A 56117-nucleotide genomic window follows, 5' to 3' on the forward strand; every position below is an offset into this window, starting at 1 on the left:
CAGGGCTTGAACTTGCGCTGATGTATCGAGGTTGCTGCCGCGCCGGCCGAACAAACCACCCAGGCCCGTACTCAAGCCAAATCCCGAGGGCTCTGCAAAGGTTACCGTTGGCACCATCGTGTAATCGGCCGCCAGCATTTTGCGATTCGCCGCACCGGCTTGTCCGGTGAGCCCTGCCTCTTTGAGCTGCCGCTCCAGGTCGATCTGGTTGTATGCGCGCCCGCGCTCGACCACGATGAAGCAGTTGGACTGCTGCACCAGCATTTGCACGATGGGCACATACGGATCATCCGCCGCTTCAGCAAAACCGACGGTGCCCAAGGGTTCCGTACAACGCTCGAGTTGCTCGGTTGCCGCAACCGCCTGTTGGCCGCTCGCCGCGCCTTTGGCGATCGGGTCATCTCCGCCCAGGATGGGCGCAGTGGAACAGCCTGTCAGAATAGCCGCGCAGGCAAGGTACAGCGAAGCCCCTTTCCGCATCGTTGCGCCCCCTTAAAACTGATACACGACCCAAGGCGACATCGCGCCACCCTGTTGCACCATGAAGCGGAATTTCTCCCCGGGACTGACCGGGATGAAGGTTTTGCTCTTGGTCACGGTAATGACTGCCCCCGTGTTGGCCGGCGGCTTACAGTAGAACCTGTCGATGTAGGTGGTCGGCCCCCAGCCGCTCGCGATCTGCTTCTGATAGTAGGAAGTCAGCATCACGTTGTTGGACGTGCACTGGATTTGCCCTGTGATGGTCGGGGTGCCGGGAACTGGGCCGCTGTGGGTGATAGAGACGATGGTCGGCACCGCCTGTGCTTGCGCTGCAGCAGCACAGAGCAATGTCCCGATGATCATAGGCGGAGCTCGGTGTTTGAATTGGACTCGATTCATGACGCGATCTCCTCTCTTTCTTGGTCAACCCGCCAAAAGCGGGATTCTTGATTTGTTAAACTTTCCGTGCAGCCCATTTGAACCGCACGGAATCCTGATCTACGGTTATGCGAGCACGGATCCTCGGTGAAAGATGGCCGAATTAATCTTTTGGAAACTCGCAGCGCCAGCACACCTTAGGAGATGGGTCGAGGTCAACTATCTTCTGACCAGGCGGGCATCGGTAATTGGCAGGGGGCTTGCCGACGTAGCACTGGCCGACCGGGTCCCAAGAATTACCCGGGTTCCCGCCTATGTTGATATGGCCTACCCCTGTTGGGGGTTTTATTGCCGATTCGCCCGCGTTAGCGTTACTGCCCATAGTCGGGGTCACCTTTTTGTCCTCGATCGGCGGCGCAACAGGCGGTGAACTCTTGGTTTTGATCGTCAGCCGGTCTGTCGGCCTGCCTGGCACAGCGCCGGTCGTTTCGTCTTCGGTTTCTCCTTTGAGTGTCGGCTTGACCGGCACAGTGTGGGTCGGCGTAGATGTCGGTTGGCCGCCGCCGGCGTTCTCGGCCGCATGAACGGCACCCGCCAACAGCGCAACAGTGATGGCGCTGGCGATGAGTTTAGGCTGCATTTTCATGATGATCTCCTTTTCGGTTGGGTTTGAATCGAATCGGCAGCCGGCGTCGCCGGACTCCCGATACTGAGTCGGAGGTTTGCCGCGAATTCTTCAATCGTGTGGCACCGGTTTTGGTGTCCGCGGCAAAGTGCCGCAGGGTGGGCATTCGCCCGGTGCTTGATGGGCGTCCCGAGCATGTGCGGAGGTGGGTTTGGCGATCACCATGCCGCGCCGGATGTCCTTTTTCTCGATGCCGCGCGCCCCGGCGTCGGGTGCGATGGCGCCGGTGGCGTCGCCCGTTCCCGCTCCGCCGGGTGCGGTCCGCGCCGCGTCGGCCTTGGTCAGCTTGGCACCACTGGCGATGGCGGCGTCGCGTTCAGCAGCGTGCGCGGCGGACAGGGTCACGCCGAGGATGAGGGTTGCGGTCAGAAGACGGAAGACAGTCATGTTGGGGCTCCTCAGGTTGATGGGGTACCTCTGAGTCGGCAGTTCCGACACTTTTCTTCAATGGTGCTCTCACTAGGGCGACCAACGCAGCAGCCCGCAGCCTGTGGCGTCGTCACGCCCAGCGGGCGGCTGGTCCTGAGCCGTCGCGCACAAGGCAGCAGCATCGGCGGGCTGGCCGCGTGCGAGCCGCTGTGCGATCCAAGCTGCGGCGAACGGCGCGGCATATGAAGTGCCGGTGAAATACCGGCCACCACCGACAGGGAGCCACAGATCCACGCCAGGCGCAGCGACGAGGATGGCCTGGCCGCGACTCCCCTGCGGCCAGGGTTGGGCAGCGGCATCGACGGCGGCCACGGCAACGACGCCAGGGTGCGCTGCCGGCAGGGGCACGGTGCCATTGGGTCCGCCATTGCCTGCAGCAGCGACGAAAGCCCGCACCTTCGGCAGCACGCGGTCGAGCACGCGGGTGAGGACAGGATTGGGGGGTGTGCCGAGACTTGTGAGGATGACTTCGGCGCGGCGCTTGACCAGCCCATCGAGCGCGCGGGCCAATGTCACCAAGTCGCTGCGTTCATGGCCATTCTGGTGTGGCGAAAGAATGGCCGCCCACACCAACTCGGCACCCCGCGCCAGACCGGGGAAGCCCGTCTCGGGCCGGCAAGCCAGTTCACAGGCGATGGCGCTGGCGTGCGGACTTTGACCGGTGTCCGTAAAGCGCTGCAGATCGAACGACGCCGCGTCCAAGGGGGCGTTGGCGTCGGGTGCGCCATCGATGACACCGATGCGCACGGGTTGAGGCAAGCGCTGCACGGCCGTTGCGCGAACCAGTTCGTGCGCGTACTGCCGGCCTGCCGCGCCCGGGCTGGCTGCTGTGTGCTCGGTCTGGAGCGTATCGACGTAGCTGTTGCGTGCGAAGGAAATTTGGGGAAAAGACTGGCGGGCCTGTGCCAGGAGCTTGTCTGCATCCTCTTCGTCCACCGCAAACAGGACGAGCCGCAACCCGAGCGAGGACAGCGGATGGTCTGCCAAGACCCGAGCTTGCATGGCCCGCGCAACTTCTTCCGGCGCGAGCGCGACTTCGTCTTCAGCCCAAACGGCGACGACTTGGCCCGCGACGACGTTCGAGACCGTGTCGGACGTAGCACGCCCGAGCAACGCGGCGACGCCGCTGACGAGACTTCTCAGGTCGACTTGGATGCCAATGCCGACACCCGCTGAACCACCGCGCGAGGGCTGGCCTTTCGGCGGCTCGACCTGCCCGATCGCGGTTCCGCAAAGACTCGCCCCCAACAGGAGCGCGGTGACGACCCGTTTCATCGCGAGACACTTTCGACAATCGGCAGGGCGCGCAAAACCTTTTCTGCTTCGTCGGCGCTGGATGCGGGCACAGCGATGGTCCAGACGCCCAGACGCCCTGGGCCCGCGATGATCTCGGCGTCGATGGGCGACAGCGCCGCCCGCACCTGCGCGAGGGTGGCCTGATCGGAGAACACCACTTGGAGCCGCACGCGTGCGGCGGCCTTGGCGGTGCTTTCTTCGGCGCCCAAAGGCACTACGGCCGTATCGGCACGCCAGGGCTCGGGAGCGACGACGGTCATGAGGATCGCGGCCGTTGCAGCACCCATGCCATAGGCCATCAGCGCCCACCACCATGGCCTTCGCCCTTGGGAGCGGCGGTTTTGGGCACGATCCCATTCGCGCTCCGCGTCGATCCGGGCGGCCACGCGTTGCCAGTTACGCTCGTGATCGAACGGGGGTGCCGCGACTTCGAGCTGCTGCCGAATGCGATCGAGCCACTGGATTTCTCCGGGACTGGCGCTGGGCCGCTCACCCGTGGGTTGAGAGGGAGTGTTCGTCATAACACTGAGTCGGCTTTTGGGCTGGCTTTCTTCAATCCGAGGGCTTCGGTCAGGCACAGCTTCAGCTTGCGCTTGGCGTGATGAATTCGTGTGGCGACGGTGTTGTCCGGCACCCCTTGGAGCTGGGCGATTTGCTGCAAAGACAGACCTTCGAGCAGGAACAGGTGCAAACTCTCCCGCTGGGGGACGGGCAAAGCCTGCATGCACCGATCGACCATTTCCCAAGTCTGGTGCTCGGCCAACCATTCAAATGGCGTGGGGCCGGGATCGACCAGGGTATCGGTGAGCGCGTCTTCGATGGCCTCCTCCGCGCGTGCACCTCGGGCACGCAGGAGGTCCAGGGCCTTGTGGCGGACGATGCCCAAAATCCAGGTTCGCACGCTGGAGCGGTTGGCGAACTTCGAGGCCGATCGCCAAACCTCGTAAAACGCCTCGGCCACGGCATCGTCGGCGTCCGCCGGGTTTCCAAGCAGGCGCAGTGCAAACGTATATGCCGCACGGGCATGTCGCTCATGCAGGCTTCGCAAAGCGTGGCTATCGCCCTTGGCGCAGGCCGCAACGATGGCGTGGTCGTCCATGGGATGGCGCAGGGTTTCGATGACTGCTCCAGAGTCTAGGCGGACATGCGCTCGTGGTGCAAGAGGAACAAGGGCTTTGCTGGGAGGCGGCCGCGTCAAGATCGTGGCGCAGCAGTCCAGCAAGGCCCGGGTGACGCGGGGCAAGTCGCGCTGGCAGTCATGACTTGAAAGGCCTTTTACAATCCCCCAGCGTTGCAGAGAACGCTTGGCTGCCACAGCCCAGCACCAAACCGCCCCCGACACGAAAGCAGTGCATGGAGCAGGGTGCCATCGTCGAAACCGACGACAAGTACATGGCCGAAGCGCTCGCGCTGGCACGGCAGGCGGCCGGGGCGGGCGAGGTGCCGGTGGGCGCCGTCGTGGTCTGCGACGGGCGCATCGTCGGGCGCGGTCACAACCGCTCGATCACCGCCCATGACCCGACGGCGCATGCCGAGGTCGTCGCACTGCGCGAGGCGGCGCAGACACTGGGCAACTATCGACTGGAGGGTTGCACCCTATACGTGACGGTGGAGCCGTGCGCGATGTGCGCGCAGGCAGCGCTGCACGCGCGCTTGGCGCGCGTGGTGTATGGGGCGCCCGAGCCCCGCATGGGCGCGGCGGGGTCGGTGGTCGATCTGTTTGCGCAGCCCGCGCTCAACGCGCATACGGCAGTGCTCGCCGGCGTGCGGGCAGATGAAGCGGCGTCGTTGATGCGCGAGTTTTTCGTCCGGCGCCGCGCCGAGCAGCGCGCGCAAGCGCAGCCGCTGCGCGACGATGCGCTGCGCGCGCCAGCGCAGGCGTTCGAGGCCATCTGGGCGCAAGCCGCCCGTTGGGGGATTTCCCCGCAGCATTCGCATGCGCGGCAAGACTTGCCTGAGCTGGAGGGCCTGCGCCTGCATTGGCTGGATGTGGGGCCCGCAGAAGCGACGCCGCCCTGGGTCTGTCTGCACGGCCCACGCGGCTGGTGGCCGCAGTGGCTGCCCTGGGTGACGGCGCGGTTGCAGGCGGGCGAGCGCGTGTTGATGCCAGATCTGATCGGCTTTGGTCAGAGCGACAAACCCAAAAAAGCATCGTGGCACTCGCCCGAGCGTCATGCCGAGATTCTGCGGGCCTGGTTGGACGCGCTGGATGTGTCTGACTGTCGGCTGGCGTGGGCGCCTGGGGCGCAATGGCTGCTGCCTGCCTTGTACGCCGTGCTGGGGGCGCGGATCCGGGCCACGCTGTCAGCGGCAGACGCGGACTTGTTGCCCGAGCAGCCCGAGTGGGTCGATGCGCCATTTCCAGACCCGGGGCACCGCGCAGGACAGCGGGCCTGGGCCGCAGCGGCCCGATAATGGTGCCCATGCCACGTGTGTACCTCTACTCTCCCAGCGGGGCAGTGCAGGATTGCGCTGCGTTCCGGCGCGCCGTGCGCCGCTTGCAGGCCGCCGGCTACGAGGTCGAGATCGACCCAGACGCCCTGTCGCGCCATCAGCGCTTTGCGGGGGACGACGCGACCCGCTTGGCGGCGATCGAGCGCGCGGCGGCCAGCGGGGCCGATGTGGCGTTGACCACCCGTGGCGGGTACGGCTTGACGCGGCTACTCACGCGCTTGTCCTACGACGCGATCGACAGCGCCGCCCAACGCGGGATGGCCTGGGTAGGGCTGAGCGACTTCACGGCGTTTCATCTGGCGGTACTGGCCCAGCGTGGTACGGTCACTTGGGCAGGCCCCGCGCTGATGGAGGACTGGACAGACGAGCCGCTCGATGAGATCACCACTGCCTGCTTCGACGATTTGGTGCAGGGTGTGGGGGAGGGCAGCGGCTGGCGGCTGCCCTCGGGCGACGTGCGCGCGCATCCTGCGCTGGCCGACGGTTGGCGGGTAGAAAACGCCACCCTTTGGGGCGGCAACCTGTCGATACTGACGGGGCTGGTCGGCACGCCTTACCTGCCCGAGGTGGAGGGCGGGCTGCTGTTTCTGGAAGACGTGGGCGAGCACCCTTACCGGGTCGAGCGGATGTTGACGCAGTTGCTGCTGGCTGGCGTGTTGCCGCGCCAGCGCGCCATCTTGCTGGGGGCGTTCAACCGCTATACCCTCACGCCGCACGACCGCGGCTTTCGCCTCGAGAGCGTGGTCGCGTGGTTGCGTACACAGTTACCGGGCGTGCCGGTGCTCACCGGGTTGCCGTTCGGGCATGTGCCTACCAAGGTCGTGCTGCCGGTGGGACGGCGCGTCGATCTCCTCGTGGAGGGCCGCGACGCGCTGCTGTTTTGGGGCTGATTCAGACGGGACTGGCTCACGCAGTGGCGGGCTGCTCGCTCTCCGCCACGCGGCGCGCGATGTGCGCCAGCGCCTCCTCCACTTGATCGACCAGGATCAGGCACAGATCGCCAGGCTGCAGGCGGGCCAGCGCGATGTCGATGGCAGCGAACTCACCCCGTACCGCGGTTTGCCACCGGGTCTTGGTGGCATTGCGCAGGCCTTGCTCGAGCAGCGCGATCACCTCGCCATCGGCGCGGCCGCGCTGGCAGGCGTCCTCGAACAGCACGACCTCGTCGAAAACCTCGCCGATCAGCCTCGCTTGCGCCACGATGTCCTGGTCGCGCCGGTCACCCGCCGCACTGATGACGACCACCCGCTTGCCCGCCGGCAGCCGCTGCGCCGCCTGACACAACGCCGCGATCGCATCGGGGTTGTGCCCGTAGTCGGCGATGACCGTGGCCCCGCGGTAGGCGAAGCGGTTGAACCGCCCGGGCACCGTGGCCGCATCGGACGTGAAGCTCTCCAGCCCTCGCACGATGGCATCCCACGGCACGCCCACGGCCCAGGCCGCGGCGATCGCAGCCATGGTGTTGTCGACCTGGAAGGCCAGCGCCCCCCCCTCGGTCAGCGGGATTTGCGCCAGCGGGATGCGCACTTGCCATTGGCCCTCGGCAGCGACGATGTTGTCACCGTCGACGAACACGACACGCCGCCCCAGGGCCCGATGCGTCGCAATGACTGGATGGTGCGCCGATGGGCCAAAGTAGGTCACCTGCCCGGGACAGAAATCGGCCATGGCGACACAGTGGGGATCCGCCGCGTTGAGCACGGCCGTGCCATGATCGGCCACGTTCTGCACGATGACGCGCTTGAGAACCGAGAGGTCTTCGACGGTGGTGATGTAGTGGAGACCGAGGTGGTCGCCCGTGCCGATGTTGGTGACGATGGCGACCTGACAACGATCGAACGCCAGTCCCTCACGCAAAATGCCGCCACGCGCGGTCTCCAATACGGCCGCGTCCACGTCCGGATGGGCCAGCACGCGGCGGGCGCTCTTGGGGCCGCTGCAATCGCCGCTGTCGATTTGTCGGCCGTTGACATAGACGCCGTTGGTGTCGGTAAAGCCCACGCGCCAACCGCGCTGGCGCAGCAGGTGCGCCGTCAGGCGCACCGTGGTGGTTTTGCCGTTGGTACCCGTGACGGCGATGACGGGGATGCGCCCGTCCTCACCCGGCGTAAACATGTGGTCGATGATGGCCTGCCCGACGTTGCGCCCCTTGCCATAAGAGGGGCTCAAGTGCATGCGCAGACCCGGGGCGGCGTTGACCTCGACGATCCCCCCGCTTTGCGCTTCCAGCGGCTCGACCACGCTTTGGCACACCACGTCCACCCCGCACACGTCCAACCCGACGGTCACCGCCGCGGCCACGGCGCGCTGGGCCACCAGCGGATCGACCTCGTCCGTTACATCAGTCGCCGTCCCTCCGGTGGAGAGGTTGGCGTTGTTACGCAGCACGACGCGCATGCCGCGGGGTGGGACGTCGTCGGGCGTCAAGCCCTGCTGTGCCAGCCGTTCCAACGCAATGTCGTCGAGCCGGATGCGCGTCAGCGGTGTGGCGTGGCCGTCGCCGCGCCGGGGATCGGCGTTGACGGCGTCCACCAGTTGGCGTACGGTATGCACGCCATCGCCCACCACCAACGGGGGATCGCGCCGCGCCGCGGCCACCAGTTTGCGCCCGACGACCAGCAGCCGAAAGTCGATGCCGGGCAGATAGCGCTCGACCATGACCTCGCTGCCGTAGCGGCTGGCGACTTCGTACGCGGCCATCACCTGTTCGCGTGTGCGGATGTTGACGGTGACACCCTTGCCTTGATTACCATCGCGCGGCTTGACGACGACGGCACCGCCCAGCTCTTGCGCGGCGCGCCAGGCATCCTCGGCGTCGCGCACGGGGCGCCCGAGCGGCACCGGCACGCCCGCTGCGTGCAGCAATTGCTTGGTCAGCTCTTTATCTTGGGCGATCGATTCGGCGATGGCGCTGGTGGTGTCGCACTCGGCCGCTTGGATGCGCCGCTGTTTGCTGCCCCAGCCAAACTGCACCAAACTGCCGCTGGTTAGGCGCCGGTACGGAATGCCACGGGCGACCGCGGCCTCGACGATCGCGCCGGTCGAGGGCCCCAGGCGCAAATCCTCGTCCAGTTCCTTGAGCTCAGCAATGGTGCTGGCGACATCGAAGGGTTGATCGTCACCGGCGGCTTGCAGCAACGCCAGCGCCCGATCGAAAGCGAGCCGCCCCACGTCTTCGACGCTGTACTCGACCACGACCTGATAGGCGCCGGGGTCGGCTGCGGCGACCGTGCGGCTGAAGCTGACAGGGCAACCCGCATGGGTTTGCAGGGCCAGGACAGTGATTTCCAGCGCATGCGCCATCGACAGCACGCCCTCAGCCGTTGGCTCGGGCAGCATGCCCAGTTCGGGAAACCGCTGCCGCAGTCGCTCCTCGAAACCCGGCATGCGCCGCAAGTCCACCTCGTCGGGGGTGCATTGCACGGTGGCTTCGATGGCCGTGTAGCGGCTCCAGAGGTTGGGGCCCCGCAGGGCCCGCAAACGGGTGACGTTCATGGTGGCGATGCAGCGTTGGTTAGATATCCGTCAGCAGCGTGCGGAGGGTGGTGGTGGCGGTTTCCATACCTGCGCGAATCAAGCCCGGTGACAGGCCCAGCGCAACCCCCGCGCCGATGGCCGCCAGCAACGTGGGCAGCTCGATGTGCTGCAACAGGGCCACGATGCCCGGGTGATCGAGGTCGAGCGTGCCGGTGGCGCCGCTGGCCTGTATCAACACCACCTGGCGTCCGTCGACGGTGACGAAGCGCCGGCCATCGGCGACATGGGCTTCGCGCCGGGCATGGCGCGGATCGGTGCTGTACAGCAGTACGTCGCCATCGCACAGCTCGGCCAAACCCGCACTGACCTCGCAGTCGGCATTGAGCACGGCGCAGCCCTGCGGCAGCACCACGTCGACCTGCGTGCGCAACACCTTGCGCAGGTGCTCGCGTGTGGTGATGTAGTGGTCTTCCAGTCCCACGGGATCGGGTACATCGGTGACGATGCCGACCTGGCAGCGGTCATAGGGCAAGCCCTCGTCCAGCATGGTGCGTGGCGAGCTCTCGATGACGGCCGCATCGACGCTGCGATTCATCAAGATGCGCTGGCCCGCCTCCCAGTCCGACGGCGGGCTGGCGTCGATGGGCTGCATCTGTAAGTAGAGCCGTCCGCCGCATGAAACGCCCACCGTGTGGTCTGACAGCTGCAACAACAGCCCCACCAGCAACGCCAGTGGCGCGGTCTCGCGCGTCCCCGTAATGCCCACCACCGGAATGCGGCCGTTGTCTCGTCCGGGAAACAAATGCGCGACGATGGCCTCGCCCACGGGACGAGGCTGCCCGCGTGCAGGCTTGAGGTGTGGCAGCAGGCCAGGGCCAGCATTGACCTCGACGATGGCGCCACCCTGCGCGGCCAGGGGCTGGCCGATGTCCTCCACCACCAGGTCGATGCCGGCGATATCCAGCCCCACGATGCGCGCCGCCAGCGCGGCCAGCTCGGCCACGTCTGGGTGGACTTGGTCGGTCACGTCATCGGTGAGCAACCCCGTGCGTTGCACCAGCACCTCACGCCCTGCCTCGGGCACGCTGTCGGGCGTCAAGCCTTGGCGACGCAGCTCCAGCATCACGTCGCGGTTCTCCGGCAGGCGGATGGTGTCGAGCGGAAACTCTTCTTCCTCACCACGGCGCGGGTCGCTGTTGATGTCGCGCTCGATGAGCTCGCGCACGGTATGCACCCCGTCGCCGATGATCACCGCGCGCTCACCGCGAGAAGCCGCCACAACCCGGCTGCCGATGACCAACACGCGGTGCTCGTGGCCTCGGATGAAGCGCTCGACCATCACCTCGGAGCCTTCGCGTTGCGCCAGCGTGTAGGCCGCCTCGATCTCCTCGCGCGTGCGCACGTCCAGCGACACCCCTCGCGCATGGTTGGCGTCGACCGGTTTCACGACCACGGGCAGGCCAATCTCCAGCGCGGCTTCCCACGCGTCCTCGGCGCAGGTGACGACGCGGCCCTCCGGGACCGGAACGCCGCACTCGGCCAACAGCCGCTTGGTGAGGTCCTTGTCGCGCGAGATCGTCTCGGCGATGGCGCTCGTGCGATCGGTCTCCGCGGTCCAAATACGGCGTTGGTTGACGCCGTAACCCAGTTGCACCAGGTTGCCCTCGGTCAGACGGATATGGGGGATGCGGCGCGCCGTCGCGGCATCGACGATGGCGGCCGTGCTGGGGCCCAGCGCATGGCGGTCGATCAGCGCCTTGAGGCCTTTGACGGCGGCGGGCACATCGAACGGGCGGTCCTCGATCGCCGCCATGAGCAGATCACGCGCATCCAACAGCGCTTGGCGCGCGACGTGCTCCTCGCGGGCGCGGATGACCAGCTTGTATACACCCCGCTCGTCGGTCGAGCGAGTTTGACCAAAACTGGTGGACATACCCGCCAGGTTGAGCAGCTCGATGGCGACGTGCTCCATGATGTGCCCGGGCCAGGTCCCCTCGCGTAGCCGCTGCAAAAAACCGCCGCGCTCGCCCACGCCGCAGTGGTGTTCCACCAGTCCCGGCAGCCAATCGGTCAGTCGTTCATACAGGCCGGGAATGGTGTTGGAGGGGTGGTCTTCGAGTTCGCCGATGTCGATCAGGGCCTCGATCGCTGGACGGTAGGTCCAGAGGTTGGGGCCGCGCAAGTAGTGCATGCGGCGGATCTGGATGGTCGAGTGCGGCATGGGATGCGAAGAGCGTGGAGATGACAGCCGTAGAATGCGCGATTTTCGAACGGGATGCTTGGATGACGCAACGTGGTATTGTGAACCGAGCCATCCCCCAGCTTCGAAACGAAATTGCAACATGTCGTATCCGAGTCCACCTGTGCCCGGGTTGTCAGGGCTGCCTGCCGTCTGGCGCGAAGCCGTGAGGGCCACCGCGGGTAGGGGCGAGGACCATACCGTCTGGTTGTTGACCGACCTTGATGAGCAGCTGCGTTTTCGTGAAGGGCTGCTGTGGATTGCAGGGCGTCAATTGTGCTGGGTGGCAACGCCACAGGCAGCGGTTCAAAGCTGGTCGATAGAGCCCGGTCTGTCCCTGTGGAGCCACGACCACAACGGCGTGGCCACGCTGGAGCTGATGCGTGAGGGGAGGGCGGGCGATGAGCCGCAGCGGCTGGCGGTGTGGCGCTACACCCTGGGGCGGCAGCTGGCAGCGCAACGCCTGATCGAGCGCTTCGAGGCGCTGCGCGACAGCCCAGAGGGCGCGACACCCCCGATGGCTCCCGCCGCGCTGCACTGCCCGGTGTGCCACGCGCCGATGGAGCCGGAGGACGACGAGTGCGCGGTGTGTGCGCAGGTGGTACACACACCGCCGTCGACGCGGACGCTGTTGCGCTTGTGGCGCTTTGCGCGCCCCTATCGCTGGCAGCTGCTGGCGGGCTTTCTGCTCACGCTGGCGTCCACGGCGGCCAGTTTGGTGGCGCCGTACCTGACCATCCCGTTGATGGACGACGTGCTGATTCCATACCAAAACGGCACGCCGGTCGACTGGACTTTGGTCGCTTGGCTGCTGAGCGGGCTGCTGGCCGCCTCGCTGCTGGCGTGGGGGCTGGGTTGGGCCAAGACGTATATCCTGGCGCTGGTATCGGAGCGCATCGGTGCCGATCTGCGCACCACGACCTACGAGCACCTGCTGGGCCTGTCGCTGGAGTACTTCGGCAACCGCCGCACCGGTGACCTGATGGCGCGCATCGGCTCGGAGACGGATCGCATCAACATCTTTCTGTCCCTGCACCTGCTGGACTTCGCCACCGACGTGATCATGATCGCGATGACGGCGGTGATTTTGTTTTCCATCAGCCCCACACTGGCGCTGGCCACGCTGCTGCCGCTGCCGCTGATCGGCTGGCTCATTCATGTCGTGCGTGACCGGCTGCGCACCGGCTTCGAGAAGATCGACCGCGTCTGGGCCGAGGTCACCAATGTGCTGGCCGACACGATTCCGGGCATCCGTGTCGTCAAAGCCTTTGCCCAGGAGGGGCGCGAGGCACAACGCTTTCGCGACGCCAACCGGCACAACCTGGAGGTCAACGACCGGCTCAACCGGCTGTGGTCGCTGTTTTCACCCACAGTGTCGCTGCTGACCGAGATCGGCCTGCTGGTGGTGTGGGGCTTTGGCATCTGGCTGGTGGCGCGGGGTTCGGTGACGGTGGGGGTACTGACGGCGTTTCTGGCCTACATCGGGCGTTTTTACACGCGGCTCGACTCGATGAGCCGCATCGTCTCGGTCACGCAAAAAGCGGCGGCGGGCGCCAAGCGCATCTTCGACATCTTGGATCACGTCTCGAGTGTGCCCGAACCGGCCCAGCCGGTGTCGCTGCCGTCGGTGCAGGGGCGCATCGAGCTGCGCGGGGTCGGCTTTCGCTATGGCAACCGCGCCGTCATCCAGGGGCTCGACCTGGAGGTGCGGCCGGGCGAGATGATCGGCCTGGTCGGCCACAGCGGCTCGGGCAAGAGTACGTTGGTGAACCTCATCTGCCGCTTCTACGACGTGGCCGAAGGGCAAATCCTGGTCGATGGCGTGGACATCCGGCAGTTGCGCGTGGCGGACTATCGGCGCCACATCGGGCTGGTGCTGCAAGAGCCGTTCTTGTTCTTTGGCACGATCGCGGAAAACATCGCCTACGGCAAGCCCGACGCCACACGCGAGGAGATCATCGCCGCCGCCCGCGCTGCCCATGCGCACGAGTTCATTTTGCGCTTGCCCCAAGGCTATGACTCACTCGTGGGCGAGCGCGGGCAAGGCCTGTCGGGCGGCGAGCGCCAGCGCATCAGCATCGCGCGCGCACTGCTGATCGACCCGCGCATTCTGATTCTGGACGAAGCCACCTCTAGCGTGGACACCGAGACCGAAAAAGAAATCCAGAAGGCGCTGGACAATTTGGTGCGCGGGCGCACGACGATCGCCATCGCGCACCGCCTGTCCACCCTGCGCCGCGCCGATCGGTTGGTGGTGATGGACAAGGGCCGCAAAGTGGAAGAGGGCACCCACGACGAGCTGATGGCGCGCCAGGGGGCCTATTGGCGGCTGTACCAGGCGCAGGCGCGCCAGGCGGAAGCCGAACGCGACTGGCTGCGGGAGTAAACCCATGACGACGACCCCATCCCCAACGAGCCAGCCCGTATTGCGGCGCAATGCCGCCGGCCGGCTGGAATGGCGCGACCCCAGCGGCCAATGGGTCAGCGGCGTGGTCGCCGTGCGGGCGTTTCCGATTCAAGCGCCGCGGCACCACATTGCGCTCATGGGCCCCGACGGCCGTGAGGTGGCCTTCATCGACAGCCTGGACACGCTCGATGCGGCGACGCGAGCGCTCGTCGAGCAAGCACTCCAAGAGCGCGAATTCACCCCCGTCATCCAGCGGCTGCTGGAGGTCAGCAGCTTTGCCACCCCGAGCACCTGGACCGTGCAGACCGACCGCGGCGTGACGCGCTTTGTGCTCAAAGGCGAAGAGGATATCCGACGACTGTCCCGCGACGTCTTGCTGATCCAGGACAGCCATGGGGTGCAGTATCTGATTCGCCGCCCGCAGGAGCTGGACCGGCACAGCCGGCGGTTGCTCGACCGCTTTTTATGAGTCATCCCGTGGCGCGCGCCCCTCATCCCCGGCGCTCGCCGTCGGCGCCAGACATTGCGGTGCCGACACACGCGGCACAGACACAAGCCTTGCCGCGCGCGGCGGCGGGAATGCGCGCGAGCAGCTCGGCGCTGAAGGTGGCGCGGGTGCACCAGCAGGGCGGCTGCGGCTCACCGCTTGTGCGTTCCCGCACCATTGCACAGCCGTTGGGCTGGCCGCATCGGGGGCAGCGGGAAGGATCAGGAACGCAACCCTCAGATCCCATCCCAAGGTCTCGCGTCATTTCAAGTTGCCGCTGAGGAACTGCTGCAGCCGCTCACTGCGCGGCGAGGTCAACACCTGCTTGGGGTCGCCTTCCTCTTCGATGCGCCCTTGGTGCAAAAAGACGACGTGGTTGGAGACCTCACGCGCAAAGCCCATTTCGTGCGTCACGACGACCATGGTGCGGTGCTCCTCGGCCAGGCCCTGCATCACGCGCAGCACCTCTTGCACCAGCTCCGGGTCGAGCGCGCTGGTGGGTTCGTCGAACAGCATCACCTCAGGTTCGACCGCCAGCGCCCGGGCAATGGCCACACGCTGCTGCTGCCCGCCGCTCATGTGCGCGGGATAGCGGTCTTCCACGCCGTTGAGACCCACCCGCTCGAGATACTTGCGCGCGTTGGCCACCGCCTGATCGCGCGGCACCTTGAGCACATGCACCGGCACCTCGATGATGTTTTGCAGCACGGTCATGTGACTCCAGAGGTTGAAGTTCTGGAACACCATGGCCAGCCGGGTACGCAGCCGCTGCAGTTGGACAGGATCGGCCGCCTGTAACTCGCCGTCCGCCGCGGGCTTGAGGCGTAGCTCCTCGCCCGCGACGACGATGCGCCCCGCATGGGGCTTTTCCAGCAGGTTGATGCAGCGCAAAAAGGTGCTCTTGCCAGACCCGGAGCTGCCAATGATGCTGATGACGTCGCCGGCGCGCGCCGTCAGCGACACCCCTTTGAGCACCTCGTGGCTGCCATAGCGCTTGTGGATATCTTCGACCTGGAGTTTGATGGGGGCGTTGCTCATGGAAATCGTTCGATCGTGGGTCGTCGCATCACTCGGACAACAGATTGCCGGTGCGCACCGGCCGGTGGCCCGCCACTTTGGCCACCGTCAAACCGGCGGGGGCGTAGCGTTCTCGCGTACGGGCGTACAGTACGCCACCCTGCGCGGTACGCAAGGGGACCGTATGGCCAGAGAGGGGGTCAATGATCTCGGCGACCAGCGCGTCGGGGGGCAGCACCGCCCCCACGTCGGCATGGAAAGCGATCACGCCGGGGCAGGGGGCCTTGAGAGGCTCCGATCCCGCCAGCGGCGTGGGGACGAAGCGAGGCTCGGGAACCGGGCCGGGGTCACCCGCGATGATGCCGAGATGCTGCAGGTAGCGCCAGATGGCGTCGGCGTCGCGCTCGGCCCAGGCGTGGCCGACGTCCGCTTCGCCGCGCAGCTCGACCGTCGCGCTGGCGCAAGCCTGCGGCAACGGCACCTCGATGCCGTGCGCCGCTAACCGCGCCGCCAACTGTGACCACAGCCCGGAGAGCTGCTCGTCGAACGGCTGGCCACCCGCTCCGTAGTCGGCCACCAGCACGGTCTGCGCGCCCAGCCAGCAGGCCAGTGGTTCGAGCGCCGGCCAGCACGCGGTTTCGCTGTACAGGTGCAGCACGGCCTCGGCGTCGCAGTGCAAATCGAGCACGACGTCGGCATCGGCCGCCAGGCGATACAGCGTCAGCCGCAAGCCTTCGAGTTCGGTCAGCGGCGTCTGCTCGGACAACCAATCGAGCACCGCAGCGCGCACCATGGCCACGTTCTTGTCGAGGTCCGAGCCCAGCTCGCGACCCACTCGCTCGAACGCCACTTGCGCCAGATCGGGGTAGGACCGGTTGAAATTCTCGGAGGTGTTGAGCTCGAACCGCCCCATGGGCCGGTGATCGATGCGCTGGGCCAGCCCGATCGGGTTGGCCACCGGCACCAGCACCACCTGCCCCAACACCTGCCCGGATCGCTCAGCCTTCGTCAGGCGCTCACGCAAGTGGTGCGCGACCAGCATCCCTGGCAGCTCATCCGCATGCAGGCTGGCCTGGATATACACCTTGGGGCGCGCTGCTGCCACGCCGTAATGCAGGCTGGTCAGCGTGCGCGTGCTACCGAGGCTGGTGCAGGGCAGGGTATGGTGACGGGCGTCCATTCAGGTTCGGCGGGGCGCCAAATGGGCCAAAAAGCGTCGTTCGGCCCACTTGAACAAGCCCACCAGCATGAAAGTGATCGAGAGATAGATGGCCGCCGCGAACAGGTAGGCCTCGAACGGCAAATAAAAATCGGAATACACGCGGCTGGCCGCCGCCGTCAGGTCCAGCATCGCCGGTACCGTACTCGCCAAGCTGGTGCTGTGCAGCATCATGACGACTTCATTGCTGTACGCGGGTAGCGTTCGCCGCAGGGCGCTGGGCATGACGATGCGCCAGAGCACCTGCCGCGGCGACATGCCCATGGCACGTGCGGCCTCGATTTCGCCGGCGGGGGTTTCGCGGATGGCGCCGGCCAGCATCTCGGCGGTGTAGCCAGCGGTGTTGAGCGCAAACGCCAGCAGGGCACAGAAAAACGCGTCCTTGAACCAGGTCCACGGCCAGACGGCATCCCAACGCGCCTGTACCCATTCCAGTTGGGCGATGCCGTAGTAAATCAGATAGACCTGGATCAACAACGGCGTGCCGCGGATCACGTAGGTGTAGCTGCCCACCAGCCAGCGCAACCAGCGATAGCGGCTATTGAGCGCCAGCGCCAGAAACAGCGCCAGCACCCCACCCACCGCCAACGACGACAGCAACAGCTTCAGGGTCGTGAGCAGCCCTTCAGCGTAAAGCTGGAGCTGGGCGGGCTCGAAAATGACGGACCAATTCACGGCGGGATCTTTCGGCCAAATCAGCTCTGCCACGAGGTGGCGCGGCGCACCCCGAGGCTGAACCGTTCATCGAGCCGCCGCAGCACCCACAGCGACGCCGACGTGTACACCAAAAACAGTGCAGCCACGAACACGAAGAAAAAGATCGGCTCACGCGTCGCAGCTGAGGCCTGCTTGGCCAAATACGTCATGTCTTGCAGACCGATGAGGCTGACCAATGCCGTGCTCTTGATGAGCACCAGCCAATTGTTGGTGAAGCCGGGCAGGGCGTAGCGCACCATTTGCGGCAGCGTGATGCGGAAAAATGTTTGCAGCCGCCCCATGCCGAATGCCCACGCGGCCTCCATTTGGCCACGTGGAATCGCCAGCATCGCGCCGCGAAAGGTTTCCGTCATGTATGCGCCATAGATGAAGCCGATGGTGCCCACGCCCGCGACGAAGGGGTTGATGTCGACGGCTTCAGTGTGGCCCAGCGTCTCGAGCAAATGCGTCAGGCCGATGGTGCCGCCGTAGAAAACGAGCAGCATCAGCACCAGTTCTGGGACGCCACGCACCACAGTGGTGTACACCGTGGCCAACGCCGAGAGAACAGGATGTCCAGACAATTTGGCCGACGCCCCCAGCAACCCCAAAACGATCGAGACAGCCAGGGACAACAGAGACACCGCCACGGTGAGCAGCGCCCCCTCCAAGATGCGAGGAATATAGTCGAGCATCGGTGCAACGAAAAACGCGCCGCACCGGTTCGACACCGGGCGACGCGCCCTTCACTCCGTTCGATTATTTGCCGTACGGATCGAAGTCGAAGTATTTCTTGGCGATCTTGTCATAGGTACCGTCGGCGCGGATCGCCTTGATCGCGGCATTGATATCGGCCTTGAGCTTGTCTTGGCCCTTGCGCATCGCCACACCGGCCCCATAGCCGAAGTATTTCGGATCGTACAGCTCGGGACCAACGAAGCCGTAGCCCTTGCCCTCGGGTTTGCGCAGGAAGCCACCCTGTACCTCGACCTTGTCGGCGACCGTGCCATCCAGGCGTCCGGCTTTGATGTCGAGGTAGACCTGGTCTTGAGCCTCGTAGGGGATGACCTGCACACCGGCGGGTTTGAGCTCGCCCATGGCGTATTTCTCTTGCGTGCTGCCCTTGAGCACACCGATTTTCTTGCCCTTGAGCGACGCGGGACCGCTGTAAGGCGTGCCTTCCTTGACGACGATGCCGCTGGGGGTGTTGTAATACTTGTCCGAGAAGTCGACCACCTTTTTGCGCTCGTCGGTGATCGACATCGAGCTGATGATGACGTCGTACTTGCGCGCCATCAGACCGGGGATCATGCCGTCCCACACCTGCTCGACATAGACGCACTTGCGGTTGAGCTTGGCGCAGATGGCTTCGGCGATGTCGACGTCGAAGCCCGTGGGCTTGCCATCGGGGGTTTTGTAGGTGAAGGGCTCGTAGGTGGGATCGATGGCGACCTTGAGCTCGTTGCTCTGGGCCTGGACAGTACCCGTGGCCAAGGCTGCGGCAAGCCCAATGGCGTGCAGAACGTGACGACGGTTCATGAAGATGTCACCAGGGTAGTTGAACATACCGAGCATTGTAGGGGCTACCAAGAGTGAAGGCCGGCTATGGTTTACCCGCGGAGCTCCCTGACTGATGACTTAACATAATACAAATTGTAGAACTTTTGAATCACGATTCCCGGGCGCGCTCACGCGCCCGCAGCGCCTGGCGCAGCGCACCCCACAGCGACCAGGCCAGCAGCGCGCCACAGGCCAGCATGAAGCCCAAGCTGATCGGGCGCTCGATGAAGACCATCGCGTCGCCGCGTGACAGCAGCAACGCACGTCGCAGGTTTTCCTCCATCAACGGCCCGAGCACGAAGCCGAGCATCAGCGGCGCCGCTTCGAAGCGCAGCACGGCCAGCGCATAGCCCAGCAGCCCGATGATCGCCACCATGTAGATGTCGAACACGTTGTTGTTGACGCTGTAGGTGCCCAGCGCGATGAAAACGAGGATGGCCGGATATAGCACGCTATACGGAATGCGCAGGATCGCCACCCACATGCCCACCAGCGGCAGATTCAGGATCATCAGCATGAGGTTGCCGATGCCAAAGCTCACGATCAGACCCCAGAACAGGTCGGGCTGGTTCGTCATGAGCAGCGGCCCGGGCTGGATGCCGTGGATGATGAGGGCGCCTAGCATCAGCGCCATGACGGCGTCGCCCGGGATGCCCAGCGACAGCGTGGGCACGAACGCCGTCTGTGCAGCGGCGTTGTTGGCGGCCTCAGGGGCGGTCACCCCTTCGATGGCGCCTTTGCCAAAGCGCGACGGGTCGCGCGCCAGCTTCTTTTCGGTGGCATAGGCCATGAACGACGCGATCGACGCACCCGTGCCGGGCAGCGCCCCGAAAAAACTGCCGATACCGGTGCCGCGCAGCATGGGCATGATCGACGCCTTCCAGTCGGCCGGGGTTGGCAACATCGAGCGCCACGTGATGCGGTCGTTGATCTGGCCCTCGCGCGGCTGGTTGACGGAGCTCACCACTTCGGCGATACCAAACAGCCCCATCGCCAATGCCACGATGTTGATGCCATCCATCAGCTCGGGGATGCCGAAGTCGTAGCGCGCCTGCCCCGAGTTGACATCGGTGCCCACCGTGCCCAGCAACAGCCCGAGCACGACCATGGCCAAGCCCTTGACGGGCGATCCCGACGCCAGCGTGGACGCCGCGATCAGGCCCAGCAGCATCATCGCGAAATACTCCGCCGGACCAAACTTCAGTCCAATCTCGGCGATGGCCGGTGCAAAACCGGCCAGTATCACGATGCCCAACATCGAGCCCACGAAAGACGCGAAGGTCGTCATGAAAAGCGCGACGCCCGCCCTACCCTGTTTCGACATCGGATATCCGTCCAGACAAGTCACCGCCGAGGACGGAGTACCCGGTAGATTGAGCAGGATGGATGCGGTGGAGCCCCCGTACTGCGCGCCATAGTAGACCCCGGCCAGCATGATGATGGCCGCGGTCGGGGGAATGTGATAGGTGACTGGCAGCAGCAGCGAGATCGTGGCCATCGCCCCGATGCCGGGCAGCACACCGATCAGGGTACCGATGAAGACGCCGATGAAGCAATACAGCAGCATCATCGGCTGCATGGCTTGCTGCAGCCCGAGCCAGAGTCCTTGTGCGATATCCATGGTTGGGTGTCCTCGATGTCCGCTATCAGGCGCTCCACGGCCAGACTGGCAGCACCATGCCCAGCGCCAGGCTGAAGACCAGCCAGCACAAGGCCGCGATGACGGCAGCGGCGATCAGGCGCGTGCGCCACGCCATGCTGCGATCGGCGAGCGACGCCAGCAGCACGGAAGCCGCCGTGGCCAAGACCAGGCCCGCGGGCTTGAGCGCCGCGGCAAACAGCACAAGAGAGCCGATGACACACGCCAGCGTACGCCATGCCACGGCGATGCGCACACCGGGGCGCACCAGCGCCGGCAGCGCAATGAGCACGCCTAACACGCCCAGCAAAAGCCCAAGCCAAAACGGAAAAAACCCCGGCCCCATGTTGCGGGGGGTACCCAGCTCATAGTGGCCGTGGGCGTACCATGCCGCCGCAAAGCCCAGGATGGCCATCAGCAGCCCGCCCAGCAGATCGTGGGCATCACGTCTCGTTGCCTGTTGCGGATTGGTCATCTCGCATCCTCGTTCGGTCAAACCTGGTTCTGGTCGTTCACCATTGCCCGCGCGGCTGGCGGGCGCGAATGGAGGCCGCGATCATATCCACCACGGTTTGGCGTCCGACCTGGCGGGCAAAGTCCATCGCATCCAGCCCTTGCTGGTTGCGCAACGTCGGGTCCGCCCCCTCGTCCAGCAATAGGCGCACCACTTCCTCGCGGCCGTAGCGGGCCGCCATCATAAGAGGGGTCGTGCGGTTGGGCGACTCGGCATCGATGTAGGCGTGGTGCTCCAACAGCAGGCGCGTGATGGCCAGCGCGTGCGCCCCCTTGTTGGCAGCGGCATAGTGCAGGGGCGCCCAACCCGGGCGGTTGACCTGTGCGCCGCGCGCGAGCAAACGTTGCACAATGTCCAAGTGATCTCGCAGTGCTGCCATCATCAGGGCATTTTCGCCAGCCGCGTTGAGCGCTTCGATATTGACGCTGGGTTGATCGACCAAGTAGCGGGCCACGGCCAGCGCATCACGCTGCAGCGCCAACACCAGGGCCGGATTCAGGTCGGGGTCGGGGGTGTCGAGGTCGAACCCGCGCGCGTGCAGCTGCCGCACGGTGGCCACATCGTCGCGCACCACGGCGGTGATGAACTGGTCGTACGAGCGCTGCCCGAATGCCAATCCGCAGTATACGGAAAGCACCGTTACGACAAGCCATTGCGTGACGTTTTTCATGTCGCGTCTGAGCTTTGCTCGATGATCGGCGTCGACACCGGCTGCAGAAAAAGCCGCTCGAAGTTGTCGCTCGTCGCGGCCGCAACCGCTTCCACCGGTACGCCTTTGAGCTCGGCCAACTGGGCGGCCACCAGCGGCACGAACGCGGGGGTATTGGTCTTGCCCCGGTGCGGCACCGGCGCCAGATAAGGGCTGTCGGTTTCGATCAAGCAGCGCTCCAGCGGCACGTAGCGAGCGACATCGCGCAGGTCTGCCGCGTTCTTGAACGTCAGAATCCCCGAAAACGAAATATAAAAACCCATGTCGAGCGCCGCGCGCGCGACCTCGCGCGTCTCGGTGAAGCAATGAAACACGCCCGTGACGCTGCCACGACCATCCCCGGCCGCGGCCGAGGTGAATCCCCCCTCCTCGCGCAGGATGGCGAGCGTGTCGTCAGACGCGCTGCGGGTGTGGATCACGAGCGGCAAGCCCGTCTGCCGCGCCGCGCGGATGTGGACGCGAAAGCGCTGCCGCTGCCACTCCATGTCGGCCACGGTGCGCTCGCCCAGGCGGTAGTAATCGAGCCCGGTCTCGCCAATGGCCACGACGCGCGCGAGCGCCGCGCGCTCGGTCAAATCGGCCACCGTAGGCTCGCGCACGCCTTCGTTGTCCGGGTGCACGCCCACCGTCGCCCACAACCACGGCGGCGTGGGCTGCGCGCCTTGCAGGGCCAAGCGGTGCACCGCATCGAACCCTTCCAGCGTGGTGCAGATACACAGCGCGCGATCGACGCGGGCGGCTCGCATCGCGGCCAACACCTCCGCGACGTTTTGCTGCAGCTCCGGAAAGTCGAGGTGACAATGGGAATCGGTATACATGAGGTCGGTTCGTGTGGCATGCTGGGCCCAGCGCCAGCATCGTCAAATCGTTTGTGTCGGGCGATCCGAGGCCAGGTGTGAGCCCAGGATTTCCTCGATCCGGGCTTTGAGCGCGCGCGATTTGTCATCGGCCGGAAATCGCACCCCGATGCCCTGCGTGCGCGAGCCAGTGGCGCCAGCGGGCGTGATCCACGCGACCTTGCCCGCGACCGGGTACCGCTGCGGATCATCGGGCAGCGTCAGCAGCACGTACACGTCTTGGCCCAAGGCATACTCCCGCGTGGACGGCACGAAGATGCCGCCCTCGGCAAACAGCGGGATGTAGGCGGCGTAGAGCGCGCCTTTTTCCTTGATCGACAGTTGGATGACGGTGGGACGCGGATGGTTGGCCGCATCCCCCGCAGACGGGCCCGTGCTCATGCCCGCGAGTGTAGCGCCGCGGCCGCCCGTGACGGCCGCGCGCTCGCAAAGGCCGTGCGCATGCGTTGTGCCCAGGCTTCGGTCCACAGCCCCGCCTGAACCGGGTGCTCCACGGTGCGCCGGGCCTGCTGCAAGGCCCGCCACAAACCGCCCAAGCGCTGCGGGGGTGCCGTGGGCAGCGCATCGGCCGCAAAGTAGCGCGGCGCAGCCCCCGCTGCCTGCGCCATGGCGTCGTGGCACAGCATCATCGCCACTTGTAACTGGCGCGCCAGCGGCCAGTCGGCGATCGGTGTCCAGTCCCCGTGCGCCAGCCGCTGCGGTAATTCCGCCCACAAGCGCGCCGTCAGGCCCAGGCTGGCCCAGTTCAGCGCTTCTTGCGGGCGCGCCCCTGCCGCCCGCCAGCAGGCAGCCCAGTCGTCCTCGCCCAACGCCGGGTAGTCGGTCGCCGCCACCCGGCTCAGCCACGCCCGGCCCTCGTGCTCGTCGGGCCAGCGCATGGCATGCGTTAGGCAGCGGCTGCGGATGGTGGGCAGCAATTGATGGGCGGCTTCGGTGGCCAGCACGAAGCGCACCCGGCCCGGCGGTTCTTCCAGGGTCTTGAGCAACGTGTTGGCCGACTCGGGATTGAGGGCTTCGGCCGGATGGATCAGCACCACTTTGCCGGGCTCGCGCGCATGGGTGACCTGGGTGAACGCCACCGCTGCGCGCGTCGCCTCGACTCGAATCTGGCGGCTGGGTTTGATCTCCTTGCGCTCGATGCGCTCCTGCGTGAGCGGATCGAGCGGCCAGCCCAGTTCGATCGCCTGTTGCTCCGGCATCAGCGCGAACAAGTCGGCATGGGTGCGCACGTCGATTGCGTGGCACGACGGACAGCTGTCGCAGGCGCCCTGCTCGTTCGGCCGCTCGCACAGCCAGGCGCGCGCCAGCGCCAGCGCCAGTTCGAACTGACCCAGCCCCGCCGGGCCGGCCAGCAACACGGCGTGTCCCCGCAGCGCGAGCAACGACCGCTGTTGGCGCTGCAGCCACGGCGCAAGCGTCATGGCAGCACCCCCCGCGCGCGACAGGCGGCCTCCACCTGTTGCCAGACAGCGGACACCTCTGCCCGCGCGTCGATGCGAACGATCCGCTGTGGCGCCTCGGCTGCGCGCGTGGCGTAACCGGCCGCCACGCGCTCGAAGAACGCCTGCGGCTGCGCCTCGAACCGGTCGGGTGCCCTCGCCTGCGCCAGTCGCGCTGCCGCCACCTCGGGCGGCACGTCGAACCACAAGGTCAGATCGGGCTGTCGCCAGCCGGCCGGGCCCGACTGCACCCAGCGCTCGAGGGTGCGCAACACGTCGAGATCGAAGCCCCGTCCGTACCCTTGGTAGGCAAACGTGGCGTCCGTGAAGCGGTCGCACAGCACCACCTGCCCCGCCGCCAGCGCCGGCTCGATGACGTGCCGCAGGTGGTCGCGCCGGGCGGCAAACACCAGCAGCGCCTCGGTCAGGGCATCCATGGACGTGCGCAGCAGGTTCTCGCGCAGCGCCTCGGCCAGCGCGGTGCCGCCGGGCTCGCGGGTCACCGTCACCGCACGCCCCTGGTGGCGCAGCCGCTCGGCCAGCGTGGCGATGTGGGTCGATTTGCCGGCGCCGTCGATGCCTTCGAAGGTGATGAAAAGGGGCTGCGGTCGATCGCTCATGGCAGTCGATCGTACACGCTGCGCAAGGACGGGCACGGCCGCGCATCGGTCACCCAGCGCTGGGCGTAGAGCGTACCCCCACTAGATGCCGATGACGCGGCATGCCAGCGGTAGCTCTGCAGCGCCCCTTCTGCGCGGTAGCCGAGTTCGGTGGCGATGGCCGGTCCGGGTTTGGGGGCTCGGGCCCTCACCCAAAGCACGTCACAGGCGTCCACGTCGGTGGGAATGGCCAGTTTTGAAGAACCCGGATACGCCACCCAGCGCACGGCCGACGTGTGCAAGGCGAGTGCACCCGCCACGTGAATCGGTTGCACGACCGCCACCGTCTGCGGCCCCGCCATCGAATCGGCCCAGTGCGCGATGTCGCGCGCCGGCAACTGACTCCACGACGGGCGCCCCAGGCGTTCGAGCACGACAGGGCGCGCTAGCAACAGGGCCAGTCCCAACACCACGAGCGCGAGCGACCCGATGGTCAACGCGCGCGCCATGCCGCGATCCCGGTGGCCGCGATCGACCGCGAACAACACGAGCAACGGTACCGCCATGGGCAGGATCCAGCGTTGCTGGACGTCTTGCAAGGCCCCCGATGCGACCAAAAACAGCAAGAGAACGGCGATCGCCGCGCCGTAGGCGAGCGTACGCCTGGGCCAGCCGGGTGGCTCGCCGCTCGCGGCAGGATTCGTGGCCACCCGTTGCCGGCCCGTCATCGCCCGGGTCAACACCCAGATCAGCACGGACACCCCAGCCGTCGCCGCCCATGCGATCAGCACCTCCAACGCGGTGGACTCGCGCCCGGTGACGCCCTGCATCTTCGTCTGCAGCTCCGCCGCGACGTCCATTCGATGCCCCCACAACCACAACGCATGCGGCACGACGGGCATCAACCCCAACACCATCCACCCCAGGCCCCGTCCATGCTGCTGCCAACCCTGTCGCGCACTATTGCGAAACCCGCCGGTGGCGCGCCACAGCACCGCCATCCACGTCACGATCAACGCCGCCAACACGAGCACCGTGTTGTACTTGGCCAGCAAGGCGGCCGAGCAGGCCAACCCCAGGGCCACCCAACGGCGGGCCGACATGGACTGCAGGGGGTGTGTCATCAGCGGCATAGCGGCCGCGAGTACCGCCCCGATGGCGGTCGCTGCCAACAGGCTGTGGGTCAGTGACCGCGGGCCATCCCACAGCAACGGGGTCAACGTCAGCAACCACGTCCCACTGGCGACACCCCAGCGGTCATCCCGCACCGCTTGTGCGACCGTCCATGCCGCGATAACGGCAAGCCCCCACAGCAAAGCCGCCTTGATCGCGAGCAAGGCGACCAAGGGGGAGACAGGCACGATTTGCCGCAACGCCCAGACCAGCCACTCCATCAACGGTGGCTGCGGGCCATATCCCCACTGCAGGCGCTGCGCGTGCAGCACCTGCTCGGCTTCGTCCCACTCCAGACCCGCGATGCCCCAGCCGCGCGCAGCCGCCCAGCCGCCGTACAGCAGCGCGACTCCCAAGGCCCACCATCGAAACGCCATCATGGATGTCACCGCCCCAACTGATACCGCCGCACGGCTCGGTTGTGCTCCTCCAGGCTTTGGCTGAAGGCGCTGGTGCCATCACCCCGGGCCACGAAATACAGCGCGCGCGTCGAGGCGGGCTGCACCGTGGCCAGCAGCGCATCCCAACCGGGCATCGCAATCGGGGTGGGCGGCAGCCCCGCTCGGGTATACGTGTTGTAGGGTGTGTCGGTCAGCAGGTCGCGCCGACGCAGATTGCCATCGAAGCGCTCGCCCAGGCCGTAAATGACCGTGGGGTCGCTCTGCAGCCGCATGCCGATGCGCAATCGGTTGATGAAGACACCGGCGATCAGCGGGCGATCGGGTCCGTGGCCGGTTTCCTTCTCGACAATGCTGGCCAGGATCAGCGCCTCCTCCGGCGAACGCAGCGGCAGGCTGGGCTGGCGCTGCGCCCACGCCTGCGCCAGCCGCTCGTCCATCGCCGCGGCGGCCTGCTGCAGCACGCGCGAGGCGGTCGATCGCTTGGGGTAAATATAGGTGTCCGGGAAAAATCGGCCTTCGGCATGGCCGCTGGGCAACCCCAGATGCCGCGCCAGCGCCACCGGGTCGTCCCCAGGGGGCAAATCATCGACCAAGTGTTCGGCCGTCCGCACCGCCTGCAGCACCTGACGTAGATTCCAGCCCTCCACCAGCGTCAGGCGCCGCACGGCTTGGCGGCCGCGCACCAACTGTTCGAGTAGCGCACGGGGGGTGGTGCCCGGCTCGATTTCGTAGCTACCGGCCTTGAGCAGGTGCGCCTGTCCAGACAGGCGAAACCAAGCGAACAGGCCCCAAGCCGAGGTGTCCACCCCCGCCTCGACCAAGTGCTCGGCAATTTGGCGGGCGGACATGCCCGGCTCGATCACGACGTCCACGTAGGGTTGCCCGGCGAGCCGCAGGGGCAGCGGACGATGCAGCCACAGCGCCACGGCAGTGGCGGTCGCGAGAACCGCCAGCGCGACCCATAAAGACCAACGGGCAAGGGAAGAAGGCAATGATCGGCTCACGGACAATGGGGGCCGCGGGGGATTGTCTCCTCCGCCTGACAGACAATAGAGACCGACATGATAGCCGTCACAGCCATGACACCTGCATCAGACACCACTGCCCACCATGCTCTGCCCACCCCCGTCGTGGTGGGTTGCACGCGCCTGCACGACTGGGGCGTGCTGTCGGCCACGGGGGACGACGCCGCTGCCTTCCTGCACGGGCAACTGACGCAAGATGTCTTGAGCTTGCGCGACGATGAAGCTCGGCTGGCCGCCTATTGCAACCCCAAGGGGCGCATGTTGATGACTGGCTTGGTGCTGCGCGCCGAGGGTGGCGTGCTGCTGTGCACGCTGCGCGAGCGCATCGCGCCCATGCTCAAGCGCTTGTCGATGTTCGTGCTGCGCGCCAAGGTGCGGCTGGCCGACGCATCCGACCAGTGGGACATCTGGGGGGTCGCGGGACCGTCGGTGCCTGGCACCCTGAGCACCGAGTGGTGGCGACTTTGGCGCGATGCGGACCGCGCCTGGGTGCGTCTGCCGCCCGGAGCCGGCGTGGAGCGGGCCCTGCTGATTCAGCCGGCCGGTGCGCCCGCTCCCGCCGGCGACACCCTGTCCCTGGAACATTGGCGGTGGCTCGACGTCATGAGCGGCGTCGCACAGGTGAGCGACGCCGTGGCCGAAGTTTTCGTGCCGCAAATGCTCAATTACGAATCGGTCGGGGGCGTCAACTTCAAGAAGGGCTGCTACCCCGGGCAGGAGGTGGTCGCGCGCAGCCAGTTTCGCGGCACGCTCAAGCGCCGCGGCCACTTGGCCCATGCCGACGGCCCATTGGCCGCAGGACAAGAGGTGTTTCACCCGTCCGATCCCGAACAGCCAGTGGGCGTGATCGCCCAGGCTGCGCCCAACCCGCAGGCAGGCTGGGACGCCATCGTGGCACTGCAAACCTCTGCAGTCGATGGGCAGCCATTGCGAGCCGGGTCAATGGACGGGCCAGCCTTGCATCTGCGTCCCCTGCCCTACGAGCTGCGGCAGGACATCTGACGCCATGTGCCTGATGGCCTGGGCCATCGGTCAATCGACCGAACACCCCCTGTGGGTGGTCGCCAACCGCGACGAACAGTGGGATCGCCCCACGCTGGCGTTGGATGTCTGGCACTCGTCGGACGGCACCACGATCCTGGGTGGCCGCGATGGTCTGGCCGGGGGCTCGTGGTTGGCCTTCGGCGAACAAGGGCGCGTGGCTATGCTGACCAATGTGCGCGCCTGGCCACCGGAGGCGGCGGCCGCGCGCAGCCGCGGCGAGCTCGTCACGCGCTGGCTGGTCCGCCAGGCGCCCACGACGTGGCAGGAGATGGCCCGCCACCACGCGGCGCACGACTACAACGGCTGCAACCTGGTGCTGGGCGACGTGCGCCGCGGCTGCTGGGCCTGGTTGACCAACCGCGACCCCACCCCCCACCGGGCGGCCACCATGCCCGTGGTACGCGTCGGGGGCTGGTGGGGCGGCGAGCTGCCCCCGGGCGTCTACGGACTGTCCAACGCCGCGCTGGACACCCCCTGGCCCAAAGTGGTGGCGCTGCGCGATGCCCTGAACCAGGCGCTGGCTGCACCCGACGCGGATTCGGCGACCGATCGGCTGTTGCAAGCGCTGCAACGCCACGTGCCCCATGACGACGAGCGGGCGCACCTCGAGTCCAGCCCCTACGTCTATCTGCCCCAGCGCCGCTATGGTACCCGCAGCAGCCTGATCGCACGCTGGTCGGCCGACGGCAGCCTGCACGTCGGCGAATGGGTCTATGCGCCGCAGCAGGGGCCGACAGCCGCCACCGCTGCGACACCCCGTTGGGGACGGCTGCCCAACTGGGGTGGGCAGCCATGCGTCAACGATCAACCCGCCGGGTTGGCCACCACGCAGGCGACGTCGGCATCGCGCAGCATCGCATCGAACGGCGCAGGCGGCGCGCGGTCGGTGTAGACGCGGGTGAGCTCGGCGATGTGCCCGACTTCCACCATTGCCGGGCGGCCAAACTTACTGGCATCGGCACACAACCACACCTGGCGGGCGTGCTCGATGATGGTGCGCGCGGCGCGCACCTCGCGCACGTCGTAGTCGCGCAGCGTGCCGTCGGTCTCGATGCCCGAGATACCGATGAGCGCGATGTCGACCCGGAACTGGCGCAGAAAATCCAGCGACGCCTCGCCGACGATGCCGCGGTCGCGCGGGCGCACCACCCCTCCGGTGATGATGACCTCGCAGTCCGGGTTGTCCGACAGGATGGCCGCCACGTTGAGGTTGTTGGTGATGACGCGCAAGCCCCGATGTTGCAGCAGCGCGCGCGCCACCGCCTCGGTGGTGGTGCCGATGTTGAGGATGAGCGAGCAGCCCGCCGGCACGTCGCGCGCCACGGCCTGCGCGATGGCGGCCTTGGCCTGCGCATTGAGCGTCTGACGCTGCGTGTAGGCCAGGTTTTCGACGGTAGACACGGGGGTCCGCACGCCCCCGTGGTAGCGCGCCAGCAATCCCATCTGCTCCAGTTGCCGCACGTCGCGCCGCACGGTTTGCAGCGTGACGCCAAAGCGCTGCGCCAGATCCTCGATGCGCAGCGTGCCCGCCTGCCGCACGGCGGCCAGCAGATCGCTCTGGCGGGGGTTGAGGGCGCGGCGCCGACGCGTGGGCGTGGATTCGTTCATGCGGCAATTGTGCCGCACGACGCCAGCGCGACACCCGCGCACGCGGGCAAACCCTAGGTGTTCGCCCATCGGGGCATTTTGTCACTAAACTTTCACATTGCATTCGGAAACTATCGGGCGCTTTCGTCTGTTTTCGCAACAACCCCGACCCCAAGGAGTCACGATGAGCAAACCCCTCAAGCACCTGTTCGCTGCCACCGTCTTGGCTGCCGGCGTGGCCAGCGCCCACGCCCAGACCGAAATCGTCTGGTGGCACTCCATGGGTGGCGCGTTGGGCGAGTGGGTCAACGACCTGGCCAACGAGTTCAACGCCAGCCAAAAGGACTACAAGGTCGTGCCCGTGTTCAAGGGCAGCTATGACGAGTCGATGACGGCTGCGATTGCCGCTTTCCGCGCCGGCAACGCTCCCCACATCCTGCAAGTGTTCGAGGTCGGTACCGCCACGATGATGGCCAGCCGCAACGCCATCGTGCCCGTCGCCGAGGTCATGAAAAAGGCAGGCGTGACGTTCGACCCCAATGCCTACGTGGACGCGGTCAAAGGCTACTACACCGCGCCCAATGGTCAGATGCTGAGCTTCCCGTTCAACAGCTCCACCACGGTGCTGCACTACAACAAAGATGCCTTCAAGGCCGCCGGGCTCGATCCCAACAAGCCGCCCAAAAGCTGGCCCGAGGTAGCGCTGGCCGCGGCCAAGCTCAAGGCGTCTGGTCACAAGTGCCCCTTCACCACCAGCTGGCAGAGCTGGACGCAGCTCGAGAGCTTCTCGGCCTGGCACAATGTTGAGTTCGCCACGAAGAACAACGGCTTCGGCGGCCTGGACGCGCGTTTGGCGTTCAACTCGCCACTGCACGTGCGCCACATCGAAAACCTGGCCAACATGGCCAACCAAGGCCTATTCGTCTACAAAGGCCGCGGCAACGCGGCGGACGCTACCTACGTCTCGGGTGAGTGCGCCATGATGACCGGCAGCTCGGCTCTGTACGGCAACGTCAAGCGCAACGCCAAGTTCGACTTCGGCATCTCCACCCTGCCCTACTACCCCGATGTACCTGGTGCGCCGCAAAATACCATCATCGGCGGTGCCAGCCTGTGGGTGATGGCCGGCAAGAAAGACAACGAGTACAAAGGTGTGGCGCAGTTCTTTGCCCATCTGTCCAAACCCGACGTGGCGGCCAAGAGCCATCAGCGCACCGGTTACTTGCCCGTGACCAAGGCCGCCTACGAATTGACCGAAAAGTCGGGTTTCTACAAGCAAAATCCTGGTACCGATGTCTCGGTCGAACAAATGATCCGCAAGACCACCGACAAATCGCGCGGCATCCGTTTGGGCAACTTCGTCCAAATTCGCACCATCATCGACGAGGAAATGGAGCAAGTCTGGGCTGGCAAGAAGACCGCCAAGCAGGGCCTCGACGACGCGGTGCGCCGCGGCAACGAGCAGCTCGAGCGCTTCCAGCGCGCCAATCAGGGGCGTCTGTGACGCGGTGACTCCCCGTGCCTGACGCCGCTTCCCCAATCGGTAGCGGCGCTCCAGGCGACGCCGCCCGGCCGCACGGCTGTGGGCGGCTTGTCTTTTTCGACCGATCTGACGTCATGGAAAAACGTGTCCGTTTTGCATCCGCTTGGCTACCCTGGCTGTTGGTCGCCCCACAGCTGGCCATCGTGACGGTTTTCTTTTTCTGGCCAGCGGGTCAGGCGCTCGTGCAAAGCGTCATGGAGCAAGACGCCTTCGGCGGCCACGTCGAATTCGTCGGCTGGGCCAATTTCGAGCGTCTGTTCAACGACGCCACCTACCTGCAGTCGTTTCGTGTGACGGCGGTATTTTCACTGCTGGTGGCCGTCATCGGGCTGGCGGTATCGCTGTTGCTGGCCGTGATGGCCGACCGCGTGGTGCGTGGTGCGCGCTGGTACAAAACGCTGCTCATTTGGCCCTACGCCGTGGCCCCGGCGGTGGCTGGAGTGCTGTGGATGTTCATGTTCGCCTCGCCCATGGGTGTGGTGGCCTGGGCGTTGCAGCACGTGGGCGTGGACTGGAACCACCGCCTCAATAGCCAACATGCGCTGACGCTGGTCGTGCTGGCTGCGGTGTGGAAGCAGATTTCATACAACTTTTTGTTTTTCCTCGCCGGGCTGCAATCGATCCCCCGCTCGCTGATCGAGGCCGCCACGATCGATGGCGCCACACCCTGGCGGCGTTTCTGGACCATCGTATTTCCCCTGCTGTCGCCCACCACGTTTTTTTTGCTCGTGATCAACGTGGTGTACGCCTTCTTCGATACCTTTGCCATCATCGACGCCACCACCCAGGGCGGTCCGGGCAAAGACACGGCCATCTTGGTCTATAAGGTGTACTACGACGGGTTCAAGGCGTTGGACATGGGCGGCTCGGCGGCGCAGTCGGTCATTCTCATGGCCATCGTGATCGCGCTGACCGTGGTGCAATTCCGCTACATCGAGCGCAAAGTGCAATACTGAACCGGAGGCCCCTCATACCATGGTCGAACGTCGCCCTTGGCTGGATGCGCTGTCCCACCTCATTTTGATCGTGGGCGTTGCCATCGTCGCCTTTCCCGTCTACCTGACGCTGGTGGCCTCTACCCAAAGCGCGCAGGATATCGCGAGCAGCGCCCCCCTGTCCCTGATACCCGGCTCGCATGGCTGGGAAAACTATCGCTTGGCCCTATTCGGTGGCGAAACCAGTGCCGGCAGCCGCTTCGCACCAGGCCTGCCGATGTTGTGGGTCAGCCTGGTCATGGCGCTGACGATTGCGATCGGCAAGATCATCATTTCGCTCTTGTCGGCTTTTGCCATCGTGTATTTCCGCTTTCCGCTGCGTAATCTGGTGTTTTGGATGATCTTCGTGACGCTGATGCTGCCGGTGGAGGTGCGTATCGGCCCCACCTACGAAGTCATTGCCAACCTGGGCATGCTCAACACCTATGCAGGGCTGACCGTGCCACTGATCGCCTCGGCCACCGCCACGTTCTTGTTTCGGCAGTTTTTTCTGACCGTACCGGACGAATTGGTAGAAGCCGCCCGGGTGGACGGCGCCGGGCCGATGCGCTTTTTCTGGGACGTGCTGCTGCCGATGTCGCGCACCAGCATCGCCGCGCTATTCGTGATCCAGTTCATCTACGGCTGGAACCAGTATCTTTGGCCGTTGCTGGTCACGACCGACGAATCGATGTATCCCATCGTGCTGGGCATCAAGCGTTTGATCGCAGGCGAAGCCTATACCGAATGGAACGTGGTGATGGCGACAGCCATGCTGGCGATGCTACCACCCGCCGTGGTGGTTCTGGCGATGCAAAAATGGTTCGTCAAGGGACTGGTCGATACCGAGAAATAAATCCCTTTGGTTGAGTCTTCGAAGGATATCTCTGCATGGCTTCTTTGCATTTCGAACGTGTCGTCAAGCGCTACGAGGGGGCGCGCGAGCCCGTCACTGCCATTCATGGCTTGAGCGCCGACGTCGGCGACGGCGAGTTCGTGGTCATCGTCGGCCCGTCGGGCTGTGGCAAGTCCACCCTGTTGCGTATGGTGGCGGGGCTGGAGACGATCAGCGATGGCACCATCCGCATCGGCGAGCGCGTCGTCAACCACCTGGAGCCCGCGCGCCGCGACATCGCCATGGTGTTTCAGAACTACGCGCTGTACCCCCACATGACGGTGTTCGACAACATGGCGTATGGGCTCAAGCTGCACGGCGTGCCCAAGGAGGAAATTCGCCGCCGCGTGGAACAGGCCGCCAGCATTCTGGAGTTAGGCCACCTGCTGCAGCGCAAGCCGCGCCAGCTCTCGGGCGGGCAGCGCCAGCGCGTCGCCATGGGGCGCGCCATCGTGCGCCAGCCGCAAGTGTTTCTGTTCGACGAGCCGCTGTCCAACCTCGACGCCAAGCTGCGCGTGCAAACCCGGCTGGAAATTCAAAAGCTGCACCGGGACCTGGGCATCACCAGCCTGTTCGTGACCCACGACCAAGTCGAGGCCATGACGCTCGCCCAGCGCGTGATGGTGATGAATGCCGGGCGCATGGAGCAATTCGGCACACCGGAGGAGGTCTATCACCGGCCGGCCACCACGTTCGTGGCCACCTTCATCGGCTCGCCGTCGATGAACCTGTTGCGCGACGTGCCCGGGGCGCGCCCCGGCACCCTACTCGGCATTCGGCCCGAACACCTGCGGGTGGTCGAGTCGGGCCAGGGCTGGGCGGTGCAGGTGGAGGCAGTCGAGCTGCTGGGCGCCGAGCGCCTGATCCACGGGCAAACCCACGGCCAGCCCATCACGGTGCGCATCGCCGAGTCCGACCCTTGCCACCCCGGGGTGGGCGACACCGTGCACGTGCGTCCCATGGACGATCGGCTGCACGCCTTCGACCCGGACAGCGGCCAGCGCATCGGCTGAATCCTGCGGAGGCTCCCCATGACCGATGTGCCCTCCACCCCCATTCCGCGCTGGATCGCGCACCGCGGTGCGGGCAAGCTCGCGCCGGAAAATACGCTGGCAGCCTTCGAGCTGGGCTGGCAGCACGGTTGGCGCGCGTTCGAGTGCGACGTCAAGCTCTCCGCCGATGGGGTGCCCTTTTTGCTGCACGATGCGACGCTGGAGCGCACGACGAACGGGCGCGGACGCGCCGGCGATCTGCCTTGGTCGACACTGGCGGCGCTGGATGCAGGTAGCTGGCACAGCCCAGCCTACGCGGGTGAGCGGTTGCTGCGCCTGGACACGCTCGCGCATTGGGCGCTGCCGCGCGGCGCATGGCTCAACCTGGAGATCAAACCCACGCCAGGCACCGAGCCAGAGACCGGGCGCTCGGTGGCCGAGGCAGTGGACAATCTCTGGCGCACCTACGGCGCCGGTCAGCCGCAGGGGCCCGCCTGGCCGCTGCTGACCTCGTTTCAACCGGTCGCGCTCCAAGCCGCCCAACAGACATGCCCGCACCTGCCCCGGGGCCTGCTGCTCGATACATTGTGGCCGGACTGCTGGACCGTGGCACACCAACTGGGCTGCAGCGCGGTGGTGCTCAACCACACGTTGTGGGACGAAGCCCTGATCGCGTACTGCCGCAGCGAGGGTTGGCGCTTGCTCACCTACACCGTCAACGACGCCGCGCGCGCCGCCACCCTGCTGGACTGGGGGCTGGACGGCATCATCACCGACCGCATCGATACGCTGGGGCCGGCCGCCTAACGCTGGCCGATCGTGCCGCGACTCGGACCGCGGCCGCGGGCGCTCACAAACGCCGCTCCATCGTCTGGTGCGGGATCCCGACCTCGTCGTACGGCTCGCCCACGCACTGCCAGCCCTGCCGCTGATAGAAGCCCATTGCCGTGCGCTGCGCGCTCAAGCGCAGGGTGTGGTCGCCGCGCGTGCGCGCCGCCTCGATCAACGCCGCCAACACGCGCGCACCGACGCCCGTGCCGCGCAGCGCGCGGTGTACCGCCATGCGGCCGATTTTGCCCACGCCGGGCTCCGCCGCGAGCAGCCGACCCGTGCCCACGGCTTGCCCCAGGGCATTGATCGCCACCGCATGCAGCGCCGTCGCGTCGGCCGCATCCCACTCCTCGGACTCCGGGATGCCCTGCTCGTCCACGAACACCGCCCGCCGCAGCGGTGCCGCATCACGCTCCAGCGCGCTCCACCGGCCAGTGACCACGCGCAGCACCTCCTGCCCCGCCTCGTAGCGTTGGATCAACTCACGCAACGCAGCGGGTACCGGGCGCGCGGTCTGCGTGGCCGGATCGGCGAAAACATAGACGATCTCGGCCCCCACCAGCGCCCGCTCTCCCCGAAAAATGGCGCCGGTCATGGTCATCGACGTGTGGCCGATGCGCTCGCAGCGCAGTGCCACGTCTACCTCGTCATCCATGCGCGCGCTGGCCACAAACTCCAGCGTCGCTTTGCGGACATAAAGCTCACCACCCAGCGCCTGCATCGCCTCCGCATAGGGCAAGGCCAGCGCCCGCCAATATTCGGTCATGCCGACGTCGAAGTACATCAGGTAGTGGGCATTGAACACGATGCCTTGCATGTCCACCTCGGCCCAGCGCACGCGCAGGCGGTGCAAGCAGCGGAATTCATGGCGTTTCATGGCGGGATTTGGGACAATCGAGCGTTTTGGACGAAATCAATCGATTATGCGGCCCCACCAGCTCGAACTCCTGTCACCCGCGCGCGATGCCGACATCGGCATCGAGGCCGTCAACCACGGGGCGGATGCGGTCTACATCGGCGGGCCTGGCTTCGGGGCGCGCGCCCACGCCGCCAATCCGGTCAGCGCCATCGAGCGCCTGGTGCGCCACGCGCACCGCTACCACGCGCGCGTCTTCGTCACGCTCAACACCATCTTGCGGGACGACGAGCTCGAGCCGGCGCGTCGGCTCGTGCACCAGCTCTATGACATTGGCGTGGACGCGCTCATCGTGCAAGACATGGGCCTGCTCGAGCTGGATTTGCCGCCGATCCAGCTGCACGCCAGCACGCAATGCGACATCCGCACCCCCGAAAAGGCGCGTTTTTTGCAGGACGTGGGTTTTTCGCAGGTGGTACTGGCGCGCGAGCTGACGCTGGAGCAAATCGCGGCGGTGGACGCCGCGCTGGGCCCGCGCGACGCGCCGGGGCGAGCGGTGCTGGAGTTCTTCGTGCACGGCGCGCTGTGCGTGGCCTACAGCGGCCAGTGCTACATCAGCCACGCCCACACCGGCCGCAGCGCCAACCGGGGTGACTGCTCGCAGGCGTGTCGCCTGCCTTATCAGGTGCTCGACGCGCAAGGCCGCATCCTTGCGCACGACAAGCACGTGCTGTCCATGAAGGACAACAACCAAAGCGCGAACCTGCGCGCGCTCATCGACGCGGGCGTGCGCAGCTTCAAGATCGAAGGCCGCTACAAGGACATGGGCTACGTGAAGAACATCACCGCCCACTACCGCCGTCTGCTCGATGCCATCCTGGATGAGCGCCCAGATCTGGCGCCCTCCTCCAGCGGCCGTTGCACCTACACCTTCACCCCCGACCCCGAGCAGAACTTCAACCGCGACTTCACCGATTACTTCGTCAACGGACGCCAGATCGACATCGGCGCCTTCGACAGCCCCAAAAATCCCGGTCGCCCGATCGGCTGGGTGGTGCGCACCGCGGCCGACCACCTCGAGCTGGAAACCCACGATCCCAGCACCGAACTGGCCAATGGCGATGGCCTGTGCTACCTAGACCTGCAGAACAACCTGGTTGGCCTGCAAACCAACCGTGTCGAGCGACGGGGGCCGGGCACGGACGGCGGTGTGCGCTGGCGCGTCTTCCCCAAAGATCCGATGGCCACGCTCAAGGATTTGCGGCCCGGCACGACGGTCAACCGCAACCGCAGCATGGCCTGGGTGCGGCTGCTGGAACGCCCCTCGGCGCAGCGGCGCATCCCGCTGTGGGTGCAGTTGCGCGCGCAGGGCGACGCCCTGCAGCTGACCCTGACCGACGCCGACGGCTGCACCGGCACCGCCACCGTGGCGGGCCCGTTCGAGGTTGCGCGTGACGCGCGCGCCAACGAGGCCAAGCTGGTCGAGGGGCTCAGCCGCCTGGGCGACACAGTGTTCGAACCGGTTTCGGTGGACGTGGCGCTGCCACAGCCCTGGTTCCTGCCCGCCTCACGCGTCAACGCCCTGCGGCGCGAGGCCGTCGCGGCGCTGATGACAGGGCGCGAAGCCGCCCGCCCGCGGCCCATGCGTGCGCCCGCCGTGGAGCCGCCCGTGCCCTACTCCGAAGACGTGCTGACCTACCTGGCCAACGTCTACAACCACAAGGCGCGCGATTTCTACGCCCGCCATGGGGTGCGCGTGATCGAAGCCGCCTACGAGAGCCACGAAACGCTGGGCGAGGCCAGCCTCATGATCACCAAGCACTGTGTGCGCTACAGCCTGAGCCTGTGCCCCAAGCAAGCCAAGGGGGTGACGGGCGTGCAGGGCACGATCCGCGCCGAGCCGCTGGTGCTGGTGCATGGCGACGAGCGGCTCACGCTGCGCTTCGACTGCAAACCGTGCGAGATGCACGTCGTCGGACGCATCAAACGCCACGTCGTGCGCGCGGCCGAGCGCCAGGCGAGCGAAGCGCCGCTGCAGTTTTACCGCACGCGGCCGCATGAGCGTACCGAGCGCACCTAGCCCACCCAGCGGCGCGCGTTGCGAAACATGCGCATCCAGGGGCTGAAGGCCGCGATGCCACCAGTGGCGGCCAGGTCGGTCCAGCTCATTTGCGCATTGCGAAACACCCGCTCCGGGTGCGGCATCATGGCGGTGAAGCGCCCATCGGGCGTAGTGACGGCGGTGATGCCGCGCGGACTGCCGTTGGGGTTGAACGGGTAGGCCTCGGTTGGCTGGCCGTGGTGGTCCACGTAGCGCATGGCCACCGCCACCGCGTCGATATCGCCCCGCTGGCCGAAGTTGGCATAGCCTTCGCCGTGCGCCACGGCAATCGGCAGGCGGCTGCCAGCCATGCCTTGGAAGAACAGGCTGGGGGAGTCGGTGATTTCCACCAGCGACAGGCGCGCCTCGAAGCGCTCGCTGACGTTGGTGGTAAAACGCGGCCAATGTTCGGCACCAGGGATGATGGCGGCCAACTCGGCAAACATTTGGCAGCCGTTGCACACGCCCAGACCAAAGGTGTCGCCGCGCTGGAAGAACGCTTGAAACTGCTCGGCGAGGCTGGGGTGGAACGTGATCGAGCGCGCCCAGCCGATGCCTGCCCCCAGCGTGTCGCCGTAGCTGAATCCACCACAGGCGACCAGTCCCTGAAAATCGCTCAGGCGCGTGCGGCCGCTGAGCAGATCTGTCATGTGCACGTCCACCGCCTCGAAGCCGGCGCTGTCGAACGCGTACGCCATCTCGACGTGGGAGTTGACGCCCTGCTCGCGCAAAATGGCCACGCGCGGACGCTGCCGGTTCACGTAGGGGGCGGCGATGTCCTGCGCGGGGTCGAAGGTCAACGCCACGTGCAGGCCGGGGTCGTCGCACTGCCCAGCGGCGGCGTGTTCCGCATCGGCGCAGGCCGGGTTGTCGCGCAACTGGCAGATCTTCCAGCTCACGCTGTCCCACACCTGGTGCAGGTCTTGCAGTTTGGCGCTGAAGATGCACTGGGCGTCGCGCCAGATCTGCAGCTCGCCCTTGCCCGCGTCGATGGGGCTGCTGGCGGGACGGGTCTTGCCCACCACGTGGCTGCACGCGGACAGCCCGTGCGCGCGCAGGGTTTGCAGCACGGCGTCGCGCTCGGTGCTGCGCACCTGCAGCACCACGCCCAGCTCCTCGCTGAACAGTCCTTTGAGCGTGAGTTCGTCGCGGCGGGCGCTCACCTGCGCCGCCCAGTTTTTGGCATCGCCCACGTCGGCTCGGCTGTCGTGAATGCCGTCGCCCTCGGTGACCAACAAATCGACGTTGAGCGTCACGCCCACGTGGCCGGCAAACGCCATTTCGGCCACGCAGGCCAGCAAGCCGCCGTCGCTGCGGTCGTGGTAAGCCAGCAGGCGGCCTTCGGCGCGCAGGGCGTTGACCGCCGCCACCAGCCGCACCAGATCCTGCGGGTCATCGAGATCGGGCGCCGCACCGCCCGGTTGCTCCAGCACCTGCGCCAGGATCGAGCCGCCCATGCGATGGCGACCTCGGCCGAGGTCGATCAAAATCAGCGTCGTGTCTTCTTGCGCGTCGAGCTGCGGGGTGAGCGTGCCGCGCACGTCGGGCAGCGTGGCAAACGCGCTGACGATCAAACTGACTGGCGCCACCACCTTGTGCGTCTGCCCGTCCGTGCCGCGCCACTGCGTGCGCATCGACAGGCTGTCCTTGCCCACGGGAATACCGATGCCCAGCTGCGGGCACAGCTCCAGCCCCACCGCCTTGACCGTGTCGTACAGCGCCGCGTCCTCACCGGGCTCGCCGCAGGCGGCCATCCAGTTGGCCGAGAGCTTGACACGCGACAGCTCGATCGGTGCGGCCAGCAAGTTGGTGATCGCCTCCGCCACGGCCATGCGGCCCGCTGCGGGGGCGTCGAGCGCCGCGATCGGCGTGCGCTCACCCATGGCCATCGCTTCGCCAGCCAGGCTCGAGAAGTCCGCCAGCGTGACCGCACAGTCCGCCACTGGCACTTGCCACGGCCCCACCATCTGGTCGCGGTGCGTCAGGCCGCCCACCGTGCGGTCCCCGATCGTGATCAAAAACCGCTTGCTCGCCACCGTCGGGTGCGCCAGCACGCCAATGATCGCTTGCTGTAGATCCACCCCTGTGCCGTCGAAGTCGGCGAAACGGCGCGCGATGCGCGTGACCTCGCGCCGCATGCGCGGTGGCTTGCCCAACAGCACGTCCATCGGCATATCGACCGGGCGGGCTGCTTGTGCATCGGCAGCTTGCCCGTCCTCGACGACGAGCTGCCGCTCCTCGGTAGAGACGCCGACCACGGCGTACGGACAGCGCTCGCGCTCGCACAACTGGGCCAGGCGCGGCAGCGCGTCGGGGGCAATGGCCAGCACGTAGCGTTCCTGGCTCTCGTTGCACCAGATTTCCTTCGGTGCCAGGCCCGACTCCTCCAGCGGAATCGCGCGCAGGTCGAAACGCGCGCCGCGCCCGGCGTCGTTGACCAGCTCCGGGAACGCGTTGGACAGCCCCCCGGCGCCCACGTCATGGATGGCCAGAATCGGGTTGTCCGCGCCCAGCGCCCAGCAGTGGTTGATCACCTCCTGCGCGCGGCGCTGGATCTCGGGATTGCCGCGCTGCACCGAATCGAAGTCCAGCTCCGCGGCATTGGCGCCGCTGGCCATCGAGCTGGCCGCACCGCCCCCCATGCCGATACGCATGCCCGGGCCGCCCAGCTGCACCAGCAACGTACCGGCCGGGAACGTCACCTTGTGCGTCTGGGCGGCGTCGATCTGACCCAGGCCACCCGCGATCATGATCGGCTTGTGGTAGCCGCGATTGACCACGTCCACGTCTGACGCGACACGCTGCTCGTACGCACGGAAATACCCCAGCAGGTTGGGGCGACCGAACTCGTTGTTGAACGCCGCACCGCCCAGCGGGCCCTCGATCATGATTTGCAACGGACTGGCGATGTGCGCGGGCTTGCCGTCGGGCTCGTCGGCCCAGCCACCCCACAGGCGCGACACCGAAAACCCCGTGAGCCCCGCCTTGGGTCGCGCGCCACGACCCGTGGCCCCCTCGTCGCGGATCTCGCCACCCGCGCCCGTGGCTGCACCTGGAAACGGCGAAATGGCCGTCGGGTGGTTGTGCGTCTCCACCTTCATCAGGATATGGTGCTGCGCCTGGCGGCGGCGATAGGTAGGACTGCCCTGGCCATCGGGCACGGCCACGAAGCGCTCGAGCGTGTGCCCTTCCATCACCGCGGCGTTGTCCGCATAGGCCACGACGGTGTGCTGCGGCGCCGTCTGGTGCGTGTGGCGGATCATGCCAAACAGCGTGTGCGGCTGCTCCACCCCGTCGATGACGAACTGGGCATTGAAAATCTTGTGCCGGCAGTGCTCGCTGTTGGCCTGCGCGAACATCATGAGTTCCACATCGCTGGGATTGCGCTCCAGACGTGTGAACGCGTCGACGAGGTAATCGATCTCATCGTCCGCCAGCGCCAACCCCCAGGCGACATTGGCCTCCTGCAGCGCCACCCGTCCGCGGCCGAGCACATCGACGCGTTGCAAGGGCTGCGGGGCCAACGGCACGAACAGGGCCCGGGCTTGCTCCAGGTCGCGCAGCACGCTCTCCGTCATACGGTCGTGCAGCAACGCGGCGCAGGCGTGCCACTGGGCGTCATCCAGCGCCGCAGGCCGTTTGCGAAAGGCCCCCAAGCCGGGCGCTTGCAGGGTGAGCCAATATTCGACGACACGCTCGACGCGCCGCGCGCTCAGGCCGCAGTTGCGCGCGATGTCCGTGGCCTTGGACGCCCAGGGCGAGACCGTGCCCAAGCGCGGCGTGACGACGATGCGCACACCCTCCGTGGGGCCGCGGTAGGGCTCGCCATACGTCAGCAGCGCCGCCCACCGCTGGCGGCTGGCGTCGTCCAGCGGGGCGTCGGTCGCCACCAGGTGTACGAAGCGCGCCGCGATGCCCACGATGCGCTCGTCCACCCCCTGCAGTCGCGCCAGCAACTGTCCCGCTCGAAAGTGGCCAAGGGCGTCCCCCCCGGTGAATGTCGACAAGTGCAAGGCAGAAACGGGGGCATTCACGGCGGTGTGGTGCTCAGCAGTGGGAATGCTGGCGATTTTAGCGGGCGCGAGCGGCGGCACAGGGATAAAAAAAGGAGGCCAGTGGCCTCCCCCCAAGACCCGTCGCGGCGGGTGCCGCGAACCGGAATCACTTGTTGACGGGCGACTGCGGATCCAGCAGCAACGCCATCACGTGCTTGATTTGCTGCTCGTTCAGGATGCCCCTGTGGCCAGCGCTGGGCATCTTGGTGCAGGCGTTGAACGCGCGCGAGTTCCAGATCTTGGCCCAGGTGTACTCGATGATCGGCTTGGCGGCCGGGTCGTTCGGGTTGGTCACCCCGCGCAGCTTGCCGTATTGGTACAAGCTGGGGCCCAACGTGCCGTACGAAATTTCTTCTTTCGTGATCTGGTGGCAGTTGTAGCAATTGCCCCCGTTGACCGTTTTCTCATCGTCGGACCACGTCAAGCCGCGGCCGCTTTGCGCGATTTTCTCACCCTCTTTCCAGTCACCCAGAAACTTGCCATCGCTGGGCCACATGACGGACTTCAGAGCCGCTTCCTCGATGGCTTTGGCGGTTTTCTCGTCGAGGTCCTTGCCCGAGACCTCGGCCTTCCAGCACACCAGCCGTGCCTCATCTTGCTCGAGCCGATCGAGCTTGGCGATACCGCGCTCGACGAAGGATTTTTTGACGACCTCCATCGTCATGCGGTCATAGTCGGCGGCTGTCGGCGATGCGCCGCATCCAGCCAGAGCAACAGCGGCGAGGGCCACCCAGGTCAACCAATGGAATTTCATGTCGAGGTCTCCGATTCAGCGCTTAATGGCGGGCGCGATCGACTTGGCGCCCTTCGCGTTGACGCCCATGTACACCCCCAACGCGATGGTCACGTCGCTGGCAAACAAGGGCTCGGGGAAACGCTGCTGCCGGTAGCAGTCGTTCAGGCGGTGCTGCATGCTCCACATCTGACCGTTGGAGACGCGGTAAGCGGGCCATGCGGCAAAACCGACGCCGTCGCCGGGGTTTTTGGTCAGGTTGGGCAGCTCCTGCAGGCGGATGCGCTTGCCGTCTTCGCTGTGGCAGCTGGCGCACGAAAAATCGTGCGGCCCACCGCGCATGAAGAACAGCCGCTTGCCGATCTCGTACATGTCACGCTCGGCCTGCGTGTTGAACGGCAGGTTGAACCGCATGTCACGCGACTCGGACGCGATCCACGTGGCCAGCGCCACGACGTTGGCCGTCTCCCCCTTGCCGAAACTGCGCTGCGAAACCTCTTTCTTGACGTCGATGCCCTGCAGCGTCTCCATGCAGGTCAGCAGGCGGCTCTCCAGGTCCTGTACGCGCCCGGTATCCTTGAAGTAGCGTGGCAGCTCGACGAAGGCACCCTTGACGACCCCGGGGCCCTTGCCCAGGTGTCAGGTCCCGGACGATTGCATTGATCCGCGACGTCGTGCATTATTCATAGGTCGCGAGACGATGCGTGAGCTGATCGAGGAGCTACGGAGGCAAAAGTCATGATGGTTCGACTGCACAAGAACGCCACCACGACCCCTGCGACCCGGCGCTACATCCAAAGCTCGAACCTGCCGGTGAGGCGTCTTGCCCGGGAACTCGGGGTGTCGGAGGACACCATCCGACGCTGGAAGAAACGCACCGACGTCGAAGATCGTCCGCACACGGCGCACCGTCTGCAGACGAACCTGACCCCGTTTCAGGAGGCGGTCGTGGTGGAGCTGCGCAGGACCTTGATGCTGCCTCTGGACGACCTGCTGGCTGTGGTTCGTGAGTTCATCACGCCGAACGTCTCTCGATCTGGCCTGGATCGCTGCCTGCGCCGCCACGGCGTCGGTTCGCTCAAGGCCCTGCAGCCCAAAGCGGAAAAGCCTGGGCACAAACCCTTCAAGTCCTATGAGCCGGGGTTCGTGCATCTGGACGTGAAGTACCTGCCGCAGATGCCCGACGAGGACAAACGCCGCTACCTCTTCGTGGCCATCGACCGGGCGACGCGCTGGGTGTTCGTGGCCATCTACCCGGAGAAGACAGCCGCCAACGCCCGGCGCTTTCTGAGCTCGCTCATCGAGGCGGCCCCCTTTCGTCTGCACACGATCCTCACCGACAACGGCAAGGAATTCACCGACCGCTTCATCACCCGGGGAGAGCGCACCCCCACGGGAGCACATGCCTTCGATGAACTGTGCCAGGCGCTCGACATCGAGCATCGGCTGACCAAACCGCGCCGCCCGCAGACGAACGGCATGGTCGAGCGCTTCAATGGGCGCATCAGCGAGGTACTCGCCACCCATCGCTTCGACAGCCGCGAAGCGCTGGAGGCAACGATTCATCGCTACGTCTGGCTGTACAATCACCACATCCCCCAGAAAGCCCTGGGACATGTCCCGCCCATCGAGGCCATGAAAAGATGGTACAAAGAAAAACCGGAACTTTTCATAAAAGTGCCACGTAATCGTCCGGGACCTGACACCCAGGTCACATTGCTCCAACGATGCATTCTTGGGCCCGCGCTTTTGCTTCCACAGTTGCTCGCCCTTGACCTCGAACAGCTCGGCGGGGTTGCCATCTTGAAGCATGGCGCGGTATTCCTCGATGCCCTTGGAAGCATCGATTCCTTGGGCACCAGCGCTCATGCCTAGCGATGACAAAACCGCGAGCAACCAATAACGTTTTCTCATCATGAACTCCTGGGGAGATAAAACCGGTTCAGGCGATGGCCGCCTCGTCGGTGCGCGACTCGCCCTTGTTGTCGGTCCACTTGACGACGACCTTGTCGCCCTTGGCCCCACCCTTGAACTTGAAGCTCAGAAACGGGTTTTGCGACACCGCCCCGCTCCACATCGCCTTGAGCACTTCTTTGCCGTTGTGCGTGGCCACCACGTCCGTGATGTAGTGCGCCGGCACCAAGTTGCCCGACGCGTCTTTGCGCGTGCCAGGCTCCATCGGGTGGCTCATGAGCACCCGCACCGTCGTCACCCCACCGGCCTCGTTGGCCCGGATGCGCATCGGATCTGCCATGTCTGCTCTCCTTGTCTGTCCTTGCGTGGTGTCCGATCAGCCGCCGCAGCCGCCGAGCGTCACCTTGGTTTCCTTGACCGCCGAGTACAGCTTGCCGTCGGCCTTGACCACCGCCAGCACGTTGGTGCTTTGCCCCATCTTCAGACGGGTCTGCACGTCGGCTTCCGTGCCCGCCGGAATCATGAACGCCGCCGCCAGCGGCGTCGGGTTCTTCTCCACCAGCAGGTAGATCTCGCTCGTGTTGGGGATCTTGCTGACCGCCCCCACCGGCACCACGGCACCGTTTTCGGCGATGTCGGGCGAAATGATTTGCACCTGGTCGCTCGTGGCCGGCTGCCCACCCACGGCCTTGAGCGCATCGGCCAGGCTCTTGGCCGCAAACGCGTCGCGGTTGGCCGCCAGCGCCTGCTCGGCCGTCACGATCCCCAGCGACACCAGCGTCGCCAGCGCTGTGCCGGTCTTGAGCACGGCACGTCGGTTGGTTGGCATACCCATTTTCATTACTCCTGACAGAACGACTTCGATTCGAACGCGAGCCTGTCAACGCACACGCACCCGACGCGACATAGTTTGATCCATGTCAAACCCGGCGACCATCCGCGAAAACCCTAAATATAAAAATATTGATGACCAACGATAGTCACCATCAATGAATGGACGCCCGCCACGCGCGGGGTGTCCAGGTGACCTTGCCCGCGAGTTCCGGATCCCATAGCTGAGACCGTTACGCAGCCTGCCTTTTCTGGGCGGCAAGCCAAGCCCGTTCGAATTGCATCGGACTGACATAGCCCAACGACGAATGAAGCCGCCGGTGGTTGTAGAACGTCAGCCAGTCGACGATCTCGTCCATGGCGTCGCGCCGGGTCTTGAAGCGTTTGCCGTGCAGCCTGCCCACCTTGAGCGAGCCCCACAGGCTTTCCGTGGGCGCATTGTCCCAGCAGTTCCCCTTGCGACTCATCGAGCTGCGCATGCCGTAGCCGGTCAGCGCCTTCTGGAAGTCGGCACTGCAGTATTGGCTGCCGCGATCGCTGTGGCATATCAGTCCCGGCGGCGGATGGCGGCGGAACCAGGCCATGTGCAACGCGTCAATCACCAGCTCGCGCCGCATGTGCGGCTGCATCGACCAGCCCACGACCTGGCGGCTGAACAGGTCGATGATCACCGCCAGGTACAGCCAGCCCTCGTCGGTGGCCACATACGTGATGTCGCTCGTCCACACGGCGTTCGGCGTGGCCGGCTTGAACTGCCGATCCACAAGGTTCGGCGCCACCGGCAGCTTGTGGTTGCTGTCGGTCGTAGCCTTGAACTTGCGCTTGCCTCGGGCGCGGATGCCGTGCAGGCTCATGAGCTTGCGAACGCGCTCCTTACCCACCCGAATGCCGCGTGCCAGCAGTTCCTTCCAGATCCGCGGCCAGCCGTACTCGCCACGCGTTTCGGCATGGATCGCTCGGATATGAACCAGCAGAGCATCGTTGCTGATCCCACGTCGTGGTCGTGCCTGGCGCACACGGTGGTCGTGGTACCCACTGGGGCTCACCCCCAGAACTGCGCACGCCACCGACACGGGCCAGCGCTTGCGGTTACGCTCGATCCAGGCGTACTTCACCCCCGCTCCTTCGCGAAGTACGCCGTCGCTTTTCCCAGGATGTCGCGCTCCATCTTGACCCGCGCCAGCTCCGCGCGCAGCCTGGCGATCTCCATCTGCTCTGGGCTCACCGGCTTGCTTCCAGCCCCCGCCAGACGACCGTCTCGGTCCGCACGGATCCAGTTGTGCAGCGTCTGTTGCGCAATGCCCAGGATCTTCGCCGTCGCCGCCATGCTCTGGCCAGCCTTGACCAGCCTGACCGCTTCCAGCTTGAACTCCAGCGTGTAGCGCGCTCTCGTTGCCTTCGTCACTTCCGTTCTCCTTGCCTGTATTCAACCACTCAGCAAGGGATCCGGTTTCCAGGGGCAAGGTCAAGGTTACATGATTAGCAATTTTTATTTGAGCAACGCCAGCACGTCCCGAAAGCGAGAATGGCGCGCGTCGCGCAGCCACTCGAACCCCACCATCTCGACGGTCACCAACTCCACCCCACTGCTGGCCAACCGGTCGAACGCGGCGTCTCGGTCCCGCTCCCGACGCGACCCACAGGCATCGGTCACGACCCACACGTCCAGCTCGTGCTCGAGCAGACCGAGCGCTGTTTGCAGCAAGCACACGTGCGCCTCACAACCGGCCAGCACGACCGTCTGGCGCGCGGGGACTGCGGGCTTTTGCAGGTGTTTGGGCAGGCTGCGTGCGTTGCCCGTGGGGCGCACGGGCGCCTGCAGCGCCGCCAACAGGCCGCTGTCACAGGCATCGAACGCGGTTTTGGCAAACACCTGCCGGCAGCGGCTGCGCAGCTCGGCGGGCAACGCCCCCAGGCGCTCGGGGGCCTGCTCTGTGCCCCACACCGGCACATCCAGCAACTGGGCCAGCTGGGCCAGCACGGTAGCCCGCTGCAGCACGTCATCGCCGTGGGCGATCGCGGCCATCAAACGGGGCTGGTAGTCCACCAGGACGAGCTGGCAGTCGCGTAGATCCAACAACATGGGGGGTTTTCCTCGCTGATGCGTGGGCGGCCATTGACGAGCCGCACCATCTGGCCGTAATGTCACCGCCATGACCAGAACGAGCGGTTATTCGGCACCGTGTATGCGATCGTCGGCACGCAGCAGGCGCTGGGCGGCCGTGCTCGCGTTGATCGCGGCCAGTGGCTGGCTGCCCGTCGCCGAGGCCCGCGATCCTATCATGGAGCTGCTGGCGGCGCGGGGGGTGGTGCCGTCTGCCGCCGCAGCCGCGTCGGTCGTGGGCGAGCCCATCGGTGATTCCGAGGGCGGCACGCCCAATGCCTCGACCCCGGGTGTTTTCCGCCGAGATGACGAGCCGGGCCGTCGCTCCGCCGCACTGGTCTATGCGATGGCGTATGTCGGTGTCCCCTACCAGCGGGGTGGCACCGGGTTCGAACAGGGCGTGGACTGCAGCGGCTTCGTGCAGGTGACGTTTTGGGAGAGCGCGGGCATCCGCCTGCCACGGCGCTCGGTCGAACAAGCCCAGGCCACGCAAGCGATCGAGCCCGACGCGCTGGAACCCGGCGACCTGGTGTTTTTCAACACCCAAGGGCAGTCGTTCAGCCACGTCGGGATCTACGTGGGCCAAGGGCGCTTCATCCATTCCCCACGTACGGGGGCGCAGGTGCGGCTGGAACGGCTCGACGACCGCTACTGGCGCTCCCGTTTCGACGGGGCGCGGCGGGTCATTGGTGGAGCGGCCAGCGGCTGACGGCGACCGCTGGCCACACCCGGCCCCGGTCAGTCATGCCGCAGCGGCAGCGGCCTTGCGCAAAATGTCGTACAGCTCGTCCTTGAGGCGCAGCTTCTCTTTCTTCAACGTTTCGATCTGCTCGTGCGTCGCAGGCTCGATGCCCTGCTCCATGCGCTGGATGCGTTCGTCCAGCTCGTTGTGCTTGTCGAACAGACGCGTGAAATGGTGGTTGTGGTGCTTGAGTTTGCTGATCAGGTCGCGGTACTCGGGGAACATGATCTCTCCTGTGTCAGTGGTCAACGATCGATGGATCAACTGTAACCGAGCCCAGCGCACCTTCCCGGCGAAGGCTGCCAGCAGTGGCGCGCTTTTTGACGCAACGCAAACCGCCCCGCCCCAGGTACAGCGCTCGCCACAGCCTCATCCATCGCGCCGAACACAGTCAGCGAAGTAGCGCTTGCCACCATCGAACGTCTCTTCGATGACCAGCCCATGGATGTCGGTCTCGAACCCCGGGCAGCGTTCGTTGAACTCGCGCGAAAACTTCAGGTAGTCCACGATGCGGCGGTTGAACACTTCACCCGGGATGAGCAGCGGAATGCCAGGCGGATACGGCGTGATGAGGGCAGTGGTGATGCGCCCCTCCAGCTCGTCGATCGGCACGCGCTCGGTGTTGCGGCGCGCGATCTGCGCGTAGGCGTCACTGGGCTTCATGGCCGGCGTCAGATCGCTCAGGTAGATCTCGGTGGTCAGCCGCGCCACGTCGTAGCGGGCGTACATCTCGTGCACGAACTGGCACAGGTCGCGCAGACCCATGCGCTCGTAGCGGGGCTGCTTGCGGCAGAACTCCGGCATCACGCGCCACATGGGCTGGTTGCGGTCGTAGTCGTCCTTGAACTGCTGCAAGGCGGTGAGCAGCGTGTTCCAGCGGCCCTTGGTGATGCCGATGGTGAACATGATGAAAAACGAGTACAGGCCTGTCTTTTCCACCACCACGCCGTGCTCGGCCAAAAACTTGGTCACGATGCTGGCCGGGATTCCCGTGGGCGCGAAGTCGCCCTTGAGGTTGAGGCCCGGCGTGATGATGGTGGCCTTGATGGGGTCGAGCATGTTGAAGCCCGGCGCCATGTCGCCGAAGCCATGCCAGGCATCTTCGCCGTCGGCGGTCTGCACGCCGGCGGCATCGGTGCGCTTGAGCACCCAGTCATCGGCACGGCCAATGCCCTCTTCCGCCAGCTCCTCCGGCCCCCAAACCTGGAACCACCACTCGTCAGGTCCGAATTCGGCATCCACCTTGCGCATGGCGCGCCGGAAGTCGAGCGACTCGGCGATGCTCTCCTCCACCAGCGCCGTGCCTCCCGGCGGCTCCATCATCGCGGCGGCCACGTCGCAGCTGGCAATGATGCTGTACTGCGGGCTGGTCGAGGTATGCATCAGATACGCCTCGTTGAACAGGTGGCGATCCAGGCGCTGCGTTTGCGAGTCCTGCACCAACACTTGTGACGCCTGGCTGATGCCGGCCAGCAGCTTGTGGATGGACTGCGTGGAGTACACCACCGAATGTTGCGGCCGTGCGCGCTTGCGCCCCATGGCGTGGAAAGTGCCATAAAACGGGTGAAACGCCGCGTGCGGCAGCCACGCCTCATCGAAGTGCAGGTTGTCCACGTAACCGTCGAGCAGCTGCTTGATGGTCTCGGTGTTGTAGAGCACCCCGTCGTAGGTGGATTGGGTCAGCGTAAGGATCTTGGGCCGCACGCTGGCGGGATCCACGCCTTGCAGCAAGGGGTGCGCCGCAATCTTGGCGCGGATGCTGTCGGGCTCGAACTCGCTGCGCGGAATCGGGCCAATGATGCCGTAGTGATTTCGCGTGGGCTTGAGGAACACGGGGATGGCCCCGGTCATGATGATGCTGTGCAGGATGGATTTGTGGCAGTTGCGGTCCACCAGCACCACATCGCCTGGCGCCACCGTGTGGTGCCAAACCATCTTGTTGCTGGTGCTGGTGCCGTTGGTGACGAAGAAACAGTGGTCGGCGTTGAAGATACGCGCGGCGTTGCGCTCGCTCTCGCCAATGGCGCCGTTGTGGTCCAGCAGCTGGCCCAGCTCCTCCACCGCGTTGCAGACGTCGGCGCGCAGCATGTTTTCACCAAAGAATTGGTGAAACATCTGACCCACGGGTGTCTTGAGAAACGCCACCCCACCCGAATGCCCAGGACAGTGCCACGAATACGAGCCGTCTTCGGCATAGTCCAGCAACGCCTTGAAAAAGGGCGGCTGGATGTACTCCAGGTACGCCTTGGCCTCGCGGATGATGTGGCGCGCGACGAACTCCGGCGTATCCTCGAACATGTGGATGAAGCCGTGCAGCTCGCGCAAAATGTCGTTGGGCAAGTGGCGGCTGGTGCGCGTCTCACCGTACACGTAGATCGGCACTTCGGCATTCTTGCGTCGCACCTCCTGGATGAAGGCGCGCAGGTTCTGCACCGCCGGGTCGTCTTCCGGGTTGCCGCTGATTTCCTCGTCGTCGATCGACAGAATGAAGGCGCTGGCGCGGCTTTGCTGCTGGGCGAACTGGCTGAGGTCGCCGTAGCTGGTGACGCCCACCACGTCGAAGCCCTCGGCCTCGATGGCCTGCGCCAGCGCCCGGATGCCCAAGCCCGAGGTGTTGTCGGAACGGTAGTCTTCGTCGATGATGACGATGGGAAAGCGGAATTTCATGGGGCGCAAGTGTACGAACAACCGGTGGGCGGCGGATGACTCCACACGAGAAAATAATGAACGGCGTCACGCAGGCGTTGTATAACCCAAACACGCGCTCGGGGTTCATTCACCGCGCACTGAGGCAGCGAAGGACCTGATCATGGCAGATTCGACGGTATGGTGGCTGCTGGCCGGCGTGGCCGTCGCGGCCGAGCTGACCAGCGGTACATTCTTCTTGCTCATGTTGGCCCTAGGGGCCGCCGCCGGTGCACTGGCCGCGCATGCCGGTTTGGGCTTGAGTGGGCAGCTCGTGACGGCGGCACTCGTCGGCGGTGGCGCGGTGGCAGTATGGATGCGCTGGCGCCGCCGCCACCCCAAGGGCCCCGCGCCACAGTCCGACCCCAACGTGGTGCTCGACATCGGCCAGATCATCCACGTGCCCGCCTGGAATACCGATGGCACTGCCCACGTGCGCTACCGCGGGGCGGACTGGGTGGCCCAAGCGGCTGCTGGAACGTCACCATCACCCGGCGCCTGGCGCATCACCGCCGTCATCGGCAATCGCCTGGTCGTCGAGCCTGCCTGACCCCATCGGCACTTTTTCTCACACCGGAGGCTTTATGGAAATCGCTTTCCTCCTACTCGTCATCGCCGTGATCTTCGTGGCCAAGGCCATCAAGGTCGTGCCACAGCAAACCGCCTGGGTCGTCGAGCGCCTCGGGCGCTACGACCGCACGCTGGCGCCAGGCTTGAACTTCGTCATCCCGTTCATCGAAAAGGTCGCCTACAAACACAGCCTCAAGGAAATCCCGCTGGACGTGCCCGAACAGATCTGTATTACCAAGGACAACACCCAGCTCAAGGTAGACGGCATCCTGTACTTCCAGGTCACCGACCCCATGCGTGCCAGCTACGGCTCGTCCAACTACGTGCTGGCGATCACGCAGCTGGCTCAAACCACCCTGCGCAGCGTCATTGGCCGGCTGGAGCTGGACAAAACCTTCGAAGAGCGCGAGATGATCAACGCCCAGGTGGTCAACGCCATCGACGAAGCCGCGCTGAACTGGGGCGTGAAGGTGCTGCGCTACGAGATCAAGGATCTGACGCCCCCCGCCGAAATCTTGCGCGCCATGCAGGCGCAGATCACCGCGGAGCGCGAGAAAAGGGCGCTGATCGCCGCCTCCGAGGGCAAGCGGCAAGAGCAGATCAACCTGGCCGAGGGCGAACGTGCGGCGTTCATCGCCAAGTCCGAGGGCGAAAAGCAAGCCGCCATCAACCAGGCGCAGGGCGAGGCTGCCGCCATCCGCGAGGTGGCCGAGGCCACCGCCCAGGCCATCGAGCGCGTGGCGGCGGCCATCCGCCAACCTGGTGGTGAGCAAGCGGTGCAACTGAAGGTCGCCGAAAAGGCTGTCGAGGCCTACGCCCGCGTCGCACACGATGCCGACACGACGCTCATCGTGCCCAGCAACATGACCGAAGTCTCGGCCCTGATCGGCTCCGCCATGAAGATGGTGGGTACGGTCAAGACCAACTGAGCCGCGGTGTACAATGCGCGGCTGCCACGGAGAGATGGATGAGTGGTTTAAGTCGCACGCCTGGAAAGCGTGTAGGGGTTAACAGCCCCTCGGGGGTTCGAATCCCCCTCTCTCCGCCACGAATCCGAAATCACGTCAGCCGGGTATCCACCTCGCGCCGCTGCAGCGCCAGGTACTCGCGGGACTGCATTTCGTGCAGTCGCGAAACGGTACGCGGAAACTCGTGCGCCAGCGGCCCTTCGGTGTAGAGCTGCTCCGGCGGCACGGCCGCCGAAACGATCAGCTTGACGCGGCGATCGTAGAGCACGTCGACCAACCAAGTGAAGCGCCGGGCTGCCGACGCCATGTTGACCGGCATGTGCGGCACATTGCTCAACAGCACGGTGTGAAACTGGGTGGCCAGTTCCAGATAATCGTTTTGTGAGCGTGGGCCGCCACAGAGGGTGCGAAAGTCGAACCACACAACGCCCCCCGCGCGGCGAATGGCGCGGATCTCACGCCCCTCGATGCGCAGCACGGGGTCTTCGTCGTGCGCCTCGGCCAGTTGCTCGAAGGTCGCCTCCATTTCGCGCTCGGTGGCCTCGCCCAACGGTGTCAGGTACAGCCGCACGTGCTCCAGCGTGCGGCGCCGATAGTCGATGCCGTGGTCGACGTTGACCACCTCCATCGTGCGCTTGAGCAGCTCGATGGCCGGCAGGATGCGATCGCGGTGCAGGCCGTCCGGGTACAACCCATCCGGATGAAAGTTGCTGGTCGTCACCATCCCGATGCCGTATTTCTGCAGCGCCTCCAGCAGCCGATGCAGGATCATGGCGTCGGTCACGTCGGCCACGTGAAATTCGTCGAAGCAGATGAGTCGGTAGCGCACCGACATCTGCCGAGCCAGCGCGTCGAGGGGGTCGACCGTGCCCTGCAGATTCGTGAGCTCGCGGTGCACCTCCCGCATGAACTCGTGAAAATGCAGCCGCGTCTTGCGCCGCAGGGGCACGGCGTTGTAGAAGCAGTCCATCAAAAAGCTTTTGCCGCGCCCTACCCCGCCGTACATGTACACGCCGCGCGGGATCGGCAGGCGGTTGATCAGCTTTTTGAGCGCATTCGAGCGCCGCTGCTTGAAGTGCGCCCACTCAGCGGCGCAACGCTCCAGCGCCTGCACCGCGCGCAGCTGCGCCGGGTCACTGTGGTAGCCGCGTGCGGCCAGCTCCGCCTCGTAGGCGCGCCGCACCGGCCCCCACGAGGGGTCCGGTGCCGGCGCTTCGGCACGTGCCTGCATCGAACCACCCGCTCAGAAATTGAGCGTGCGCTTGTCCACGGCCAAGGCGGCTTCTTTGGTGGCCTCGGACAGCGAGGGGTGGGCGTGGCAAATGCGGCCGATATCCTCGGCACTGGCGCGAAACTCCATCGCCACCACGGCTTCGGCGATCAGTTCGGAGGCCATCGGCCCCACGATGTGCACGCCCAGGATCTCGTCCGTGGTGGCATCGGCCAGCACCTTGACCATGCCGGTGGTGTCACCCAACGCGCGCGCGCGGCCATTGGCCAGGAAAGGGAACGTACCCGCCTTGTACGCGCGCCCGGCGGCCTTGAGCTGCTGCTCGGTCTGTCCCACCCAGGCAATCTCGGGGCTGGTATAGATGACCCACGGAATGGTGTTGAAATTGACGTGGGGGTGCTGACCCGCGATGCGCTCGGCCACGGCCACGCCCTCCTCCTCGGCCTTGTGCGCCAGCATGGGGCCGCGCACCACGTCGCCCACGGCCCACACGCCAGGCAGGTGGGTGCGGCACTCGCCGTCCACCACGATGGCGCCGCGCTCGTCGAGCTTCAGACCCACGGCCTCGGCATTGAGCCCTGCCGTATGGGGCACGCGGCCGATGGAGACGATGAGCTTGTCGGCCTCCAGCGTCACCGCCTCGGCCTTGGCGTTGGTGTAGGCGATGCTGACCCCCTTGCGGGTCGTCTTGACCTCGCCGACCTTGACGCCCAGCTCGATCTTGAGGCCCTGTTTATCGAACGCCTTCTTGGCCTCCTTGGCAATCTGTTCGTCGACCGCGGCCAGGAAGGTGGGCATTCCCTCCAGAATGGTGACCTCAGCCCCCAGGCGGCGCCAGACCGAGCCCATCTCCAGCCCGATCACACCCGAGCCGATGATCGCCAACTTTTTGGGTACCGCACCCAGGCGCAGCGCGCCGTCGTTGGACAGGATCTTGTCCTCATCGAACGGCACGCCAGGCAGCGCCCGGGCGCTGGAGCCGGTGGCAACGACGACGTGCTTGCCCACCAGAGTCTCGGTCTGCTCACCGCTGACGGCGATTTCGTAGCCGCCCTCCACTGCCCGCACGAACGAGCCGCGCCCATGGAAGAACGTAACCTTGTTCTTCTTGAACAGGTAGAGGATGCCGTCGTTGTTTTGCTTCACGACCGCATCCTTGCGCGCGATCATCTTGGCCACGTCGATCTTGACGGGGCCGGTACTGATGCCGTGCTCGGCGAAGTGGAGCTGCGCGTGCTCGAAGTGCTCGGACGACTGCAGCAGTGCCTTGGAAGGGATGCAGCCAACGTTGGTACAAGTGCCGCCCGGGGCGGGGCCGCCGGCGGCGTTTTTCCATTCGTCGATGCAAGCCACTTTGAAGCCGAGCTGCGCCGCGCGGATGGCGGCGATATAGCCGCCGGGGCCGGCGCCGATGACGACGACGTCAAATGCGTGTGCCATGTGTCACTGCTCCGTCGCGTCAAATGTTGAACAGCAGGCGCGCGGGGTCTTCCAGCGCTTCCTTCATTGCCACCAAGCCCAGCACGGCCTCGCGCCCGTCGATGATGCGGTGGTCGTACGACATGGCCAGATAGTTGATCGGACGGATCACGATCTGGCCATTTTCGACCACAGGGCGCTCCTTGGTCGCGTGCACGCCCAGGATGGCCGACTGCGGCGGGTTGATGATGGGCGTGGACAACATGGAGCCGAACACACCGCCGTTCGAGATAGAGAACGTCCCGCCGGTCATCTCCTCGATGCCCAGCTTGCCTTCTGCCGCGCGCTTGCCAAAGTCGGCGATCTTTTTCTCGATCTCGGCAAAGCTCAACTGGTCGGCATTGCGCAGGATGGGCACGACCAGACCGCGCGGCGAACCCACCGCGATGCCGATGTCGAAGTAGCCGTGGTAGACGATGTCGTTGCCGTCCACGCTGGCGTTGAGGATGGGGAACTTCTTGAGCGCGTGCACCGCGGCCTTGACAAAAAAGCTCATGAAGCCGAGCTTGACGCCGTGTTCTTTTTCGAAGCGCTCCTGGTACTTCTTGCGCAGCTCCATGACCGGCGCCATGTTGACCTCGTTGAAGGTGGTCAGGATGGCGTTGGTGGCCTGCGACTGCAGCAGGCGCTCGGCGATGCGGGCGCGCAGACGCGTCATGGGCACGCGCTGTTCGGGCCGGTTGGCCAGATCGGCGGGCAAGCCAACCGGCGCGCTGACGGGGGGCAGCACACGAGTGGGCGCCCCCGTGGGGATGGCGGCCGCCGGGGCCGCCGCCGCGGCGGGCTTGGGCGCCGCCACCGC

52 protein-coding genes, 1 tRNA gene and 2 pseudogenes (2 of these 55 only partly in view) are annotated in these 56117 nt (G+C 65.8%); 17 read left to right on the forward strand and 38 right to left on the reverse strand.

The genetic code is table 11. From position 1 onward, the window contains the following. From ACPYIS_RS09985 to ACPYIS_RS10015, 7 genes are all read right to left on the reverse strand, one after another. Nucleotides 1–480, reverse strand: the 5' portion of a protein-coding gene (locus tag ACPYIS_RS09985; protein ID WP_132962609.1) for a CsgG/HfaB family protein. Its footprint begins 279 nt before the window's first position; 480 of the gene's 759 nt are visible here — the first part of the coding sequence; the start codon lies at nt 478–480; the stop codon falls past the left edge of the window. 12 nt (nt 481–492) lie between these two features. After that, nucleotides 493–843 (reverse strand): hypothetical protein, encoded by a 351-nt coding sequence (locus ACPYIS_RS09990; RefSeq protein ID WP_299018657.1) that lies wholly within the window; start codon nt 841–843, stop codon nt 493–495. A gap of 178 nt (nt 844–1021) precedes the next feature. After that, nucleotides 1022–1504, reverse strand: a complete 483-nt coding sequence (locus ACPYIS_RS09995; RefSeq protein ID WP_132962607.1) for a hypothetical protein — start codon at nt 1502–1504, stop codon at nt 1022–1024. 90 nt (nt 1505–1594) lie between these two features. After that, entirely contained in the window at nt 1595–1930 is a 336-nt protein-coding gene (locus tag ACPYIS_RS10000; RefSeq protein ID WP_132962606.1) for a hypothetical protein, read from the reverse strand. A 72-nt stretch (nt 1931–2002) separates the two neighbouring features. Continuing rightward, a complete protein-coding gene (locus ACPYIS_RS10005; protein ID WP_424859286.1) occupies nt 2003–3247 on the reverse strand; it encodes a S8 family serine peptidase in 1245 nt (414 codons plus the stop codon). Further along, nucleotides 3244–3654 (reverse strand): hypothetical protein, encoded by a 411-nt coding sequence (locus ACPYIS_RS10010; RefSeq protein ID WP_424859285.1) that lies wholly within the window; start codon nt 3652–3654, stop codon nt 3244–3246. The genes ACPYIS_RS10005 and ACPYIS_RS10010 overlap by 4 nt, the downstream gene beginning before the upstream one ends. Nucleotides 3655–3785: 131 nt before the next feature. Further along, entirely contained in the window at nt 3786–4367 is a 582-nt protein-coding gene (locus ACPYIS_RS10015) for an RNA polymerase sigma factor (RefSeq protein WP_299018638.1), read from the reverse strand. 254 nt (nt 4368–4621) lie between these two features. Here ACPYIS_RS10015 and tadA point away from each other — a divergent pair, with 254 nt between their 5' ends. Together tadA and ACPYIS_RS10025 are read left to right on the forward strand one after the other, a co-directional pair. After that, entirely contained in the window at nt 4622–5683 is a 1062-nt protein-coding gene (gene tadA / locus ACPYIS_RS10020; RefSeq protein ID WP_424894622.1) for a tRNA adenosine(34) deaminase TadA, read from the forward strand. 8 nt (nt 5684–5691) lie between these two features. Continuing rightward, nucleotides 5692–6612 (forward strand): LD-carboxypeptidase, encoded by a 921-nt coding sequence (locus ACPYIS_RS10025; RefSeq protein ID WP_424894623.1) that lies wholly within the window; start codon nt 5692–5694, stop codon nt 6610–6612. 16 nt (nt 6613–6628) lie between these two features. Here ACPYIS_RS10025 and cphA (ACPYIS_RS10030) read toward each other — a convergent pair whose 3' ends face one another. Together cphA (ACPYIS_RS10030) and cphA (ACPYIS_RS10035) are read right to left on the reverse strand one after the other, a co-directional pair. Further along, nucleotides 6629–9217, reverse strand: coding sequence for a cyanophycin synthetase (gene cphA, locus ACPYIS_RS10030; RefSeq protein WP_425973533.1), 2589 nt, complete (start codon nt 9215–9217; stop codon nt 6629–6631). 19 nt (nt 9218–9236) lie between these two features. Further along, the gene (gene cphA / locus ACPYIS_RS10035) at nt 9237–11420 is read right to left on the reverse strand and encodes a cyanophycin synthetase (protein WP_424859281.1); all 2184 of its coding nucleotides are present in this window, start codon (nt 11418–11420) and stop codon (nt 9237–9239) included. 121 nt (nt 11421–11541) lie between these two features. Here cphA (ACPYIS_RS10035) and ACPYIS_RS10040 point away from each other — a divergent pair, with 121 nt between their 5' ends. Continuing rightward, nucleotides 11542–13824, forward strand: a complete 2283-nt coding sequence (locus ACPYIS_RS10040) for an ABC transporter ATP-binding protein (RefSeq protein ID WP_299018628.1) — start codon at nt 11542–11544, stop codon at nt 13822–13824. A 4-nt stretch (nt 13825–13828) separates the two neighbouring features. Then, a complete protein-coding gene (locus tag ACPYIS_RS10045; protein ID WP_424859280.1) occupies nt 13829–14314 on the forward strand; it encodes a DUF1854 domain-containing protein in 486 nt (161 codons plus the stop codon). A 22-nt stretch (nt 14315–14336) separates the two neighbouring features. On the opposite strand, the gene ACPYIS_RS10050 is transcribed toward ACPYIS_RS10045, so the two are convergent. The 15 genes from ACPYIS_RS10050 to mltG all read right to left on the reverse strand — a co-directional run bounded on the left by ACPYIS_RS10050 (nt 14337) and on the right by mltG (nt 27159). Further along, nucleotides 14337–14597, reverse strand: coding sequence for a cysteine-rich CWC family protein (locus tag ACPYIS_RS10050; RefSeq protein WP_424894624.1), 261 nt, complete (start codon nt 14595–14597; stop codon nt 14337–14339). After that, the gene (locus ACPYIS_RS10055) at nt 14594–15370 is read right to left on the reverse strand and encodes an ABC transporter ATP-binding protein (protein ID WP_424859279.1); all 777 of its coding nucleotides are present in this window, start codon (nt 15368–15370) and stop codon (nt 14594–14596) included. The genes ACPYIS_RS10050 and ACPYIS_RS10055 overlap by 4 nt, the downstream gene beginning before the upstream one ends. 28 nt (nt 15371–15398) lie before the next feature. Next, on the reverse strand, nt 15399–16529 hold the full coding sequence (locus ACPYIS_RS10060; protein WP_424859278.1) for a succinylglutamate desuccinylase: 1131 nt from the start codon (nt 16527–16529) through the stop codon (nt 15399–15401). Continuing rightward, nucleotides 16530–17243 (reverse strand): ABC transporter permease, encoded by a 714-nt coding sequence (locus ACPYIS_RS10065; RefSeq protein WP_424859277.1) that lies wholly within the window; start codon nt 17241–17243, stop codon nt 16530–16532. Nucleotides 17244–17263: 20 nt separating this feature from the next. Then, on the reverse strand, nt 17264–17959 hold the full coding sequence (locus ACPYIS_RS10070) for an ABC transporter permease (RefSeq protein WP_424859276.1): 696 nt from the start codon (nt 17957–17959) through the stop codon (nt 17264–17266). 64 nt (nt 17960–18023) lie between these two features. Next, on the reverse strand, nt 18024–18830 hold the full coding sequence (locus ACPYIS_RS10075) for an ABC transporter substrate-binding protein (RefSeq protein WP_424859275.1): 807 nt from the start codon (nt 18828–18830) through the stop codon (nt 18024–18026). A 103-nt stretch (nt 18831–18933) separates the two neighbouring features. Continuing rightward, complete coding sequence (locus ACPYIS_RS10080) at nt 18934–20445, reverse strand: tripartite tricarboxylate transporter permease (protein WP_424859274.1); 1512 nt, start codon at nt 20443–20445, stop codon at nt 18934–18936. Nucleotides 20446–20470: 25 nt separating this feature from the next. Then, complete coding sequence (locus tag ACPYIS_RS10085) at nt 20471–20938, reverse strand: tripartite tricarboxylate transporter TctB family protein (RefSeq protein ID WP_424859273.1); 468 nt, start codon at nt 20936–20938, stop codon at nt 20471–20473. Between the two features lie 37 nt (nt 20939–20975). Continuing rightward, the gene (locus tag ACPYIS_RS10090; RefSeq protein WP_424859272.1) at nt 20976–21647 is read right to left on the reverse strand and encodes an ankyrin repeat domain-containing protein; all 672 of its coding nucleotides are present in this window, start codon (nt 21645–21647) and stop codon (nt 20976–20978) included. Next, nucleotides 21644–22504 (reverse strand): TatD family hydrolase, encoded by an 861-nt coding sequence (locus tag ACPYIS_RS10095; RefSeq protein ID WP_424859271.1) that lies wholly within the window; start codon nt 22502–22504, stop codon nt 21644–21646. Before ACPYIS_RS10095 ends, ACPYIS_RS10090 begins: the two co-directional genes overlap by 4 nt. Before the next feature lie 42 nt (nt 22505–22546). Then, entirely contained in the window at nt 22547–22924 is a 378-nt protein-coding gene (locus tag ACPYIS_RS10100; protein WP_424859270.1) for a PilZ domain-containing protein, read from the reverse strand. After that, nucleotides 22921–23964, reverse strand: a complete 1044-nt coding sequence (locus ACPYIS_RS10105; RefSeq protein WP_425973537.1) for a DNA polymerase III subunit delta' — start codon at nt 23962–23964, stop codon at nt 22921–22923. The genes ACPYIS_RS10100 and ACPYIS_RS10105 overlap by 4 nt, the downstream gene beginning before the upstream one ends. Further along, nucleotides 23961–24602, reverse strand: a complete 642-nt coding sequence (gene tmk / locus ACPYIS_RS10110) for a dTMP kinase (protein ID WP_425973539.1) — start codon at nt 24600–24602, stop codon at nt 23961–23963. The genes ACPYIS_RS10105 and tmk overlap by 4 nt, the downstream gene beginning before the upstream one ends. After that, nucleotides 24599–26134 carry a hypothetical protein gene (locus ACPYIS_RS10115; RefSeq protein WP_425973541.1) on the reverse strand — a complete coding sequence of 512 codons (1536 nt, stop codon included), beginning with the start codon at nt 26132–26134 and terminating at the stop codon, nt 24599–24601. The genes tmk and ACPYIS_RS10115 overlap by 4 nt, the downstream gene beginning before the upstream one ends. 5 nt (nt 26135–26139) lie before the next feature. Then, nucleotides 26140–27159 carry an endolytic transglycosylase MltG gene (gene mltG / locus ACPYIS_RS10120; protein ID WP_425973543.1) on the reverse strand — a complete coding sequence of 340 codons (1020 nt, stop codon included), beginning with the start codon at nt 27157–27159 and terminating at the stop codon, nt 26140–26142. Nucleotides 27160–27234: 75 nt separating this feature from the next. On the opposite strand from mltG, the gene ACPYIS_RS10125 reads away from it, so the two are divergent. Beyond that, nucleotides 27235–28182, forward strand: a complete 948-nt coding sequence (locus tag ACPYIS_RS10125; protein ID WP_425973545.1) for a YgfZ/GcvT domain-containing protein — start codon at nt 27235–27237, stop codon at nt 28180–28182. 4 nt (nt 28183–28186) lie between these two features. Then, nucleotides 28187–29116 (forward strand): NRDE family protein, encoded by a 930-nt coding sequence (locus tag ACPYIS_RS10130; RefSeq protein ID WP_299018609.1) that lies wholly within the window; start codon nt 28187–28189, stop codon nt 29114–29116. Here the strand turns inward: ACPYIS_RS10130 and ACPYIS_RS10135 are convergent. Next, nucleotides 29029–29832, reverse strand: a complete 804-nt coding sequence (locus ACPYIS_RS10135) for a DeoR/GlpR family DNA-binding transcription regulator (protein WP_299018607.1) — start codon at nt 29830–29832, stop codon at nt 29029–29031. The two genes, ACPYIS_RS10130 and ACPYIS_RS10135, sit on opposite strands and share 88 nt — an antisense overlap. A 163-nt stretch (nt 29833–29995) precedes the next feature. On the opposite strand from ACPYIS_RS10135, the gene ugpB reads away from it, so the two are divergent. The 5 genes from ugpB to ugpQ all read left to right on the forward strand — a co-directional run bounded on the left by ugpB (nt 29996) and on the right by ugpQ (nt 35022). Then, complete coding sequence (ugpB, locus tag ACPYIS_RS10140) at nt 29996–31315, forward strand: sn-glycerol-3-phosphate ABC transporter substrate-binding protein UgpB (RefSeq protein ID WP_299018605.1); 1320 nt, start codon at nt 29996–29998, stop codon at nt 31313–31315. A 113-nt stretch (nt 31316–31428) separates the two neighbouring features. Next, entirely contained in the window at nt 31429–32310 is an 882-nt protein-coding gene (gene ugpA / locus ACPYIS_RS10145; protein WP_299018603.1) for a sn-glycerol-3-phosphate ABC transporter permease UgpA, read from the forward strand. 19 nt (nt 32311–32329) lie between these two features. Further along, nucleotides 32330–33184, forward strand: a complete 855-nt coding sequence (gene ugpE / locus ACPYIS_RS10150) for a sn-glycerol-3-phosphate ABC transporter permease UgpE (protein ID WP_299018601.1) — start codon at nt 32330–32332, stop codon at nt 33182–33184. A 35-nt stretch (nt 33185–33219) separates the two neighbouring features. After that, the gene (ugpC, locus tag ACPYIS_RS10155) at nt 33220–34236 is read left to right on the forward strand and encodes a sn-glycerol-3-phosphate ABC transporter ATP-binding protein UgpC (RefSeq protein ID WP_299018599.1); all 1017 of its coding nucleotides are present in this window, start codon (nt 33220–33222) and stop codon (nt 34234–34236) included. Nucleotides 34237–34254: 18 nt separating this feature from the next. Next, a complete protein-coding gene (gene ugpQ / locus ACPYIS_RS10160) occupies nt 34255–35022 on the forward strand; it encodes a glycerophosphodiester phosphodiesterase (protein ID WP_424859263.1) in 768 nt (255 codons plus the stop codon). Between the two features lie 43 nt (nt 35023–35065). On the opposite strand, the gene ACPYIS_RS10165 is transcribed toward ugpQ, so the two are convergent. After that, on the reverse strand, nt 35066–35923 hold the full coding sequence (locus tag ACPYIS_RS10165) for a YbgC/FadM family acyl-CoA thioesterase (protein ID WP_425973546.1): 858 nt from the start codon (nt 35921–35923) through the stop codon (nt 35066–35068). A 46-nt stretch (nt 35924–35969) separates the two neighbouring features. Between ACPYIS_RS10165 and ACPYIS_RS10170 the strand changes: the two genes are divergently transcribed. Then, entirely contained in the window at nt 35970–37982 is a 2013-nt protein-coding gene (locus tag ACPYIS_RS10170; RefSeq protein WP_425973548.1) for a peptidase U32 family protein, read from the forward strand. Here ACPYIS_RS10170 and purL read toward each other — a convergent pair. The 3 genes and pseudogenes from purL to soxA all read right to left on the reverse strand — a co-directional run. Then, on the reverse strand, nt 37979–42037 hold the full coding sequence (purL, locus tag ACPYIS_RS10175; RefSeq protein ID WP_299018591.1) for a phosphoribosylformylglycinamidine synthase: 4059 nt from the start codon (nt 42035–42037) through the stop codon (nt 37979–37981). The two genes, ACPYIS_RS10170 and purL, sit on opposite strands and share 4 nt — an antisense overlap. Before the next feature lie 127 nt (nt 42038–42164). Further along, entirely contained in the window at nt 42165–42812 is a 648-nt protein-coding gene (soxX, locus tag ACPYIS_RS10180; protein WP_299018589.1) for a sulfur oxidation c-type cytochrome SoxX, read from the reverse strand. Between the two features lie 15 nt (nt 42813–42827). Beyond that, nucleotides 42828–43427, reverse strand: a pseudogene (soxA, locus tag ACPYIS_RS10185) (sulfur oxidation c-type cytochrome SoxA); the annotation flags it as partial. A 102-nt stretch (nt 43428–43529) separates the two neighbouring features. Here soxA and ACPYIS_RS10190 point away from each other — a divergent pair. Next, nucleotides 43530–44495, forward strand: a pseudogene (locus ACPYIS_RS10190) (IS481 family transposase); the annotation flags it as partial. A 238-nt stretch (nt 44496–44733) separates the two neighbouring features. Here ACPYIS_RS10190 and soxZ read toward each other — a convergent pair. The 4 genes from soxZ to ACPYIS_RS10210 all read right to left on the reverse strand — a co-directional run bounded on the left by soxZ (nt 44734) and on the right by ACPYIS_RS10210 (nt 47619). After that, nucleotides 44734–45045 carry a thiosulfate oxidation carrier complex protein SoxZ gene (soxZ, locus tag ACPYIS_RS10195; RefSeq protein WP_424894629.1) on the reverse strand — a complete coding sequence of 104 codons (312 nt, stop codon included), beginning with the start codon at nt 45043–45045 and terminating at the stop codon, nt 44734–44736. 36 nt (nt 45046–45081) lie between these two features. Then, nucleotides 45082–45534, reverse strand: a complete 453-nt coding sequence (gene soxY / locus ACPYIS_RS10200) for a thiosulfate oxidation carrier protein SoxY (RefSeq protein WP_424860197.1) — start codon at nt 45532–45534, stop codon at nt 45082–45084. Between the two features lie 235 nt (nt 45535–45769). Beyond that, a protein-coding gene (locus ACPYIS_RS10205) for an IS3 family transposase (RefSeq protein ID WP_424859250.1) occupies nt 45770–46941 on the reverse strand; the annotation gives its coding sequence in 2 pieces (ribosomal slippage) (nt 45770–46686 and nt 46686–46941; 1173 coding nt in all). An 84-nt stretch (nt 46942–47025) separates the two neighbouring features. Continuing rightward, nucleotides 47026–47619 carry an isochorismatase family protein gene (locus tag ACPYIS_RS10210; protein WP_299018395.1) on the reverse strand — a complete coding sequence of 198 codons (594 nt, stop codon included), beginning with the start codon at nt 47617–47619 and terminating at the stop codon, nt 47026–47028. A 139-nt stretch (nt 47620–47758) separates the two neighbouring features. Here ACPYIS_RS10210 and ACPYIS_RS10215 point away from each other — a divergent pair, with 139 nt between their 5' ends. Continuing rightward, nucleotides 47759–48349, forward strand: a complete 591-nt coding sequence (locus tag ACPYIS_RS10215) for a C40 family peptidase (RefSeq protein ID WP_299018393.1) — start codon at nt 47759–47761, stop codon at nt 48347–48349. Nucleotides 48350–48382: 33 nt separating this feature from the next. On the opposite strand, the gene ACPYIS_RS10220 is transcribed toward ACPYIS_RS10215, so the two are convergent. Further along, nucleotides 48383–48607: a YdcH family protein gene (locus ACPYIS_RS10220; protein WP_299018391.1), complete on the reverse strand. Its 225-nt coding sequence runs from the start codon at nt 48605–48607 to the stop codon at nt 48383–48385. A 144-nt stretch (nt 48608–48751) separates the two neighbouring features. Further along, nucleotides 48752–51049, reverse strand: a complete 2298-nt coding sequence (locus ACPYIS_RS10225) for an Orn/Lys/Arg decarboxylase N-terminal domain-containing protein (RefSeq protein ID WP_424859257.1) — start codon at nt 51047–51049, stop codon at nt 48752–48754. Nucleotides 51050–51191: 142 nt separating this feature from the next. Between ACPYIS_RS10225 and ACPYIS_RS10230 the strand changes: the two genes are divergently transcribed. From ACPYIS_RS10230 to ACPYIS_RS10240, 3 genes are all read left to right on the forward strand, one after another. Continuing rightward, nucleotides 51192–51617: an NfeD family protein gene (locus ACPYIS_RS10230; RefSeq protein ID WP_299018387.1), complete on the forward strand. Its 426-nt coding sequence runs from the start codon at nt 51192–51194 to the stop codon at nt 51615–51617. 34 nt (nt 51618–51651) lie between these two features. Next, nucleotides 51652–52566, forward strand: coding sequence for an SPFH domain-containing protein (locus ACPYIS_RS10235; protein WP_299018385.1), 915 nt, complete (start codon nt 51652–51654; stop codon nt 52564–52566). Nucleotides 52567–52594: 28 nt separating this feature from the next. Next, nucleotides 52595–52685, forward strand: a tRNA-Ser gene (locus ACPYIS_RS10240). A gap of 11 nt (nt 52686–52696) precedes the next feature. On the opposite strand, the gene zapE is transcribed toward ACPYIS_RS10240, so the two are convergent. The 3 genes in view from zapE to odhB are tightly spaced (at most 19 nt apart) and all read right to left on the reverse strand, a layout consistent with a single transcriptional unit that may run on beyond the window. Continuing rightward, nucleotides 52697–53836, reverse strand: a complete 1140-nt coding sequence (gene zapE / locus ACPYIS_RS10245; RefSeq protein ID WP_424859256.1) for a cell division protein ZapE — start codon at nt 53834–53836, stop codon at nt 52697–52699. 12 nt (nt 53837–53848) lie between these two features. Continuing rightward, the gene (gene lpdA / locus ACPYIS_RS10250; protein WP_424859255.1) at nt 53849–55276 is read right to left on the reverse strand and encodes a dihydrolipoyl dehydrogenase; all 1428 of its coding nucleotides are present in this window, start codon (nt 55274–55276) and stop codon (nt 53849–53851) included. A 19-nt stretch (nt 55277–55295) separates the two neighbouring features. Then, nucleotides 55296–56117: the 3' portion of a 2-oxoglutarate dehydrogenase complex dihydrolipoyllysine-residue succinyltransferase gene (odhB, locus tag ACPYIS_RS10255; protein WP_424859254.1), read on the reverse strand. Its footprint extends 462 nt past the window's final position; only the last 822 of its 1284 coding nucleotides appear in the window; its start codon lies off the right edge, out of view; the stop codon is at nt 55296–55298.

The organism is Tepidimonas sp. HKU78 (assembly GCF_049860815.1).
Taxonomy (GTDB): Bacteria; Pseudomonadota; Gammaproteobacteria; order Burkholderiales; family Burkholderiaceae_C; genus Tepidimonas.

What these genes read in the sequence shown, in the direction of transcription:
- soxX (WP_299018589.1), bottom strand. Translation starts at nt 42,812, where the DNA reads ATGAAATTCCATTGGTTGACCTGGGTGGCCCTCGCCGCTGTTGCTCTG.
- lpdA (WP_424859255.1), bottom strand. Translation starts at nt 55,276, where the DNA reads ATGGCACACGCATTTGACGTCGTCGTCATCGGCGCCGGCCCCGGCGGC.
- ACPYIS_RS10100 (WP_424859270.1), bottom strand. Translation starts at nt 22,924, where the DNA reads ATGAGCACGGGCCCGTCTGCGGGGGATGCGGCCAACCATCCGCGTCCC.
- ACPYIS_RS10225 (WP_424859257.1), bottom strand. Translation starts at nt 51,049, where the DNA reads ATGAAATTCCGCTTTCCCATCGTCATCATCGACGAAGACTACCGTTCC.
- ACPYIS_RS10235 (WP_299018385.1), top strand. Translation starts at nt 51,652, where the DNA reads ATGGAAATCGCTTTCCTCCTACTCGTCATCGCCGTGATCTTCGTGGCC.
- ACPYIS_RS10070 (WP_424859276.1), bottom strand. Translation starts at nt 17,959, where the DNA reads ATGCTCGACTATATTCCTCGCATCTTGGAGGGGGCGCTGCTCACCGTG.
- ACPYIS_RS10000 (WP_132962606.1), bottom strand. Translation starts at nt 1,930, where the DNA reads ATGACTGTCTTCCGTCTTCTGACCGCAACCCTCATCCTCGGCGTGACC.
- soxZ (WP_424894629.1), bottom strand. Translation starts at nt 45,045, where the DNA reads ATGGCAGATCCGATGCGCATCCGGGCCAACGAGGCCGGTGGGGTGACG.
- ACPYIS_RS10050 (WP_424894624.1), bottom strand. Translation starts at nt 14,597, where the DNA reads ATGACGCGAGACCTTGGGATGGGATCTGAGGGTTGCGTTCCTGATCCT.
- ACPYIS_RS10115 (WP_425973541.1), bottom strand. Translation starts at nt 26,134, where the DNA reads ATGATGGCGTTTCGATGGTGGGCCTTGGGAGTCGCGCTGCTGTACGGC.
- ACPYIS_RS10130 (WP_299018609.1), top strand. Translation starts at nt 28,187, where the DNA reads ATGTGCCTGATGGCCTGGGCCATCGGTCAATCGACCGAACACCCCCTG.
- ACPYIS_RS10005 (WP_424859286.1), bottom strand. Translation starts at nt 3,247, where the DNA reads ATGAAACGGGTCGTCACCGCGCTCCTGTTGGGGGCGAGTCTTTGCGGA.
- ACPYIS_RS10075 (WP_424859275.1), bottom strand. Translation starts at nt 18,830, where the DNA reads ATGTTCAACTACCCTGGTGACATCTTCATGAACCGTCGTCACGTTCTG.
- ACPYIS_RS10060 (WP_424859278.1), bottom strand. Translation starts at nt 16,529, where the DNA reads ATGGACGCCCGTCACCATACCCTGCCCTGCACCAGCCTCGGTAGCACG.
- ACPYIS_RS10170 (WP_425973548.1), top strand. Translation starts at nt 35,970, where the DNA reads ATGCGGCCCCACCAGCTCGAACTCCTGTCACCCGCGCGCGATGCCGAC.
- ACPYIS_RS10135 (WP_299018607.1), bottom strand. Translation starts at nt 29,832, where the DNA reads ATGAACGAATCCACGCCCACGCGTCGGCGCCGCGCCCTCAACCCCCGC.
- ACPYIS_RS10015 (WP_299018638.1), bottom strand. Translation starts at nt 4,367, where the DNA reads ATGGACGACCACGCCATCGTTGCGGCCTGCGCCAAGGGCGATAGCCAC.
- ugpC (WP_299018599.1), top strand. Translation starts at nt 33,220, where the DNA reads ATGGCTTCTTTGCATTTCGAACGTGTCGTCAAGCGCTACGAGGGGGCG.
- ACPYIS_RS10085 (WP_424859273.1), bottom strand. Translation starts at nt 20,938, where the DNA reads ATGACCAATCCGCAACAGGCAACGAGACGTGATGCCCACGATCTGCTG.
- ACPYIS_RS10045 (WP_424859280.1), top strand. Translation starts at nt 13,829, where the DNA reads ATGACGACGACCCCATCCCCAACGAGCCAGCCCGTATTGCGGCGCAAT.
- ACPYIS_RS10105 (WP_425973537.1), bottom strand. Translation starts at nt 23,964, where the DNA reads ATGACGCTTGCGCCGTGGCTGCAGCGCCAACAGCGGTCGTTGCTCGCG.
- ACPYIS_RS09995 (WP_132962607.1), bottom strand. Translation starts at nt 1,504, where the DNA reads ATGAAAATGCAGCCTAAACTCATCGCCAGCGCCATCACTGTTGCGCTG.
- ACPYIS_RS10095 (WP_424859271.1), bottom strand. Translation starts at nt 22,504, where the DNA reads ATGTATACCGATTCCCATTGTCACCTCGACTTTCCGGAGCTGCAGCAA.
- ACPYIS_RS10025 (WP_424894623.1), top strand. Translation starts at nt 5,692, where the DNA reads ATGCCACGTGTGTACCTCTACTCTCCCAGCGGGGCAGTGCAGGATTGC.
- cphA (WP_425973533.1), bottom strand. Translation starts at nt 9,217, where the DNA reads ATGAACGTCACCCGTTTGCGGGCCCTGCGGGGCCCCAACCTCTGGAGC.
- tmk (WP_425973539.1), bottom strand. Translation starts at nt 24,602, where the DNA reads ATGAGCGATCGACCGCAGCCCCTTTTCATCACCTTCGAAGGCATCGAC.
- ACPYIS_RS10210 (WP_299018395.1), bottom strand. Translation starts at nt 47,619, where the DNA reads ATGTTGTTGGATCTACGCGACTGCCAGCTCGTCCTGGTGGACTACCAG.
- ugpB (WP_299018605.1), top strand. Translation starts at nt 29,996, where the DNA reads ATGAGCAAACCCCTCAAGCACCTGTTCGCTGCCACCGTCTTGGCTGCC.
- ACPYIS_RS10040 (WP_299018628.1), top strand. Translation starts at nt 11,542, where the DNA reads ATGTCGTATCCGAGTCCACCTGTGCCCGGGTTGTCAGGGCTGCCTGCC.
- ugpQ (WP_424859263.1), top strand. Translation starts at nt 34,255, where the DNA reads ATGACCGATGTGCCCTCCACCCCCATTCCGCGCTGGATCGCGCACCGC.
- cphA (WP_424859281.1), bottom strand. Translation starts at nt 11,420, where the DNA reads ATGCCGCACTCGACCATCCAGATCCGCCGCATGCACTACTTGCGCGGC.
- ACPYIS_RS10055 (WP_424859279.1), bottom strand. Translation starts at nt 15,370, where the DNA reads ATGAGCAACGCCCCCATCAAACTCCAGGTCGAAGATATCCACAAGCGC.
- ACPYIS_RS10080 (WP_424859274.1), bottom strand. Translation starts at nt 20,445, where the DNA reads ATGGATATCGCACAAGGACTCTGGCTCGGGCTGCAGCAAGCCATGCAG.
- ACPYIS_RS10125 (WP_425973545.1), top strand. Translation starts at nt 27,235, where the DNA reads ATGACACCTGCATCAGACACCACTGCCCACCATGCTCTGCCCACCCCC.
- zapE (WP_424859256.1), bottom strand. Translation starts at nt 53,836, where the DNA reads ATGCAGGCACGTGCCGAAGCGCCGGCACCGGACCCCTCGTGGGGGCCG.
- ACPYIS_RS10090 (WP_424859272.1), bottom strand. Translation starts at nt 21,647, where the DNA reads ATGAAAAACGTCACGCAATGGCTTGTCGTAACGGTGCTTTCCGTATAC.
- ugpE (WP_299018601.1), top strand. Translation starts at nt 32,330, where the DNA reads ATGGTCGAACGTCGCCCTTGGCTGGATGCGCTGTCCCACCTCATTTTG.
- ACPYIS_RS10230 (WP_299018387.1), top strand. Translation starts at nt 51,192, where the DNA reads ATGGCAGATTCGACGGTATGGTGGCTGCTGGCCGGCGTGGCCGTCGCG.
- ACPYIS_RS10220 (WP_299018391.1), bottom strand. Translation starts at nt 48,607, where the DNA reads ATGTTCCCCGAGTACCGCGACCTGATCAGCAAACTCAAGCACCACAAC.
- tadA (WP_424894622.1), top strand. Translation starts at nt 4,622, where the DNA reads ATGGAGCAGGGTGCCATCGTCGAAACCGACGACAAGTACATGGCCGAA.
- ugpA (WP_299018603.1), top strand. Translation starts at nt 31,429, where the DNA reads ATGGAAAAACGTGTCCGTTTTGCATCCGCTTGGCTACCCTGGCTGTTG.
- ACPYIS_RS10165 (WP_425973546.1), bottom strand. Translation starts at nt 35,923, where the DNA reads ATGAAACGCCATGAATTCCGCTGCTTGCACCGCCTGCGCGTGCGCTGG.
- soxY (WP_424860197.1), bottom strand. Translation starts at nt 45,534, where the DNA reads ATGCCAACCAACCGACGTGCCGTGCTCAAGACCGGCACAGCGCTGGCG.
- ACPYIS_RS09990 (WP_299018657.1), bottom strand. Translation starts at nt 843, where the DNA reads ATGATCATCGGGACATTGCTCTGTGCTGCTGCAGCGCAAGCACAGGCG.